Here is a 56,939-nt window from a genome sequence, read left to right as displayed (position 1 = left end):
GCTGGAGGAGGCCGAACTCGACGACGAGGAGTTCAAGGCGGCCGTGGTGGAGCTGGCCAGGGACGTGCGGCCCTTCCAGCACCCGATGCGAGAGGCGCGAGCGCTCTTCGGCGTCCCCTCCCGCAGCGGCGTGTACCGGTACGAGCACCGCAGCCGGCGGCTCTTCCCAGAGGACACGGACGGTCCACACCTCCTGGAGTCCTACGCGGACGACGAGCTGACGCGCGCCTACGGCCAGTGGTGCTCGCGGAAGCAACAGCCCGGAGACTGCCTGCGCCTGCTGGACGAGGGGCCCCTGCTGGCCAGCGACGGCAAGTACACGCTGGCCTTGGCCATTGCCATGGACTCGGTCTGGGAGGAGACGGCCGAGGCCCTGGAGGACATGGCGGACCCGCAAGCCCTCATGGCCACCCTCTCAGCCTCGGTGGCCATGTATCTGCTGCTCTGGGCGCTACCCGAGCCGGTGAGCAAGGGCCTGGCCGCCACCCTGACCGCCGTCGCCATTGCCTACCTGGGCGTGGACACGGTGTGGCGCCTGCTGGACGGGTGGCTGACCCTGGTGCGCGAGGTCGACCGGGCCACCTCCTTCGAGCAGTTGCAGGCGGCGGGTGAGGCGTACGGCGAAGTCCTCGGGGAGAACGCGGCGCGCGTCTTCGCGATGCTGGCCACGGCGGCCATCGGCAACACGGCGGGGCTGGCGGCGAAGTCAGCGCGGCTGCCGGGCTCCGCCCAGGCGGCGCTCGCGGTGGAGTCGCAGGCGGGCTTCCAGTACGCCGCCGTGGGCAGCGTGCGGTCGGTAGCGGTGACGGCCGAGGGATTCACCCTCGCGCTCGCGCCCAACGCGGTGGTCATGGCGAACCGCGAGCGGAGCCAGAGCCATCACCTGGCCACGGACAAGAACAGCATCTCCGCTGCGCGGGGCGGGCCCTGGACGCCGAGGTTCGAGAAGCTCTTCAAGAAGGCGGGGATGGAACTGGAGGACCCCGAGAACATCGTGGATGTCCCAGGCCACAAGGGCCCCCACCCGCAGGAGTACCATGCACTGGTTTTCAAACGCCTGAACGACGCGACGATTTCGTGCCGAACCGTGAATGCGTGCCGCAAATTGCTCACCGACGCACTCCGGGAACTGGCCGAGGAAGCAATTTCAGAGGGGACAGACATCCATCGACTGCTGACCCGGGGCAAGTCGCGATAAGAACGCTCCATGCCAGCTCGCTTCTTCGAACTCGCCGAAAACGTTCGATCTGGATACTGGTACCTGGACGACCCCTTGGACGAGCGCGGTCAGGAGATGGACAACCCTTACGTGTTCAGGGAGGGGCACCCTGTTCGTGTCGAAGGTCGTCTGACCATTCCCATTGCGCAACCCGGCAGGCCGTTGGACTTCTCCACCATGGGACTCAGCACAGCTCCCATCGTCCACGTCCGCATGGCGTCCATCTTCTCGGAGCTGGCGCCCAACGACGTGCAGCTCATCCCCGTGGACATCCAGGGTCACCCCGACCAGTACATCCTTCTCGTCGCCACCAGGCTCATTCGCTGTATCGACGACAAGGCCTCCAGGGAGGTGCGTTACTGGAAGCCCGAGCACGGGCAGCCAGAGCGGGTGGGCGAGTACCGCTCGGTCTCGGGGATGCGCATCGACACCTCGAAAGTGGGTGACACCCAGGTGTTCCGCACCTGGGGCTGGAACCTCGCCCTCATCGTCTCCGAGGACATCAAGACGGCCCTGGAGCGCGCGAAGGCCACGGGCGTGAAGTTCACCGAGGTGTAGCCCCCGCTGCAAAGCCCCGCGCTTTTGCAGACCGCACCCGGAGTCCGGGGCGGAATGATCCGCCCCCAGACCTTGGGGGGAGGGTGCCGGCGGCCCACAACCGTGCCGGGTCGGCATGGCCGTTGCCGATCAGCGGCGTCGGGAAAAGCACTCGGAAGTCCGGTGCTTTGAGCCGGTTGCTTGATCGACCCGGAACCGTCTGTTAGCACGGCCGAACCGCCCGCAGGCCCCTCGCTTTGCACGGTTGAGACACGCGTGAACGCCCTCGCCCAAGCCTCTTCTCCACTCCCAAGTGCTGGAATTATCTGGGCCCGGATGCTGGAGGCGATCCGCTCCGAGAAGTTCGACTACGCGCTCCGGTGGCTCGAGCGGATGCGCCCCCTGGAGGTCCGCGACGGCACCCTCGTGATGGGCGTGCCGGATCGCTTCTTCCGCGACTGGGTGGATGATCACTACCGCCCCATGCTGGATGCCCACCTCTCCCGGCAGGGTGACGGCCTCGTCACCGTGGCCTATGAGGTCGTCGAGGGCCTGGAGCCCGACCCGAGCCTCCCACCCACACCGACAGTCAAGGCGAGCTCGGCCCGCCCGGCCCGGCTGAACGGGCGCTTCATCTTCGACACCTTCGTCGTCGCGGACAGCAACCAGCTCCCGGCCGCCGCCGCCCAGGCCGTGGCCGACAAGCCGGGCCGCCACTACAACCCGCTCTACATCTATGGCGGCACCGGCCTGGGCAAGACGCACCTGCTGCAGGCCGTGGGCAACCACATCTGGGAGAAGGACCCGTCCCAGCGCGTGGTGTTCCTCTCCAGCGAGCAGTTCACCAACGAGTACGTCGAAAGCGTGCGCGAGCACCGCATGTCCGAGTTCCGGCGGAAGTTCCGCGAGGAATGCGACGTGCTGCTCATCGACGACATCCAGTTCCTCGGCAAGCGCGAGGAGACGCAGAAGGAGTTCTTCTACACCTTCAACACGCTCTACGAGCTGAACAAGGCCATCGTCCTCACCAGCGACACGGTGCCCGCGGAGATTCCCGGCCTGGAGGAGCGGCTGCGCAGCCGCTTCACCATGGGACTGATGACGGACATCCGCGAGCCCACCTACGAGACGCGCGTCGCCATCCTCCAGAAGAAGGCCGTGGCCGAGGGCCTGGACCTGCCCGACTCGGTGGCGCACTTCATCGCGAAGCACATCCAGAAGAACGTGCGCGAGCTGGAAGGCGCGCTGGTGAAGCTGTCGGCGGTGCACAGCCTGACGCGCCAGCAGGTGACGGAGGAGTTCGCCTCGGAGGTGCTGCGCGACATCCTCCCCGCCCAGCGCGCGGTGGACATCGAGGCCATCCAGCGCGAGGTGGCCCGCTTCTACAAAGTCACGGTGGAGGGCCTGAAGGAGGACCGCCGTCACAAGGCCCTCGCCCACGCGCGCCAGGTGGCCATGTACCTGAGCCGCAAGCTGACCAAGAGCTCCTTCCCGGAGATTGGCGCGCGCTTCGGCAAGGACCACTCCACCGTCATCTCCGCGGTGCGCAAGGTGGAGGGGCTCCGCGCGTCGGACTCCACCGTGCAGCGCGAGCTGGCCGAGCTGGAGCTGAAGCTCGGCGCGAACTGAAGCACGCCGGGGCCCGCCCCCGACATGGCGCGTTCCCAAGGGTGCGGCGCACCCCGGGTCCAGTCTGGGACTGAACGCCCCTACCCGCTCCGTCCCTCTGACGCGGGGCGTCGACAGCCAAGAATCCGCTGGGTGCGCGTATTCAGGATGTCGTGAGCCATCGCCTGAAGAGCCTGCTGCTGCTGCTCGCCGTGCTGGCGGGAGCGGGCCTGTGGCGGGTGGCCGACCGGCGAATGGGCGCGTTCCCCACGGAACCGCAGGTCACCCTGGTCACCTCCGAACCCCGGATTCCCAAGGAGGTCCGCCAGGGGGTGAAGGGGAAGGACCGGGTCCTCATCCCCGGCTGGCGATACCGGTATCTGTTCGACCTGGACACGCGGGCCATCGGCGGCGTCGCGGGCGAGCCCGACGTCCTGCACACCGGGTGGAGCGGCACGCTGGACCTCACGTACGCGGGCGCGGAGGGCGGACAGCAGCTGTTCCAGGGCCGGGTGGTGCTCACGCGGGTGGAGATGGAGCGGGGAGGGACGCAGGTGCTCGGTCCCGATGCCCAGCAACTGCTGCGCGTCATGCTCGAGCGGCCCGTGTACGTGGCGCAGGACACGCGAGGCCGGGTGCTGGCGGTGCACTTCCCTCCGACGGTGGACACGACGGGACGGCGCTTCGTGCGCGCGCTGCTCGCGGCGACCCAGTTCGTGGCGGAGGACGGCTCCACCTGGAGCACCGAGGAGTCGGACACCACCGGCGACTTCGAGTCGGAGTACCGCGCGGGAGGCAGCACCAACACGTACGTGAAGACGAAGCGGCGCTACCTGCGCTCGGCGGCTCCCGGCACTCCGCCGCGGCTGAAGGGACACCTGGCCTTCACGCTCTTCGAGGACGGCCACGTGAAGGAGGCGGCGGGCTCGGACGTGATGGAGGTGAGCGGGACGGGACGCCTCGAGACGCGGGTGGCGCTGACGGGCGTGGGCGTGGACCGCCAGCCCCTGTCGCTGGGGGACTTCCAGGCGGTGCGCTCGACGCTGAAGACGGAGCGGCTGGCAGTGGCGGAGCCGGCCGAGGCGAGCACGCCAGCCGGGGACAGACAGCTCGTGGGAGGCGCGACGTCCGCTGAGCTGCTGCGGCTGCTCGCGCGGGCGACACAGCCGCACGCGAGGGACGCGACACGCGCGCGGCTGGCGGCGCTGTTCCGGCTGGAGCCCGCCGAGCTGGAGCGCGCGACGCGCATGGTGCGGCAGGGCACGGCGAGTCCGGAGCTGGCGGGCCAGCTGCTGGAGGCGCTCGGGAGCGCGGGCACGCCGGAGTCACAGCGGGCGCTGGTGTCGGTGCTGGAGGAAGCACGCGTGCGCGCGGAGCTGCGGACGCAGGCGGCCCGGGTGGCGAGCCGCGTGCAGACGCCCACGCTCGCGCTGGCCGCGGCGCTGGAGCTGGCGCTGGACGGGGCTCGGGACGAGGAGGTGAAGAACGCCGCGGCGCTGGCGGTGGGCGCGGTGGTGAAGGGGCTGGAGCCCATGGAGCCCGCTCGCAGCCGTGAGCTGCTGGAGGGCGTGTTGAAGCGCTGCCAGGCCCGGAGCGTGGACCCCGTGGTGTGTCTGAAGACGCTGGCCAACGCCGGCTCTCCCCGGGGACTGGCGTATGCGAAGTCCTCGCTCCTGCATCCTTCGACGAAGGTCCGTGACGCCGCCATGGATGCGCTCCGGACGATTCCGGGAGCGGAGGCCGATGCGCTGCTGGATGAGGTGCTGCTGGGCGACCCGAGCCCGCGGGTCCGGACCCAGGCCGTGGCGGCGATGTCCCACCGCGTGGCCGGCCCGCACATGAAGGCCCTGTCGACGGCGCTGCGTCTGGACTCGAGCGCACAGGTGCGAATGGAAGTCGTGCGGCTGCTGGGAGGATTGAAGACCGTGGACGAGCTGGCCGTGGCGCTGCTGCGCGACGTGGCCGAGAACGATGTCTCCGAGGAGGTCCGGCGCCTCGCGGCCTCGATGCTGGCGGGGTAGGGCGCGCCGCCCGGGTGGGGCAGGGGGTGTGCCGGGCTCCCTCACGTGGAAGCCCGGCACACCGTGCCTCAAGCGAACCTCGAGCAGCCTGATGTCTCAGTCCCGCCGCGAGCCACGGCGGCGAGCCGAGGCGAACCGCGCCAGTCCCAGCAGCAGCCATGGCATGAACGCCGAGGCCTGCGTGGACTGACAGCCGCAGCCGCCGTTGTCCTCTCCAGGGTTGCCATTGCCCGCATCCGGAGGCTGACCGGTGCCTGCATCCGTCACCGGGCCGGCATCCGGCTCCTGCGTTCCCGCGTCCGCGCCTGCATCCTCACCCGCGCCCGCATCCGTGCCCCCATCCCCACCAGAGCCCGCGTCCGCGCCCGCATCCTCACCCGCGCCCGCATCCGTGCCACCGTCCTCGCCAGGGCCACCATCGGTGCCCCCGTCCTCGCCAGGACCTCCGTCCGCACCACCGTCCTCGCCAGGGCCTCCGTCCGCACCACCGTCCTCGCCAGGGCCACCGTCGGTGCCCCCGTCCTCGCCAGGACCACCGTCGGTGCCACCGTCCTCGCCAGGACCAGCGTCGGTGCCACCGTCCTCACCCGGGCCACCATCCACTCCACCGTCCTCACCCGGGCCACCATCCACTCCGCCGTCCTCACCCCGGCCACCATCCGCACCACCGTCCTCGCCAGGACCACCGTCGGTGCCACCGTCCGTCCCGCCATCCGACCCACCCGGCGGAGGCAGCGACGACTGCGCCACATAGATGGCCGTGCCCCACTCCACCTGGTCGTTGTCCGGCGGCGCCAGGCCCGCGGCAAAGGTGATGTCCCCCCGCGCGTTGATGAGCGGCCCACCCGCGAACACCGGGTTGCTCGGCGTCTCCTGGTCGACTCGCGCCGGCCCCAGGTCGGACGGGAGGATGTCGTGCTCGCTCACCACGCGCTTCAGCTCCACCCCGTCGCCCACCCACACCGCGCGCAGGCCATTGCTGTCGAACGCGCGGAAGACCACCAGCCCGCCGTCACTCAGGTCCGCCGGGAAGAACTCCACATCCCGGATGCCGCCCTGGCCGCCCTGCGCCACGATCCGGAGCTCCCGGCCCGTCCACAGGAACACCGTGACGATGTTCCGCTCGCTCGCGTCCCTCACCGTGGCCAGGAACGCCACCTGCCCGTGGTTGTTGAGCGCCGGCTGCACCGACGCGAAGCGGTAGATGGGCGACGCCGCATCCAGGTCCCGCGTCCGCGCGATGACCCGCGACGTGCCATCCGCGCTGAACACCCGCAGCTCCTGGAACCCCGTCCCGGGCGCCCGCGTGTCCCCCACGCCGGCAATCTCTCCCAGGTCATTGAGCGTCGGGGAGTAGAGGAACTCGAAGGGGCTCTCCGCGTCGACGCCCTTCTCCTTCGCCACCAGGGTCGCCACGTAGCCAGCCCCCTGCGGCGTCAGCAGCGCATACGCCTTGCCCACGCCACTGAACGTCACCCGCGCCCCCAGCTGGCCCACCTCGTTGAGCCACAGGCTCGACCAGTCCGACGCACCCGTGGGCTCGCGGATGACGCGCACCGGGTCCGGCGTCGCGGCGTTCAGCAGATACACCCCGTTGTCGGCCGCCCTGATTGCCCCCGTCACGGCGAATGCGATGTCTCCCCGCGAGTTGAGCCCCGGGTCTCCCGTGCGCGCGTCCTCGCCCAGGTCGGGCAGCAGGTAGAGGCGCCGCCCCATGCCGTCCCCGCCCCACCACACGGCGGAGCGTCCCTCGGGCGTAATCGACAGCCGGAAGGCCACCTGCCGGTCCAGCGTCAGCGGCACCTGGAGGCTCCCCGCGAGCAGGTTGCCCGGCTCCACGTTGTAGGCCCCGGACGCATTGCCCCGCAGGTTGGTGCGCGCCTGGAGCTGCGGCGTGTAGTCCGGCAGCTCCGCCCAGGCCGGCGCTGCCAGGGCGAGCGCTCCCAGCACGCCCCCGAGCCTCGGAAAGGGTCGCACACTCCACTTTGCTGTCGTGTCTCTCATGGATGTCTCCGCTGCCGGCTATTACGGGGAGGGTCGGACTTTACACCGTCGCCCTGTCGCCCCGAGCAAGCCTCCGGAGTTCCCAGGCTCCGGAGCTCCCAGGCTCTGGAGACACGAAGGGCCCGGTCCTCCAGCACGAGTCCCGGGCCCTGCCTCATGTGCCTGCCGCGTCAGTGGGTGACGGGCCCTGACGGCTCCTGCGTGGGCTCGGAGATGGCCTCCAGCGTCTGGCCGGCCTCGCGGCTGCTCAGCGCCTCCGCGATGTCCCCCAGCGAGATGATGCCCATCAGCCGCTTGTCCTCGTTCACCACGAGGATGCGGCGGATCTGCTCGTCCTTCATCTTCTGGGCGACCGTGTCGATGGCGTCGTCCTCGTAGACGTACTCCACCTCGTCCGTCATCGCCTGCGCCACCGTGCAGGTATTCGGGTCCATGCCCAGGGCCACCGCGCGCACCACGATGTCGCGGTCGGTGATGATGCCCGAGAGCTTGTCGCCGCCACACACCGGCATCGCGCCCACGTTCAGCGTCCGCATCTTCTCCGCGGCGTCCTTCAGCGAGGCGTTGGGGTCGATGACCTCCACGTCCTTCGTCATCACGTCCTTGACCTTCCTCATCATCATCTCGCGCTCCTTCTCTCGGTTTGGCCCGCCTTCGGTGATGCGCGACTCAGGCCTCGCGGGCCCAGAGCGCGCGCAGGTCGTTGGGAAGCTGGCCCATGACGTCCTCGGCCTCACCCTCGGAGATGTGCTCGCGCACCGTGGAGAAGACGGCGCGGCTGAGCCGCTCGGCCTCGTTCGGCGTGGTGTCCAGGTCCTCGGCCACCATGGCCAGGAACTGCTCCAGCTTGTACTTGCGTGGTGCCGTGCCCTGGTGCCGGGGGCACCGCTGCAACAGCTCCCTCACCTTGAGTGGCAGCTGTGCCTCCAGGTGCTTCGCCTCGGTGTCCATGAGGCGCTGCTCCAGCATGCACAGCACGGACTGCGCGGCCTTCTCCGCCAGCTCACGTCCGATGTTCGCCTTCTGCTCCAGGTCCTTCAGGAAGTGCGCATAGGTCTGCGCCGTACGGGACTCCCTCCGCTGTGCGCGGATGTCCGGAGTGCCGCCCCGACGCTCTCCCGCCTCCTCCTGTCCCTCGCGCTCGTTTGCCATCACTGCCCTCCTTGCTTTCGCTCTGCTCCCACGTGAGCGTGGGCACCGCACGACTCGCGGGCACCGGGCCACGCGAGCGCGCCCAGGAGACGGGCCAGGGAGCAAGCCACACACGGGAGCCGTCCTCTCGTGCGGAGGCTCGAGGGCACGCGGTGACTCGAGACGCAGTGGGTGGGCGAGCGCCAGGCGCTCCGCCCTCACTTCGGAGAGGGCAGGCTCACCGGCTCCACGTCGGTGACGATGAGCGTGTTGGTGCGTGCATCCACGCTGACGCGTCCGCGCGGGGAGAGCTGGGCCTGCACGTGTGGCAGCAGGTCCGCCGCGCGCGCGTGGCTCACGGGGATGAAGTACGTCCGCAGGGGTGCTTCCTCCTCGCGCGCCTTCTTCAGCGCCGTGCGCAGGGTCGCCTCTTCCTGGAGCTTGCGCAGCGGCGCCACCCGCATCACCTCGCCCTGCTGCTCACGGCCCAGTCCATGGGAGGCGAGCACCGTCTCCAGCGCCTGCCGCCAGGGCACGTTGCGCAGCTTCAGCGTCACCGTGCCCTGGACGTCTTCATCCACCACCAGGTTCAGGTGGCGCATGTCCGCGAGCATGCGCAGCACGTCGTGGAGGTCCGCCTTCACGATGTCGAGCGTCACGCGCGGGCCCTCGGACTTCGGCGACGCGGCGAGCGTGGGCGCACCCAGCAGCGCCAGCGCGAGCACGGCGGCTCGGATACGGGACATGGAAGGAACCTCCGGGAAGCAGTCTCCCGAGGATAGCGCGCACGCGGCTCACGCGTTCTGCCCATACCCGACGAGCAGGCGTCCGCCACGTGGCGTGAAGACTCCCACGGAGTGACCGGCTGTGTGCCTCCACGCATCGTGGCCGTTGCGCGCGGCGCCGGGTCTCCTGACCGCAAGCGGACGCGGCCAACGGGCGTCCCTCCCACCCCCCGAGTTCCCCCATGACTGCTCGTCTTCCCGCCTTCAGCGGCACCCTTCTGTCTACCCTCGCGCTCGGCCTGTCTGCCTGTGGTGGTGACGGCGCCAGCCTGCGCTTCACGGCGAACGAGCGCGCGGTGAGCACCTCCAGTGCGTGGATCAACGCCGCGGCCGAGTCGCCCCCGGTGCCCTCCACCGTGTTCCAGTCGAGCGATGGCACCGCCTTCACGCTCACCCAGGCACGCATCCACCTGCGCGACATCCGCCTGGACCTGCCCAAGGGCACGAAGTGCGGAGAGGTCAGCGGCCTGCTCGAGGGCGCCGAGTGCAAGGGCGGCGACAGCTCGGGAACCATCCAGGTGCCGGGCCCCATCGTGGTGGACCTGCTGACGGGCACGACGACTCCGGACCTGTCCGGGCTGCGCATCCCCGCGGGCAACTACAAGCGCATCGACTTCCGGCTGGAGGAGGCGAAGTCCGACGAGGTGGGCGCCACCGAGCCTCTGCTGGGCTACAGCTTCCTGGCGCGCGCGGACTTCACCCAGGACGGCGTGGCGCGGAAGCTGGAGATGCTCTTCAAGTTCAGCGAGGACGCGCGCTTCGAGTCCTCCACCGGTGTGGACGTGCCGGAGGGTGGCTCGCTCGTGGCGTTCCTCAAGCCGCAGGTGTGGCTGGAGGGGCTGCCCCTGGGTGAGTGCATCCAGGACGGCGACGTCGAGGTGGCCAACGACACGGTCCGCATCGACGGCAAGTCCGGCGGCAAGTGCAGCGACGCGGAGAGCACCGTGAAGAGCAACATCAAGCGCAGCGGCGACCTGCGGAAGTCCGACGAGGGCTGAGACGTGGACGCGCCTGGATGGAAGGAACGCTCCTTCCAGGCGCCGACGCCGCAGGACCGTCTCGGTCCGGCGGGCTGGCTCCTTCACGCGGAATGAGCGTTCCTTCCGGGCGCTGGCCTCGGACCACGCTTGGTCCGGCGGGCTGGCTCCTTCACGCGGAATGAGCGTTCCTTCCGGGCGCCGCCGGCCCCGAACCGCTCACCGCGTCCCGGGCTGCCGCCTCCCCGGCACAGCACGTCCCGAGGGCGCGGGCGTGCGCGCACGGGCCCGGGACACGGAGGGCGGCGGCTCGCCCGTGCAGGACTCCAGGAAGCCCAGGTCGGGTGCCGCGCCGCAGAACGTCCCGTTGCCCGGCAGCCTCGGGTCTCCGGCGTTGCGCGCGGGTGAGCCCACCTGCGTGAAGAAGTCCTGCCGTACCGGGTCCCGTACGAAGAGCGGGTCGGCGACGCGGCTCTGCACGTCCTGCCCGCTGCGCTGCTTCCAGCCCGCCAGCGAGCTATCCTTCCCATCCCACCGGAAGACGATGTCACCGCCCGGCCGGAAGGCCAGGTTGCGGTCCGACACGAAGTCCCTCACGCCCGACGAGCGCACCTCGAGCGCTCGCGGCGCCGAGTAGATGATGTTTCCCTGCACCCGCAGCGCGTGCGCCGGGCCGTGGTCACCGTCGCCCAGCTTGATGCCACCCACGGGAAGGAAGGCCAGCGTGTTGTGGTACAGCCGCACGCGCCGGCTGGTGCCCACGCGCAGCCCGTCACCGCTGCCGCCCTTGTCCGTGGTGCCGTTGAACACGATGTTGCGGCGGACGATGACGTCCGTGACGGGTTCCTTCAGCACCATGTTCCCCCCGAGCGACAGCCCCCGCCCGCTGTCCCAGACGCGGTTGCCCTCGATGAGGATGCGGCGCGCGGAGTAGTGCACCACCATGGCCGCGCCCTGCGGAGCGGTGGTGGCCGGGCGGTAGCCGAAGAACTTGTTGTTGCGGATGGTGACGCGCTCGCACGTCTTGATGTCGACGGCGTTCTCCCGGTCCTCGTGGAAGCGGTTGCCCTCCACGGTGATGTCCACGGGGATGGACGTGCCCGGCGTGGTGTCCGGGCCCTGGCACTGGAACGAGTCACCGCCGTTGCTCCACGCCTCGTTGCCCTGGATGAGGATGCGGGCCGTGTCCGGCTGCACCAGCAGGCCGTGGCTGTCCTTCGACGCACCCCACCGGTAGTCGTGCACCAGGTTGCGCAGGAAGCCGATGTCCGCCGCACCGCCGTAGAACGTCACCGCGGCCGGGCCCGTGCCGCCGGAGACCTCGCTGTTGCGCACGACGACGTGGCGCGCACCCTGGAACCGGATGCCGTGCGCCTGCGAGCCCGCCGCCTGGATGTCGAGGCCATCCACCACCCAGTAGCTGCGCGCGATGCGCAGCATGGGCGTGGTCTTCCCGTCCCCTCCGCGCAGCACGGGCCGCTCGCCGGGGGCGGCGAGCAGCTGGATGGGCGCGTCCGGCAGCCCGTCGCGCGCGGCGCCGCCAATGTCCACGCGCTCCACATACGTGCCTTCGTGGACGAGGACGGCATCCCCTGGACGCAGCCGGGTGACGGCGTTGCGCACCGTGCGCCATGGCCGCTGCTCCGTGCCGGGGTTGCCGTCGTTGCCCGTGATGGCGACATGGAAGACACGGCGGGGCTTCAGCTCAGCGAATGACAGGTCCGGCCGTACCTGAGCGCCGATGCCGTCGTCGGTGTCGGGCGCGGGTGGCTGCTGGGCCACGGCCGGAGTGGCCGCGAGCAGGAGGAGCAGCGTCCAACAGGTCTTCGTGGGCACGGTCATGCGTCGCATCCCTTCCTTCCTGGACGGGGAACAGTCCCAGCCCAACGAAAGATGCGGCTCGGACTTCATGTACGGCCATGCCAGCGAGCGAGCGCCCGAGCCGCCCGGAGGAGGGCAGGCGAGACCTCGGTTCAGAGCCGCGTCATCCCAGCGAGCATCGTCCAGACCACGGGCCCGAGGAACAGCACCCAGGCAAGCACCGAAGCCACGCCGAGCACGATGCCCGTCAGCGCCTGCCCCCGCCGGCCGATGGGAGGCCGTGCCTGCGGGTCCACGCGCCGCAGGGCGATGACGCCGAGGATGATGGCCAGAGGGGCGAACAGCGGCATGAACAGCGAGCTGAAGCCCAGTGAGGCCGCGTGCCGCGCCAGCGGGTTGTTGACGCGGAGCTCCCACAGGCGGCGCAGGGCCTTCTCGGAGACGTCCACCTGGAAGAAGAGCCGGCTGCGCGTGTCCAGGAAGAGCTGCAGCGCGAAGACGAAGAGGATGAAGACCGCGCCCAGCCCGGCGATGCCGTTGTCGGGTGCGATGACGAACCCCACACAGGCGGCGGGCATGACGAGCAGCAGGGCTCGCGCCCACCGCATGCCCAGGAAGAAGGCAACTCCCACCCCGGCGGCGGCCAGCAGCGCCAGCGCGGCATCCACCCGCTTCAGCCCGAGCGCCGTCATCACCGCGAGAAACACCAGCGCCAGCGAGCCGGCGCCGACGAGCCACGCCCCCGAGTCCCGCTTCCCCCAGTACTTCCGGCGGAAGTCCTCCAGGTAGTTCACCTCCGGCCGGGCCGCGCACACGGCGCAGTACAGCGTCCCCATCACCCAGGTGCTGCACGCGGTGCAGATGAACCCGCCGCAGCGCTGGCAGGTGGCGGCCGCGAGCTCCTCGGGATGGACGCCGCAGCGGGGCAGGGCGCCGGGTGACACTTCGACGGACATGCGCCCCAGTGTCGCACGGCGGCCCCCTGTCCGGAGCGCCGTCTTACGCTCCCCGGCGCCCGTGAAACCCTGGTGAGACGTCGAATGACAGACACCGCCCGCCTGCCTGTCGCGGGGGCGGGCCCTGCCTGCCTGGTTGCTCCCGCAGGGGCATTCATCCTCCCAGGTGGGTCACCCGTCCATGTCAGTCCCGGGTTGTATGCATTGAGGTGTGATGGATTTCTCCACAGTCGATGCGCTGCGCCAGAAGCACCCTGCCTGGAGGCTGCTGGTCGCAGACCATGCGCCGCTCATCGTCAGCTTCCTGCACGGCAGCTTCCTGGAGGCCAACGCGCGGGCCCTGCCCCAGCGGGAGCTGGTGCTGCGGCTGGAGGACCACCTGCACACGCTGCGCGAGCGGCTGGGCGAGGACGCCTTCCCGCGCGCCGCCGCGTCGTACCTCGAGGACTGGTCGGCGGACGGGCGGGGCTGGCTGCGCCGCTTCTACCCGCCGGACACGGACGAGCCCCACTACGACCTGACCTCCTCGGCCGAGCGCGCCATCCGCTGGCTCTCGCAGCTCACCGAGCGCTCCTTCGTGGGCACCGAGTCGCGGCTGCTCACCGTCTTCAACCTGCTGGAGCAGATGACGGAGGGCACCGAGGTCGACCCGCGGGCACGGCTCGCGGAGCTGGAGCGGCGCAAGGCCGAAATCGAGGCGGAGATGGCGCACGTGCGCGCCGGCAACCTGGAGCTGATGGACGAGGCCGCCCTCAAGGACCGCTTCCAGCAGATGGCCGACACCGCGCGCGGCCTGCTGTCCGACTTCCGCGAGCTGGAGCACGGCTTCCGCGAGCTCGACAGGGTGGTGCGCGAGCGCATCGCCACCTGGGAGGGCACCCAGGGCGAGCTGCTGGAGAAGGTGCTCGGCGAGCATGACGCCATCAGCGGCTCGGACCAGGGCCGCAGCTTCCGCGCCTTCTGGGACTTCCTCATGTCCCCCGAGCGCCAGGAGGCCCTGACGCGCAAGCTGGAGCGCGTCTTCGCCCTCCCGGCCGTGCAGGCGCTCCAGCCGGACCCGCGCCTGCTGCGCATCCACTTCGACTGGCTCGAGACTGGCGAGCACACCCAGCGGACCGTGGCCCGGCTGTCCGAGCAGCTCCGGCGCTACCTGGACGACCGGGCGTGGCTGGAGAACCGCCGCATCATGCAGCTGCTGCGCGGGGTGGAGCAGCACGCGCTCGCCGTGCGCGCCCAGCCTCCCGGGCGGGCGTTCATGGAAATCGACGAGCCCGCGCCCTCGGTGGAGCTGCCCCTGGAGCGGCCCCTGTTCTCCCCCCCGCCCCGGCTGCGCATGGCGGACTCGCTGGTGCTGGACGGCAGCGACGACGTCCCCGCGGATGCCCTGTTCTCCCAGGCGTTCATCGACAAGGAGCAGCTGCGGGAGAACGTCCGCCACGCGCTCCAGGCCCGCGAGCAGGTGTCGCTCGCGGAGCTGCTGAGAGAAGCCCCGCTCCAGCACGGCCTCGCCGAGCTGGTGGCCTACCTCGACCTCGCGGCCGAGGACCGCAACGCCCACTTCGAGGAGGCGCGCACGCAGACGCTGCTCTGGACGGATGCGCGCGGCCACACCCGGCAAATCACCCTTCCCCTGGTCCTCTTCCACCGATGAATACCCACGCCCCTCGTACGACTGACGCTTCCGACTCCCTGTCCCTCGTGCTCGTCGCCCTGATGAAGGGCGTCGTCTACCAGGAGGGCGACGCCGCCCTGTGGCAGGGGCTGCTCAACGTGCACGAGCGCGTGCGTGAGCACGTCGCCGTGCTGGGCCTGCGGCTCGTGCTGGACGAGGCCGAGGGCTATGCCTACCTGCGCCAGCAACCCTCTGCTGAAGGCGGGGCGGAGCTGCCGCACCTCGTGCCGCGCCGGCAGCTCGGCTACGGGGTGAGCCTGCTGCTCGCGCTCTTGCGCAAGAAGCTCGCCGAGTCGGAGGCCACGGCGGGCGGCGGGCGGCTCGTGCTGCGGCGCGAGGAGATCATCGACCTGGTGCGCCTCTTCCTGCCGGACGGGACGAACGAGGCCCGGATGATGGACCGCGTGGACGCGGACCTCGCCAAGGTGATGGAGCTGGGCTTCCTGCGGAAGCTGCGCGGCGGAGACGACGCCTTCGAGGTGCGCCGCATCCTCAAGGCCTTCGTCGACGCGCAGTGGCTGGACACCTTCCAGCAGCGGCTCGCGGACTACCGGGCGCACCTGCGGGGTGAGCTCACGGAAGAGAATGGAGCGACACCATGAGCACGGCACATCCCCTGGTGCAGGCGGACCTGCTCGACCTCGCCGCGCCCACCTCGCGCGCCGGGTTCCGGCTGCACCGCTTCGAGGCCTACAACTGGGGCACCTTCCACCAGCGCGTGTGGCACCTGGGGCTCAATGGCGACAACGGGCTGCTCACCGGTGACATCGGCTCGGGCAAGTCCACGCTGGTGGACGGCGTGGTGACGCTGCTCGTGCCGCCCCAGAAGCTGGCCTACAACAAGGCGGCGGGCGCGGAGTCGCGCGAGCGCACCCTGCGCTCGTACGTGCTCGGCCAGTACAAGTCCGAGCGCGGAGAGGGCGGGCAGGCCGCGAAGCCCGTCTTCCTGCGCGACGGGACGAGCTACTCCGTCCTTTTGGGCCACTTCTACAACGAGGGCTACGACCAGCACGTCACCCTGGCCCAGGTGCTGTGGATGCGTGAGTCGGAAGGACAGCCCGCGCGCCTCTACATCGTCTCCGACGCGCGGCTCTCCATCGCCGAGCACTTCGCGGGCTTCGGCGCGGACATCGCCGCGCTGAAGAAGCGCCTCAAGGGGCTGACGAAGGAGGTGCACGACACCTTCCCGCCCTACGCGGCGGCCTTCCGCCGGCGCTTCGGCATCAAGGACGAGCAGGCGCTGGACCTCTTCCACCAGACGGTGTCGATGAAGGCGGTGGGCAACCTCACCGACTTCGTGCGCCAGCACATGCTCCAGCCGTCCGCGGTGGAGCCCCGCCTCACCGCGCTCATCGGCCACTTCGATGATTTGCACCGCGCGCACGAGGCCGTCCTCAAGGCCAAGAAGCAGCTGGCGCTCCTGGAGCCCCTGGTGCGCGACTGCGAGCGCCACGAGTCCCTGGCCACCGAGCTGACCACCCTGCGCCGCTGCCGCGAGGCGCTGCGCCCATGGTTCGCCGCGCGCAAGGCGAAGCTCGTGGAGACGCAGCTCACCGAGTGGAGCACGGAGCGCGAGCAGGCCCGGCTGGAGGCCGGCGAATTGGTGGAGGAGCGCCGCCGCCAGGGCACCGAGCGCGACAGGCTGAAGCAGGCCATCGCCGCCAACGGGGGCGAGCGCCTGGAGACGGTGAAGGCGGAGCTGTCCCAGCGGCGGCGGCAGAAGGACGCGCGCTTCCAGAAGGCGGACCGCTACGCGCGGCTGGCCCAGTCGGCCGGCCTGCCCGCGGCCACGGACGCGGACCTCTTCCTGGCCAACACCCGCGCCCTCCACACGCAGATGGCCGCGGCGGAAGCCGAGCTGGGCCAGGGGCAGCACGCCCTCACCGACGTGGGCGTGGAGCTGCGCGGGCTCCAGCAGAAGCACGCTGAAGTCCACGCCGAGCTGGAGTCCCTGCGCCGCCGCCGCTCCAACCTGCCGTCGCGGATGCTCGCGCTGCGCGAGCGCATGTGCACGGAGCTGGGGCTGGAAGCCGACGCGCTGCCCTTCGTGGGCGAGCTGCTCCAGGTGCGCGAGGAGGAGCGCGACTGGGAGGGTGCGATTGAACGCGTGCTGCATGGCTTCGGCACGTCGCTGCTGGTGGCGGACACGTACTACGCGCAGGTGGCGCAGTGGGTGGAGCGCACGCACCTGGACGGGCGGCTCGTCTACTACCGGGTACGCGAGGAAGGCGCGCCGCGCACGCCGTCGCTCCAGCCTCACTCGCTGGTGCGCAAGCTGATGCTCAAGCCGGACTCGGGGATGTACCGGTGGCTGGAGGCGGAGCTGGCCCGGCGCTTCGACTACGCCTGCTGCGACACGCAGGAGCAGTTCCGCCGCGAGCGCCAGGCCCTGACGCGCTCCGGCCAGCTCAAGCGCTCCGGCGAGCAGCACGAGAAGGACGACCGGTTCCGGCTGGATGACCGCTCGCGGTACGTGCTCGGCTGGTCCAACGAGCAGAAGCGCGCCGCGCTGGAGCACGCGGCGAAGGCGCTGGAGACGCGCCTGCGTGACGCCACCGCGCGCGCCCAGGCCCTGGAGGCGCAGCGCAAGGCCCTGCAGGGACGCCGGGAGCTGCTGAGCCAGCTGGCCGTGTATGACTCCTTCCGCGAGCTGGACTGGCGCCCCGTCGCCACCGACGTCCAGCGCCTGGAGGAGCAGCTGCGCGAGCTGGAGTCCGCCTCCGACGTGCTGCGCACGCTGGAGGGGCAGCTGACCCGGCAGGAGCGCGACCTGGAGCGCACGGAGACGAAGCTCAAGGACACCGAGAAGCGGCTGGCCCGCCTGGAGGTGCGCGAGGAGGCCGCGCGCAAGGCCCTGGCCGGGTACGAGCAGGCCCAGCGCGAGGCCACCGAGGAGCTGCGCGCGTGCTACCCGCGCGTGGAGGCCCTGGTGGCGGAGGCTTCCGGAGCCACTGCGGGAGCCAATACGGGAGCCACTGCGGGCGGCAACGCGCCGGAGGACACCGGGGACGAGCGTGAGCGGCAGGTCCGCGAGGAGCTGCAGCGGCGCATCGACGCGGAGGGCAAGCGGATGGAGCGCGGGCGCGAGGCCATCATCCGCGCCATGCAGACCTACCGCGCGACCTTCCCGCTGGAGACGCAGGAGGTGGACGCCAGCCTGGACGCCGCGGGCGAGTACGCCGCCATGCTGCGCGCCCTGCGCGCGGACGACCTGCCCCGCTTCGAGACGCGCTTCCGCAGCCTGCTCACGGAGAACACCATCCGCGAGGTGGTGAACTTCCAGGGGCAGCTGTTGCGCGAGCGCCAGGACATCCGCGAGCGCATCGACACCATCAACCGCTCGCTGCGGGCCATCGACTACAACCCGGGCCGCTACATCCTCCTCGAAGCCCAGCCGAGCACCGACGCGGACGTGCGCGACTTCCAGGCGGAGCTGCGCGCGTGCACCGAGTCCTCGGCCTCCGAGCTTGGGGCAGCCGGGGACGACGCCTACTCGGAGAAGAAGTTCCTGGAGGTGAAGCGCATCATCGAGCGCTTCCGCGGGCGCGAGGGCAGCGCGGAGGCGGACGCGCGCTGGACGCGGCGGGTGACGGACGTGCGCAACTGGTTCAGCTTCTCCGCCTCCGAGCGCTGGCGCGAGGACGACCGGGAGCACGAGCACTACACGGACTCCGGCGGCAAGTCCGGCGGCCAGAAGGAGAAGCTGGCGTACACGGTGCTCGCGGCCAGCCTCGCGTACCAGTTCGGCCTGGAGTGGGGCGAGACACGCTCGCGCTCCTTCCGCTTCGTCGTCATCGACGAGGCCTTCGGCCGGGGCTCGGACGAGTCCGCCGCCTACGGGCTGGAGCTGTTCCGCCGGCTGGACTTGCAGCTGCTCATCGTCACGCCGCTCCAGAAGATTCGCGTCATCGAGCCCTACGTGGCGAGTGTGGGCTTCGTACACAACGAGGCGGGGCGCAGCTCGAAGGTCCGCAACCTGGCCATCGACGAGTATCGAGCAGAGAGGGAGGCACGCGGCGCCTGAGTGCCCGCTTTCCTCCTCATTCCCTACCCGGGGGGCGGGGGGTGCGTGCTAAGCGCCAGGGTGAATCCACGGCACCAAGACCTGGAGGCACCTTGTTCCAAATGAAGGCCCTCGTCGCCGCGGCCCTGCTCGTCGGGCTGCCGGCGCTCGCCCAGTCACCGCAGGAGGCGAAGCCGCTCGCACCCGGACGCGAAGCGCTCGCCCTGTCCTATGAGAAGTACACCCTGCCCAACGGGCTGGAGGTCATCCTCTCCGTCGACCGGAAGCTGCCCGTCGTCGCCGTCAACGTCTGGTACCACGTCGGCGCGTACCACGAGCAGCCCGGCCGCACCGGCTTCGCCCACCTCTTCGAGCACATGATGTTCCAGGGCTCGCGCAACGTGGCGGACGACGTCCACATCTCCCTGCTCGAGCAGATTGGCGGCACCGACCTCAACGGCACCACCAGCTTCGACCGCACCAACTACTTCGAGACCGTCCCGAGCAACCACGTGGAGACGGCGCTGTGGCTGGAGAGCGACCGCATGGGGTTCCTGCTGGACACCCTCACGGCGGAGAAGCTCGAGACGCAGCGCGAGGTGGTGAAGAACGAGCGCCGGCAGTCGACGGAAATCTCCCCGTACGGGCTGGCCCGCGAGAAGGCGTGGCAGACGCTCTTCCCGCTGCCGCACCCGTACCACGGTGACGTCATCGGCTCGATGAAGGACCTGAACGCGGCCACCCTGGACGACGTGAAGGGCTTCTTCCGCCAGTGGTACGCCCCGTCCAATGCGACGCTCGCCATCGTCGGTGACTTCGACGTCGCGAAGACGAAGGCGCTGGTGGAGAAGTACTTCGCCACGCTGCCGAGCACGCCCAAGCCGAAGCGCCCTGAAGTCGCCCCGGTGAAGCTCACCGCGCCCGTGGTCATCCGCCACGAGGAGAAGGTGGCCACGCTGCCGCTGCTGTCGCTCCAGTGGCACACGCCCGCGTACCTGGAGGCGGGGGACGCCACCGCCGACGTGCTGGCCACGGTGCTGGCCACCGGCAAGGCCAGCCGCCTCTACCGCCGGCTGGTGCTGGAGAAGCGCCTGGCGCAGAGCGTGAGCGCCACCCAGATGAGCCAGGGCGGCCAGTCCGTCTTCACGCTGGACGTCACCGCCAGCCCCGGCGTCTCCACGGACACGGTCCTCAAGGAGGTGGACGCGGTGCTGGAGGAGCTGCGCCGCAAGGGCATCACCCAGGACGAGCTGGACCGCGCGCGCACCCGCTTCGACACGCGCATGCTCGCCGGCCTCCAGGCCGTGGGCGGCTTCGGCGGCAAGGCGGACGTCCTCCAGAGCTACAACCACTTCACCGGCGAGCCCAGCTTCATTGCCCAGGACCTGGCCCGCTACGAGTCCCTCACCCCCGACGACGTGAAGCAGTTCGCCCAGGACACGCTGCGCAACGACGCGCGCGTCATCCTCCACGCCGTGCCGGCGCCCCGCCGTCAGCCCCCTGCAGCCCCGAAGGAGCGCAACTGATGCGTCGCCTCTTCACCGCCCTGCTCGTCACCACGCTGGCCGCCTGCGCCAGCACCCAGACGCCCCCGCCGCCCAGCCCGGACTCGCCCGCCCTCGGCGCCCAGCCCGAGCAGGTGCCCCCGGCCGAGGCCCCCAGTGACACCGAGGCCTTCCGCGCGAAGCCGCCCCAGCCGGGCAAGGCGCCGGAGCTGGTGCTGCCCACGTTCCAGAGCGCGAAGCTGGACAACGGGCTCACCGTCATCGTGAGCACCCGGCGTGAGCTGCCGCTCGTCTTCGTGGGCGTGGCCTTCGCCGCCGGCAGCGCGCAGGACCCCCGGGGCAAGGAGGGCCTGGCGGACCTGTCCTACCGGATGCTGCTGGAGGGCGCGGGCACCCGCGACACGGTGGCGCTGGACAACGCCTTCTCCGACCTGGGCGTGTCCCCGTCGCTGGAGGTGGAGTCGGACGGCGCGCAGGTGGGCGTGCGCGTGCTGAAGCGCAACGCGGACCCGGCGCTCGGCCTGCTCGCGGACATGGTGCTGCGGCCCACGTTCAGCGCGCAGACGTTCGAGCGGCGCAAGAAGCAGAACCTGGATGCCCTGGTGCGCATGCTCGGCTCGCCGTACATGCTCGCGCAGCTGGCGTACTACACCGCCGTCTTCGGCGAGGACCACCCGTACGGCCACATCTCGTCGGGCACGCCCGCCTCGGTGCAGGCGCTCACGCTTGGGGACGCGAAGGGCTTCTACCAGAAGCACTCCGGCCCCAAGGCCGCCGCGGTCCTCTTCGCCGGCGACATCACCCTCGACGAGGCGAAGGCCCTGGCGCAGAAGCACCTGGGCGCGTGGAAGGGCAAGGCCACGCCGCCTGCCGCCCCGCCCCCCACGGCCGCGCCTCCGCGCGAGCTGGTGCGGGTGATTCCGAAGCCGGACATGGAGCAGACCATCATCATGGCGGGCCGTCCCGGCATCGCCGTGGGCCACGCGGACGAGTACGCGCTGGAGCTGGCCACCACGGTGTTCGGTGGCTTCTTCGGCAGCCGCCTCAACATGAACCTGCGCGAGGCCAAGGGCTACAGCTACGGCGCGGGCGCCAGCTCCGTGCCGCGCCTGGGCGTGGGCCCGCTCATCACCTTCACCTCCGTGCGCCAGGACGTCACGGGGCCCGCCCTCAAGGAAGTGGTGGGGGAGATGAGCGGCCTGAAGGACAAGCCCATTTCGGAGAAGGAGCTGGAGGCCGCGCGCGAGGGGCTCATCCGCGGCTTCCCGGGCGCCTTCGAGACGGTGGAGGGCCTGGGCGCCAGCGCCGCGGACCTCTTCTTCCGGCGCCGGCCCATGGATGAGTACAACCGCACCGTGGAGGGGCTGCGCAAGGCCACCGCCGCCGAGGTGCAGCGCGTGGCGGAGCTCTACCTGGAGCCCGCCGCCATGCAGTTCATCCTCGTGGGGGACCCCAACACCATCCAGGAGCAGGTGAGCCCGCTCAACCTGGGCAAGCTGACCCCGGTGGAGCCGGACGCGGCGCCCACTCCGCGCGCGGCGAAGTAGCCACCGCGCTCGCCTGAGGTGCACACGGGCTCCCGGGAAGCACTCCCGGGGGCCCGTGGTGTCTCAGGGGGTCTCCTCGTCGGCGGCGTTGCGCTGCTCCGCCCGCTCGCGGCCGGCGCGCTCGCGCTCCAGCTCATCCGCCTCCTCGATGGGGCTGGTGATGTTGGGCACGGGGCCGCCCACCTCGGCGTCGCTGTCGAGCGCGAACTTCTGCTCGCGCGTGGAGTGGATGGACTCGCCGGCATACAGCGGCCGGGTGTCGTCCGCCTCCAGCCCGCGCTCCACGCGGTCCGGAGCGTAGGGAGGCTTGGTGGGGTTCTCCTTGCCGCCCTTGTACGGGTCGTACTTCCTGTTGGCCATGGGGCGCTCCTCGTCGGAAGGGGTACGGCTACGAGGTGAATGTCGGAGCGCGCCCCCCGCATACCAAGGCTCCCGCGACGGCACGGGCCCCCGGCTGCCTGGACGGGGGCCTCGAGAGCCACGCGCTTGCGAATTCTGGGATGCGGCTTCCGTGTCGCTCTCCCTCCTATTGACGGTTGCTCACGTGCCCTCCGGCCGGGGAGTCAGGGACCACGCGCAATCGCCTCTGCGAGGGGGAAGTGTGATGAGGCTTTTCCAGGAGAGACTTTTTCGAGGCGCACCTTCCAGCCGGTGCCTGCGAGTGCTGGCGGGGCTCGTGGCCGGAGCCGTGGTGCCCGGCTGTGAGAGCCGGCCCGCGCCGCCTCCAGCGCCCACGGCGGTTCCGTCACTCCAGCGCCCCGCCACACCTGCGTATGTCGAGGGAGAGGTGCTGGTGCGCTTCCGCGACGACGCCCCGGCCCTGAAGCAGGACGCCACGCACGCGGTGAAGGGCGCCCGCGTCATGCACCGGTTCCGCAAGCTGGCCGGGCTCCAGCACGTGCGGCTCCCGGAGGGCACGAGCGTCGAGCAGGCCCTGGAGCACTACCGCCGAGACCCGCTCGTCGCCTACGCGGAGCCCAACTTCATCTACATGCCCTCCGCGCTGCCCGCGGACTCGCGCTTCGGGGAGCTGTGGGCGCTGGACAACACGGGCCAGACGCTCGGCACGGTGGACGCGGACCTCAACGTGCCCGAGGCCTGGGCGATCCTCCAAGAGCGCGAGTCGGGCGTGGTCGCTGTCATCGACAGCGGCGTGGACTTCACGCACCCGGACCTGGCCGACAACATGTGGGTCAACCCCGGAGAGGTCGCCGGCAACGGCGTGGACGACGACGGCAATGGCTACGTCGACGACGTCCACGGCATCGACGCGACGGACTACACACGGACGAAGCCACCCATGGACGTCAACGGCCATGGCACGCACGTGGCCGGCACCATCGCCGCGCGCGCCGGCAACGGGCCCGGAGTCGTGGGGGTGAGCCCTCGCACGAAGCTCATCGCCTGCAAGATGGAAGACGCGTCAGGCAGCTTCAAGGGGGACGCCGCGCTCCGCTGCCTCGACTACCTGCTGGACCTGAAGACGCGGGCCCGCCACCCGGTGAACCTCATCGCCACGAACAACTCGTGGGGCGGGGCCTCGACCTCGCAGGCGCTGCAGGGGGCCATCAACCGCCACCTCCACGCAGGCATCCTCTTCGTGGCGGCCGCGGGCAACGCCGGCCTGGACCTGGATGCGGACGGTGGCGCCTTCTACCCGGCCGAACACGACCTGCCCAACGTCCTCAGCGTGGGGGCCTCGGACGCGTGGGACCGCCGGGCCCCGTTCTCCAATCACGGGCGCCAGCGGGTGGACATCTTCGCTCCGGGGACCTCCATCCTGAGCACGGCCCTCCGAGGAGGGTTTGCCATCTACCAGGGCACGTCCATGGCGGCGCCCCATGTCACCGGCCTCGTGGCGCTCCTGCACGCGCAGGAGCCCGGACGCGACTGGCGGGCGCTGCGCAACCTGGTGCTCAGCGGTGGCCAGCAGGTGCCTGCGCTGCGCGACCACAGCGTCACCGGCCGCCGCATCCGGGCCGTGGGTACGGGAGGCGTGGGCTCGCTGACCTGCGCGGACCAGACGGTGGTCAGGCGCCTGGAGCCCTCGGGAGACGTCGTCCACGCCGGTGAGGAGCGGCCGGACTTCAACAGCATCATGACGCTGGCCGCGCTGAACATCCGCTGCGACCAGGCCGCGGGGCCGGTGACGGTCCAGCTGAGCGTGGAGCCCTGGAGCCTCGTCCTCCTCGACGATGGCCAGGGCCCCGACCGGGTCGCCGGAGACGGCATCGCCACCGCGGAGTGGGCTCCCCCGGAGGAAGGGGGCGTCACCGTCACCTTCCCCGGAGGAGACACCTTCACGGCCCATCGCCTGTTCTCGGGGACACCCGGCCTGTTTTCCGACGAGCGCGCCTACTGGAATCCCCATGAGCTGGCGCAGGCGGACTTCCGGGTCTCGTTCTGGGACAGAGGCACTCCAGCTCCCTATGTGGTCCAGTGGGACGCGGACTACGACGGGCGCTTCGACGTGGATGCGTCGAAGAGCGAGCCTGGCTCGCCGCCTCCCGGTCGTTCCTGGGTGCACTCCTCCGTCCAGCTGGTGCCGTCGAATCCGGAGCCGACGGCGGTGGCGGTGAGGGTGCTCGACGCGACTGGAAATGCCTCGCGCATCCAGCAGTTCCCTCCGACCTACCTCCTGGAGCATCCCGCCCCCGTGGAGCTGGCCCCGGAGGTCGTGGTGCCCCAGGTGCGCCACCCCTTCACGCTCGACATCGCCTTCATCGCACCGCTCCGCGCCGAGCGGTGGGTCGTGGAGTGGGACCTGGACCACGATGGGGTGAGCTTCCGCCCGACGGCGCAGGACCCCATCACCGAGCTCGTGTCCCTGACCGGGGCGCGGGTGCTCGGCCGCGGCTCGCGGGTGCATGCCTTCCCGACCACCGGTGTCCACCGGGTGGCCGCCCGGGTCGTGGGCCAACAGGGAGGTCCCTCGTCCATCATCACCTGGGGCGCCGTCGTCGCCTGCGGCACGCCCGTCATCCTGGACGTGAGCGTGGAAGGCGAAGGCAGGACGGAGCCGGTGACGGCGGGACTCAGCGCCCGGGCCGAGCCCGGCTGTGAGCCCATCCTCCGCTACCACTGGGACTTCGACGGGGACGGCCGGTTCGACGAGGTGACGACCGAGCCCTCCACCCGCCGCGTGTACGCGGACAACGCGGCCGGCAATGCCCCGCAGCGTGGCGTCGTGCGCGTCGAGTCCGCCACCGGGCACTACGACCGCGCCTTCGAGGTCCCCGTCGAGAACGCCCCTCCCCGGGTGGAGCTCATCCCCAAGCAGGTCGTGACAAAGCTGGAGCCGATGACGTACCAGGTCCAGGCGTCAGACCCCGGCCCGAACGACGTGCTCAGCTTCACGGTGAAGGGAGCTCCTGAGTGGGTCCGCGTGGACAGGACGACGGGCCTGCTGTCCTGGGACCCTCCCGCGTCCTGGGCCACCAGGCACACGCCTCTCGACTTCGATGTCGTGGTGAGCGACGGCGACGAAGCCTTCACGGCCGTCTCCGTGAAGCTGGTGTCCATCTACCAACCCCAGGCGATTCCGGAGCCGCCGCCTCGTGAGGAGGACGGCGGGTGCTCCACCACCGGAGGGCTCTGCGTTCCCGCCCTCGTGCTGCTCGGGCTGCTCCCGTGGGGCCGCCGGAGGACTCGCGCGAGGCCGCGGGCCCGCGCCTAGCGGGAGGGCGGCGGTGGCTCCACCACCACCTGGGTGGAGAGGACGGTGTGCTCGGCCTCCCACCGCAGCCACAGCTTGGGGCGGGTCTTCTCGGAGCTGGTCGGGTCCACGCGCAGCGACAGCCAGTTGCGCTCGCGCAGGAAGCGGTCTTCGCCCACGGACAGCATCTCCGTCTGCAGGGCTTGTTGCAGGTTCTCCACTCCCTCCGCTGACATCAGGCGCATGCCCTGGAACTCGAGCCAGTTGGGCGGCGGGTGGACGATGCCGGAGGACGTCACCTGCACAATCGCGACCTCGGACAGCCCCTCGGGGAGGTGCTCCGGCTTTCGCGAGCGGATGAGGCCCCAGGCGGCCACGTGCACGTCACCGGACACCACCGTCACCGCGCAGCTGGACGCCTTCGCCAGGGTGAGAAGGTCCATCATCAGCCGGATGCGCTCGCCGCGGTGCACGAGGGACTCCCACTGGTCCAGCATGTCGTCGCGCAGCCCCACCATTCCGCCCGCGTTCTCCACGCCAGGGCCGAAGCGCAGGTGCACCAGGGGAACGGACGACACGAGGAGGACGTGCCGGGCCTTCGGCTTCTTCTCCTTCTCCTTCTCCGGCCGACCGGCGTGTTCCTTCCGCCACGCATCCAGGGCCGCCCACTGCGTGGGGCTCAGCACCTGGTACTCCGTCTTCCCGTTGGGCTGCACGCGGCTGGTGCGCCCGCTGCGCAGGTCCAGCACCACGAAGTCCACCTCACACCTTTCGCCCTCGAAGCGCAGGGTCTGGAGGTAGTGCGTGGTGGCCGGCTCCCGCTCGCGGGGCGTCTTGTCTTCCGTCTTCAGGCCGCCCAGTTGGAACGCCTCGAAGGCCAGGGCCGCCGCGCTGTAGACGGCCCGGTACCAGGCGGTGGTCAGGTGCTCCTCCTCGGAGCCCCAGCCGTCGACGATGTCGTGGTCGTCCCAGGTATACACGCCGGGCACTCGCGAGAGCATGGTGGCGATGCCCTCCTGGCCGCTCCAGTGCCGGCAGTACAGGTCCACGTAGCGGGACAGCAGCTCCTCGTGGAGGCCCGGGGGCGGCGGCTGCCCGGCCTTCAGCTCCATCGCCGTCTTGCGCAGCTGCCTCAGCTCATCCTGGCTGCTGTAGTCCCCGGCGGAGACAGAGTCCGCGTACACCTGGTCTCCGCCGCCGATGAGCAGGTGGAAGCCTCCCTCGGGTTCCTCGTGCTGGGTCCTCATGTCCTTCCAGCACGCGAAGGGGTGCTTCATGCGGTTCCACTTGTCCGCGCTGCTGGCGCCGTTGCAGGAGAAGAAGGCCGCGCGCGGCAGCTCTCCCGCCTTGGGGATGACGATGTCCTTCACGGCGTCCAATCCCACCGGCGCGGGGGTGCCCTCCAGCGACTCGAAGCGGTACGTCACCCGGTGCTGCGTGTCCTTGCGCCGCAGGGCCACGGTCCACTTCCACAGCACGCCGGCGCAACGCTTCAGGCTGGAGAAGTCCGCGGCCACCTTCGCCTCGCTGGAGGCGACGTCGGCGAGCTCCTGGGTGTCCGCGTCGAAGAAGCGCAGCCGGAGCGGCAGGGGCCGCGAGGCGTCCGTGCCCGCGAGATAAAGATTGACGGAGAAGGTCCACAGGTCCGCGGACCGCTGGTCCTCCGCATGGAGGATGGGTCCAAGCAACGTCTTCATCGTGCCCCCCTGGAAATGCGCTGGGGCTCAACGCCCCGGGCCCTGGCAGTCTACCCGGAGCGCCTCAGCCGCGGCGCGGGGGGACGCTTCACCGGGCGCGCGGGCGCGGTCCCCAAGTTGTCCACAGACCTGGGGGCAGTCGTGCGTTCACTTCCCGAGGAAGCCGAGCAGCGTGGCATGGACGCAGCAGGCTCGGCCGGAGAGAGCGCGCGCGTGTCCAGCGGTGGACCGCGGCGCTCGCGGCCCGTCAGGATGGGGTGGAAGGAGGGCAGCATGTCCCCGGCCGACGACTCGCTTCAGGCGGAGCTGCGCGACATCCTCGAGAGGCTGCGGACCTCGAAGGAGATGCAGTGGCACTCCGAGGTCGTGACGCGCTGGTCCGGCTCCGCGGACCGTGGCATCGGGGGCCTCCTCACGCTGCATGAGGCGCTCAGCGAGGTCGAGTCGGAGGCCTTCTGGGCCCTGTTCTCCTTCACCTGGGAGATAGAGCAGCACCTGGCGTGCCTGCATGATGGGAGGGGCGTACCCGCGCTCCTGCGGCTGACCTCACGTCCCATCCCGGGGCTGCGGTCTCCCATCCTGGAGCTGCGACGGCGGCAGAAGCTCGCCGGGCTCCTGGCCCTCCGGCAGTCCCCTCGCCTACTGATGGCCTGGCTGCTGCGCCTGACGGTGACGCCCGGCTCCCTCGAGCTGCCCGCGTGCTGGATGTATGAGTACGTCACCCGGGGCCTGGACCTGGAGCAGGAGGACGGGGCGCGGCGCTGGCGCAAGGCGCTGGTGGAGGCGGGGCATCCGCTCGGGGTGCTCCCGCTCCGTCTGCTGGACGTGGAGGCGGGGCTTCCAGCCTGCTACGGCGCTCCCCAGGGGCATCCCATGGCTGACGAGCGAGGCGCGCTCCCAGCCGAGGCCGGCCGCAGGTCCGTGCCACACGAGCTCCGGGACGAAGCGCTCCGCGAGCGGCTCACGACGGTGGTCCGCGAGTGGAGCTCGGGGAACCAGCGCATCGAGGCGCGGGCCTTCACGCTGACGCCTCCGGTGCTCGCGCGCACTCCGGGGCCGGAGCTGCTCGGGGCGCTCCGCCTGGACTGCCTGGAGGGCGCGGGCGAGGACACCCTCCGTGCCCTGTCTTCGCTCCGCCCGGAGGCCGTGTTCCGGAGCCTCTTCTCCGCCGCGGCCGCCGGAGGGCCCTACACCGAGGGTCAGCAAGGGGCCTACGGGCGCCTGGATGCGTGGCGCTCGCTGGCGGCCCTGGCGGGAGCAGAGGAGGGGCTCCCGCTCGAAGAGGTGGAAGGGCTGACGCTCGCCTGCGGCTGGGTGGACCTGGTGCCTCCGAGAGTCGCCACCCCGTGGTTCCTCGACAGCAGGTGGCAGCTCGCGGTGGCGGCGCTGCACGCGGACGGGGCGTCGCTTGCCGTGCTCGCGGCGACGGAGGCCCGGGACGAGGACGAGAAGTAGTCCCCGGCCCGCGCCCTACGCCTCGGAGCCTTCGAGGGCACGCGGGCTGAGCAGGCGCAGCGTCAGCACGAGCGCGAGGAACAGGATGCTGAAGCTCACGGTGACGAAGCGCAGGCCCACCCGGTCCGCCAGCGCGCCCTGGCCCCACACGCCCGCCGCGTACCCGCCGCCGAGCACCATGCTGTAGAGGCTGCTCATCCGCGCCTGCAGGTTGCGCGGCACGCGCGCCTGGCAGAAGGCGTGCATCCCGCTCATCAGCATCATGTAGTTCGCGCCGAGCACGAAGATGCCCACGGCCGCCAGCTGCAGCGACGGCGCCAGCCAGTAGAGCGAGGCCACCGCGCCGATGGAGAGCGCCAGCCACGCCAGCAGCCGCCGCTGGCCCAGCCGGTCCACCAGCGTGCCCACCACCAGCGCCGCCGTCACCGCGCCCGCCCCCTGGCAGGTGACGAGCAGCGACGTGGCCGCCGCGCCCTGGCCGAACTCGCGGATGGCGAACACCGGCACCAGGCCGATGAAGGGCGCCACCAGCGCCGCGATGAACAGCGTGCCCCACAGCATCAACGAGATGTCCGTGTCCTGCCGCGCCACCGAGATGCCATGGGCAATCTGCTTCCACAGGCCATTGGACGTCTTCGCCGAGTCCCGCGGCGGCACCTTCACCCGCGACAGCGCCACCAGCACCGCCACGAAGGACAGCGTGTTGACGAGCAGCGCCCACGACGTGCCGCCCACGCCCAGCACCATCGCCGCGAGCGCCGGGCCGATGATGCGCCCCAGGTTGAACTGCGCCGAGTTGAGGCTCATCGCGCTGTGCAAGTCGCTCGGCGGGACGAGCTCCGCGAGCATCGCGGAGAAGGCGGGGTTGATGAGCGTGGAGGCGCAGCCGTGCAGCAGCGAGATGACGGCCACCGCGGGCACGCTGAGCTGGTGCGTGAAGGCCAGCAGCGTCAGCACGCCCGCGAGCACCAGCTGCACCACCGTGCCGAGCGCCACGTAGGCGCGCCGGTCGAAGCGGTCCGCGAGCGCGCCGCCCACCGGGGACAGCACGACGGAGGGCAGGAAGGTGAGGGCGACGATGCCGCCCGTCCACTCGGCGCGGCCCGTCTCCTGCGTGACGTACACGCCCATGGCCACCGTCTCCATCCACGTGCCGATGGTGGAGACCAGCGCGCCCATCCAGACGGCGAGGTAGCCGGGATGGTCGAAGGCACGAAGCGAGGAGAGGCGGGGCAGTCGGAGTGCGCGCACGGCAGACGTCCTTGTAGCGCACGGAGGCCACGTCTGCCCGCGCGGCTCGCGTCATGATTTGAGCCGCAATGATGGGACTGGCAGAGGGGCCAGCAGCCGGGCTTCACCGTGCGCTGAGATGACACCGTACGGACGTGCCGAGTCCGGAGAACGTGACACGTCTCGCGAGGCTCGCTCGGAATCACGATGCGCAGGGACGGCGCACCCGTGGGCGCGGGTGCGCGGAGGTCAGGAACACGGCTGCGCCCCGTCGACGGAGTGTGCCCACACGACGCCCGTCCGCTCCACGCCCCGAGTCCCAGTCAGAGGCCCGCTGGCTGCGTGAGCTGGAGAGCCCGGACGCCACCACCCGCGTCGAGGCGGCGAAGGCGCTGGACCGCATGAAGTCGCGGCGGGCGCGGCGCCGGTGCCTGGAGCTGGTCCGGAGCGCGCTGCACCCGGGCGTCCGGGAGATAGCGGCCTGGCTGCTCGGGTGTATTTGCGCTCCAGGGCACGAAGCGCGCGCGGTCTCCGCCCTCTGCGAGGTGGTCTCTGACGAGGATGAGACCGTGATTGTGCGGGGAGTGGCCGCCGAAGCCCTGGGCATGGTCCTCCAGGATGGAAGCCCGCGCACGCGGGAGGCGCGCAGGGCGGGCGAGGCGCTGATGGCCCTGCTGCGAAGTCCCGAGCCGGAGCTGCGCTTCTGGGCGTCCTACGCCCTGGGGCTGCTGCGCTGGAAGCCCGCCCTCGAGGAGCTGGAGCGGCTCGCCGCCACGGACTCGGAGCGGCACCGGAGCTTCATCGGGACCGTGGGTGAGGAGGCGGCAAAGGCCGCCCACGTCATCCGCACCGGGGAGTGGCTGCTCTGAGCAGGCCGTCAGCAGTCCGCAGACACCTCCCGCAGCGCCTCACCTGCACACTGTTCGAATATGTCGGGACATTTGCGCCACTAAAACCCCCGACATTTCCGAACAGCGACGTGCGGCGGGCCGTCCGGGGGGGTGCGACAGCACGACGGGTACGGCCCCCGGTCCCGTTCGCCTGGCATTCGTCTCCGGGTTCCTGGCGTCCTGCTCAGCTCCGGCGCTGAGCGCCCACGCCGACAGTCACCGCACGCCGCGAGCGGAGGAGATGGGACCCTTGCCGGCGGGCTTCACGGTGCCGTCCTCGGAGATGCGCGCGCCCGTCTCGGGGAAGTCGTCCGCGGTGAGGCCGCGCACCAACTGGATGACGGCGCCGCTCGGGTCCGGCACGGCGATGCCCTTGTCCACCTGCTTCGTGGGGAGGATGCGGCCGGAGTGGTAGCGGCCGTCACCGCCGAGCTCCACCTCGAGCACCATGCCGAGCCCCTGCGGACCCTTCAGGTTGAAGCGGCCGTAGGTGGCGAAGTTGCCCATGGAGTAGGCGATGAGCCGGCCCTTGTAGAACTCCATGCCGCGCGCCACGTGGGGCCCGTGGCCGAGCACCAGGTGCGCGCCCGCGTCCACCACCGCGCGCGAGAAGGTGCGCAAATCGCCCCGGTCCTCGCCGAAGAACACCTCGCGGCCCTCGGGCACGTGGAGCGCCTTGCCGCCCTCGGCGCCGCCGTGGAAGGACACGATGACGAGGTCATGCTCCGCCGCCGCCGCGCTGACGAGCGCCGTGGCCGTGGCCAGGTTGTTGAGGTGGTTGCAGGACGGCGACGTGTGGAAGGCCACCATGCCGATGCGCAGCCCGTTGCGCTCAATCGTGGCGACGGAGCCCGGCGGACCGCTCCAGGGGATGCCGAGCTTGTCGAGCGTGGCCTCCGTCTCGCGGCGGCACACCTCGCCGAAGTCACCGGAGTGGTTGTTCGCCGTGGAGGCGAGGTCCACGCCCGCGTCCTTGAGGACCTGGCCGTACGACGTAGGCGAGCGGAACGCGTAGCAGTTGCCCTTGGAGCGGCACTTGGTCGTCTTGCCGCCGTCGCACAGCGGGCCTTCGAGGTTGACGAAGGTGAGGTCCGCGTCCTCCAGCAGGGGGCGCACGCCGGCGATGACGCTCTCGGCGCCCTCGGGGGGCAGGACGTCCTCGGGGACGGTGGTGCCGAGCATCACGTCACCCACGGCGCGGATGCGCACCCTGGCGCCCGGGGGCGGGGGAGGGCGGTTGCTGACCTGGGGCCCGCGCGCGAGCTTCTCCTGGAGCGCGGCCTGCCCGCGGGCCTGGGAGAGCGCGGACTCGAGGTCCGGGTGGTCGGGCTGGAGCTTCTGGACCTCGGTCCACTGCGCGAGCGCGTCGGACCAGCGGCCATCGACCTGATAGGCCCAGCCGAGCTCCCAGCGGCAGTCCACGCGTGAGGGCGCGGCGGCGACACAGGCGGACAGCTCGGTGATGGCGGTGCGGGTGTCCTTCGCCTTGAGGGCCTCGAGGCCGCGCGTGTAGCTCGCGTCGGCGTCGGCCACGGCGGGAGCGTTGGGGCCGGTGCGCAGGGCCACGGCGGCGGCGCGCAGGGCAGCGGCACCGGCTTCAGCGGCGGCCCGGCCGAGGTCGGAGACGTTGGCGGGAGGAGGCGTTGCTGCCTCGGAAGCTGCGGCGGTGCCCACCGCGTGCGTCACGGTGGCGGAGGTGGTGCCAGAGGCGGGCACGACGCCAGTCCGTACGTCCTCGCGACCCGTCGCCGGAACGGTGTTGGCGACTGCTGCCGAGGACCGTGCACCCTCATGAACCGCGGCCTTCACGGAGGCGATGCCAGCGGCCGACGCCGAGGTCGCGGCGAGGTCGGATTGGCCAGCATCCTCGACCGCGGCCTTCGCGGAGGCGATGCCAGCGGCCGTCACCGAGGTCGCGGCGAGGTCGGACTGTCCAGCATCCTCGACCGCGGCCTTCGCGGAGGCGATGCCAGCGGCCGTCACCGAGGTCGCGGCGATATCGGCACGCCGCTCCTGGCCCACTGCCGCCTTCACGGAGGCACCGCCCACCTGGTTCACGGTGCCGGCGATGCGGCCTCGTGCGAGGTCATGGACCGCGGCCCTCACGGACCTGTCGCCCGCCATGTGGACGGCGGACCCGGCGCGGGCTTCACCCCCGAGCGCGGCCTTCACGGAGCCCGAGCCGGCGGAGGAGAGCAGCTCGGCCGTACGGGCCTGCGCTGTGGAGAAGTTGTGGGCGGGAGCGGGCTCGCGTGCCGGGGGAGCACCCGGCGTGGCGGCGAGCGCCAGCATGAGGAGGACGGACGAGGGCATGGCGGGCGCATCTTACGGGCCCTCCAGGCGTCCGGGGGCGAATGCCACGGGCCCGCCCCACCGGCAGCCGGGCAGGCAACACACGCACCCCCGGCCAGGGGATGAGGGGATGTGCCGCACCCTTCAGCCCAGCAGGTCCAGCAGCATCGAGCGGCGGCGCTGGCGGGGCAGCAGCCGGAAGTGGCGCAGCTCCTTGCGCTTCACCTTGCGCTCCAGCGCGCTGTGCACCGACAGCTGGCCCGGCCCGCGAAGCAGCAGCCCGAGCGCGATGGCGGACAGCGCGAGGTTGAACTCGAAGCCACCCTTCGTGTTGTCGAAGCCCTTGGAGCCATGGACCTTGGCGATGGCCATATCATGGCCTCCTCCCTCGGAGGGCAGACGGGCGGCGGCTCTTCGGAGTGCTCGAGGCGAACGCTGTGGCCCGGAGTGGCTCGACCTGGGTGGCGACTGGCGCGAGACTCGGGACGTCATGTCCATGCGCTGGTGGTTCCTGTCCCTGCCGTTGCTGGTGTCGACCCCTGTGCTCGCGGAGGACGGTGTCACCGTGCGGGTGCGCTGCACGGAAGACTGCACGGTGGTGTTCGACGGGAAGCGGGGCTTCCGGGTGAACGAGTCCACCTGGGAGTTCAAGACCGTCTCCCCCGGCCAGCGGCGCGTGGAGGCCACGGGCGTGCTGGGCCGTCCGCTCCTCAGCGGCTTCGCGGACATCCCGGACGTGGCCGAGGCGGAGGTCTTCCTCTCCAGCAGCAAGCGCATCGTGGTGGAGGCTGGCAGCACGCCCATGCCCGGCACGCCCGGGTGGGCGAAGGCGAAGCCGTCACCTGGCCCCGGGTCGCAGGAGAAGAGCGTGGCCCACGTGCGCTGCGCGGAGGAGTGCACGGTGCTGCTCGACGGACGCCGGGGCCTGCGCAAGGACGGGCGGACGTGGCACTTCAAGGACGTGGAGCCCGGGAAGCGGCGGGTGGAGGCCGAGGGGCGGGTCCTCAAGCAGCGGCTCTTCGTGGGCTACGTGGAGATTCCGTCGGGTTCCGAGGCGACGCTGTATGGGGACTCGAAGGGGCAGGTGACGCTCATGAAGCACCGGAGCCTGGACGCGGCGGAGAAGGCCCGGCAGCAGGACAGGGCAGGGGAGGAGTCCCAGCTCAACGTGCGCTGCCAGAAGCCCTGCACCGTGTCGTTGGATGGGATGCGCCGGGGTTCGAGCAACGCGACGAGCGTGGTGATGAAGGACCTCAAGCCCGGTCCCCACGAGCTGAAGGTCGACTTCCTGCTCGGCGGGCGGATGCGGCGCGCCACGCTCGAGGTGCCCGCCAGCAGTGAGATGTTCGTCACCGCGTCGGAGGACGGTGGGCTTCAGGTGACGAACACGAAGGCACTGAGCGCGGAGTAGCCGCCCGGCTCACCTTCCCTGCTCCGCGAGGGGTGGCTCCATCAGCGCGGCCACCTCCGTGGAGTAGCCGCCCGGGCCTTCGCCGTGGACGATGAGCGGTGGACGCACGGCGAGCCCGCGGTCGCGGTCCCTCAGGGCATGCACCAGGAAGCGCGTGGCAGGAGCGTCCACGCGCGAGTGCACGAGGCGCAGCACGGAAGGGTACAGCTTCGCCTGGGTGAGCAGGCCCAGCACCTCCGCCACGCGCGTGGCTGGATACACCAGGCTCACGCTGCCGCCGGGCATCAGCGCATGCCGTGCCGCGGCCACGACGTCCCTCGCGTCACACGCCACCTCCGACTTGGACACGGCGCGCTCGTCGTCCGGGCTGCGCACTCCCGCGTCGGCACGGCGGAACGGTGGATTGGACACGACGTGGGCGTACTGCCCCGACGGCACCAGCTCACGCAGCCGTCGCAGGTCTCCGAGGAGTGGCTTCACCCGGTCCTCGCATGCGTTGAGTGCCACGGCCCGCTCCAGCCTCGCGTACACGGCGGGCTGCAGCTCCAGCGCGTCCACCGGCCCAAGGCCGAACTGCTTCACGAGCAGGAAGGACACCACCCCACTGCCGGCACCCAGCTCCAGGAGGCGGCCTGTCGCGCCCGTGCCCTCGGTCGCCGCGAAGTGCGCGAGCAGCACCGCATCCAGCGTGAAGCGGTAGCCCGTGCGCCGCTGGAGGACCCGGACGCCCGCCGTGCCGATGGAGTCGAGCGTCTCGTCCGGGCCGGATTCAGGTGGTGGAGTTTCAGGCATTCGATTGACCACGCCTCGCGCGGGCTCCGCACCTTAAAATACAATAGAGTGGCCTGTAACCCATCCTGTAGCCAATAGATTGAACGATGCCCCGCCAGAACCTGACGCGTGACACGACTCCCGCCGCCGTGGTGCGAGCCGCCGCTCGCCTGGGTCGGAACATCGCGACGGCGCGAATCCGGCGCGGCCTGAGGCAGGTGGACCTGGCGAAGAAGACGGGCCTGGCCCTCGGAACCCTCAAGCGCATCGAGGAGGGAAGCCCCACCACCGCACTCAGCGCCTACTTCACGGCCCTCTGGGCGCTGGGGCTCGAACGCGAGTTCGACGACCTCGCCTCACCAGACCGGGACGAGGAGGGAAAGACGCTGGAGCGGGCGCGCTACCCCAAGCGGGTGCATCCCAAGGCAGACCTCGATGCCGACTTCTGACAGCGCCAGCTGCTTCGTCTACCTCCAGCTCCCCAGGTCCATGGAGGTCGTCACCTGCGGGCGCTTCGTGCAACAGGAGGGCGTTGGACGCTTCGTCTACGGGAAGAGCTACCTGGCCAATCCCCGCGCGGTCGAGCTGGAGAAGTTCGAGCTGCCCCTGCGGCCGGGCACCTTCGAAACAGCCCGGCTCGGCGGCATCTTCGGTGCGCTGCGAGACGCCTCGCCAGATGCCTGGGGACGCCGGATCATCGAGTGCCAGCGAGGACGCGGCGACCTCACTGAAGTCGATTTCCTCCTGCACTCACCCGAAGACCGCGTCGGAGCGCTGTCCTTCGGCCAGAGCCCTACGCCTCCCGCCCCCATCCACCCGTTCAACCAGGTGCTCCACCTGGACCTCCTGCTCGAAGCAGCCGACCAGCTCGAGCAGGGCCTGTCACCGTCCACGGGGCAGGGGCTCGAGCTGATGAACCCGGGCACCGCGCTCGGAGGCGCCAGGCCCAAGAACGTCGTCGAGGACGGAGTTGACCTGTGGGTCGCCAAGTTTCCTTCACGCAGCGACCGCTGGAACAACGCAGCGGTCGAAGGCGGCATGTTGAAACTCGCTCGGGAGTGCGGCCTGAAATCCGCCTTCAGCAAGGTCCTCACTGTCGCCGGCCGGAGCGTCCTCCTGGTGCGCCGGTTCGACCGCCGGCGCGCCGACGAAGGCTACCTGCGCCACCGCATGGTCAGCGCGCTGACGGTGCTCCGTGCCGACGAGAACCCCCAGGACCGCTCGAAGTGGTCGTACCTCCTGCTCGCGGACGAGCTGAAGCGCTGGGTGGCGAACCCGGATGAGGACCTGCGAGAGCTGTTCTCACGCATGGTCTTCAACGCGCTCATCTCGAACATCGACGACCATCCTCGCAACCATGCGCTCACCGCCGCGGGCTCGGAATGGAACCTCTCTCCCGCCTACGACCTCACCCCGATGCCCCAGGTCAGCACCGAGCGGGACCTCGCGATGGAGGTGGGCAGCCTGCAGCACCGTCGAGCCAACCGCCGGAACCTCCTGAGCGCCTGCGGCCGCTTCCGGCTGTCCCGGGAAGACGCCACCCGACTCATCGACACGATGAAGGCGCTCGTGTCCCGCCGCTGGCGTGACGTCGTGACGAGCTGTGGCGGCACCGAAGCGGACCTGAAGGCCATCGAGCGGGCGTTCGACTCCCCGGGGTTCGAGTACGGCTCGGACTCCCCGGGCTGACGCACTTCGACGGGCTCCGGGCAATGCGCTAGACACTCCTCCCGATGACCCTCGTCCCGACGCTGTACGACTTCCAGGTCGCCTTGAGCCACGTCGACCGCTCGATTGACCAGCCCACGCTGGTCATCAAGCTCGCGCGCCACCCGTCGGAGACGATGCAGCGCGCGTGGCTGCGCGTGCTCGCGTTCTGCTGGCTGTGGGAGGAGCGGCTCACCTTCGGCAAGGGCCTGGCCGAGCCCGAGGCGCCGGACATCGAGTGCCGTGACTACACCGGCCTCGTCACCCGCTGGGTGCGCGTGGGCAAGGGGGACCCGGTGAAGGTGCAACGCGCCGTGGACCAGAACCCGCACGCCAAGGTCGCCGTCATCTTCGAGTCCACCCAGCGCCTGGAGGCCTTCCTCGCCGAGGCACGCGAGGCAAAGGCCTCGCGCGTGTCCAAGGCAGAGCTCATCGCCGTGGATGCCGACCTGCTCCGCTCGCTCTCCCAGTTCGACTCGCGGCGCATCAAGCTGTCGCTCACCTTCGTCGGCGACCACGTCTATGCCGAGTGCGACGGACAGAGCTTCGACGGCCCCATCACCCGCGCCACGCTGTGAAGCTCGAGCGCCACGTCGGAGGACTCTCGCTCGCCCGCAAGGCCCAGTACCTGCGCGCACGCGGCTGGCGAGAGGAGGAGGGTGGCTGGTCGAACGACATCTTCGGCCTCCATCCCCTCGCCAAGGCCATCCACCACCAGCTCACCGATGACCTCAGCCAGGCGCTCCGCCAGCGCGGGTGGCAGGTCCTCGGGTACTCCGAGCGGGGCTACGTCCAGCTCCGCGACGGGGAGCACGGCAAGCCCTGCTCGCTGCCCAAGGCCCTGCGCACCCAGGCCCGCCGTGAGAAGCGGCTCGTCGGCGAGCTGACCTACTCGCTGTTCCTGGCGGCGCTGCTCGAAGCGGAAGGCGGGTGACGCTCTCCACGGTCCATGGCCTGATGCGGCCATGACTGCGAAGAGTGACGGGGTGAAGGTCTGGGGACGCGAAGCCTCCGCGCAGGAGCTGTGGCCTCGCGTGGAAGCCGTCGCCACGCCCGAGTGGCGAAAGAACCTGGCCTCCTGGTGGGAGGGCATCACCGCCGAGGGCGTCCTCTTCCATGAGGGAGACCTGGAGGCCGACTCGCTCGTCATCGGGCCGCGACCGCTCGTCGTCTCCGGCAACGTGCGACTGAAGGGCCTGCTCGAAGATGGTCACGCCGCCGACCACACGCTCCTCGTGGTGCTGGGGGACCTGGACGTAGAGAACGTCGCCACGTTCTCCGCCATGTTCGTCGCGGGCAATGCCCGGATCCGGGGACTCCTCTTCGGCGACTCGCTGGGGGATGACGTCTTCTGTGTCGCAGGAGGCCTGAAGGCGCGCGTCCTCGTCGAGGAGCACCACCACCTCCAGGTCCACGGCGCGCTCGACGTGGACGTCCTCGTGGGGAGCAAGCTCACCGCGCCGGACAAGCCCCGCAAGACGCTGGAGCCACACGAGGCGCTGCTCCCGGGTGCCTGGAACGTGGAGGACGAAGACGACGATGGCACCGTCATCGACTCGACGCTCGACGGGAAGGGCCTCCTCGCGATGCTGCGTGCGGGGAAGCCCGTGCTCGGAGACACCCGGCTCGGCCCGGTCGAAAAGGCGATTGCCGCCGTGAAGGAGAAGGCGGCGCGGGGCGAGAAGGCCACGCGCCTCGGGCTCGCACAGAAGAAGCTGAAGGCCATTCCCGAAGAGGTCTTCTCCCTGACCTCGCTGGAGAGCCTCACGCTGGACTCGAACGACATCGAGGAGCTTTCCCCGCGCATCGGCGAGCTGCGGGCCCTGCGCAGCCTCAGCCTGGAGAGCCTCCCCCTGCAGTCCCTGCCCGCCGAGCTCCGCCGGCTTCCCGCACTCAAGAAGCTGAGCCTGCGCTACTGCAACAAGCTCACGCGGCTGCCAGAGGCATTCGGCGAGCTCGAAGCCCTGGAGGAGCTGTACCTCGACGCCATGGCCCTGGAGGGATTCCCCGAGGTGCTGACCCGGCTGCCACGGCTCAAGAAGCTCTGGTGGTGGCGCTTCTTCAAGCTGACGCCCGCCAGGGTGCAGGCCCTGGTGGACGGCATCGGGCGGATGCCGAAGCTGACCCATTCCGGGTTCTTCCAGGGGGAGCTGCCCACGCTGCCGGAGAACCTCGCTCCACTCGCCCGGCTCAAGCAGTTCAAGCTGGGGCTCGACCGCGTCCCCGAGCCGGAAGTGAAGCGGCTGGAGGCGGCGCTCCCACCCGGCCGCCTCCACGTGGGGTACTGAGCGAGACGGCCGCGACGCACCCGGGCCGTCCCGACTCACCGCACTACGGCGTGTACACCACCGTCAGCGTGGCGCTGGCCCCGTCCCGGATGAACAGGTACGCCGTGGCCGTCTGGCTCCCCGTGAAGCCGAGCCGCAGCTGCGTCTTGCCCGTCACGTTGATGGCGGAGCGCCCCGCGCTGCCGAAGTCCGTCGAGGCCATCGTGCCAGCGGTGAACTTCGCGATGCTCGCCACGCTGCTTGCGGTGGCGGCGGCGGCCCAGTCCGTCGTCTCCGTGACGGCGGCGTTGAACGTGCCCGACTTCACGTCGATGACCAGCGTGTTGCCCGCGGGGCTGGCCCACGCGTCACCCGAGCCCGACGAGTACGTCACCGTCAGGTACGCGCGCGTGACGCTGGCCGTGTCCGGAATGCTCGACGTGTCGAACGAGAGGAACGAGCGGTTGAACTTCCCATCCGTCCCGCGCCCGAGCGCCAGACCCGTCAATGTCCCCAGCGCCGGCGCGCTCCCGTCCGCGTTCGCCTTCAGGTAGCCGTCATCCGCGGCCACGCTGGTGAAGTTCACGGTGACGGGCGTCGGCGTGCCGCTGTTGCTCACGGTGACGCCCGTGTCGCTGTCCGTGGCGTTGTTCCCCGCCGCATCGAAGGCCCGCGCCGCCAGCGCGTGCGCGCCATTGCCCACCGAAGCGCTGTTCCACGCCAGCTCATACGGCGCGGACGCATCCGTGCCCACCACGCTGCCATCCACCAGGAACTCCACCCGCGTGACGCCCACCGCGTCCGAAGCGCTCGCCGTGAGGGTGACGGTGCCGCTCACCGTGGCCCCGTTGCCCGGCGCCGTCAGGTTCACCGTGGGCGGCGTGGTGTCACCCGGCGCCACCGGGCCCGTCAGCCCGAACCACTGCGCCTGGTGATACACGGCGCAGAGGTTCACGTCGCTCAGGTACGCGCCGATGGCGCCGCACGCGGTGGACGTCCCCGGGAAGCTGTACTGCGGGTCGATGCCTACGGCATGGCCCATGTTCGTCAGCTCCCACGTCTCCACCAGCGCCTTGCCCGCGCCGTCCCGGTACACCTTGTGCGGGAAGCCGGCCACCGTCTCCGTGGTGTCCGGCGTCTGGTCGATGCCGTGGACGTTCGTCCACTGCTCCATCGCCTCGGTCATGTTCACCGGCCGCACCGTGAAGTCGCTCGTCCCGTGCCAGATGGAGACGGGCGGTCGCGGGCCCGTGTAGCTCGGGTACGCGCCCCGGGCGAGGTCACCCCAGGCCGCTGGCGTCTTGTCCACGCCCGGGTTCATGCAGCTGAACCCCTCGTTCGACGACAGCGCGCACCGGTGCGGCCCGCCTGCGTTGATGGAGCCCGCGGCGAACACGTCCGGGTACGACGCCAGCAGCGACGACGCCATGTACCCGCCCGCCGAGAAGCCCGCCACGTACACCCGCGAGGCGTCGATGGAGTACGCCGCCTTCATCGCCTCCACCATCTGGATGATGGAGAGCGCCTCGCCCTGGCCACGGCTGAAGTCGCCGCTCAGGAACCAGTTGAAGCAGGTCCCGCCGTTGTTGGAGCCCTGCTGCTGCGGATAGACGGCGTAGAACTTGTACGTGTTGGCGGCGGCCGTCCAGCCACTGCCCTCCATGCCGGCCGCCGTCTGCGTACACCCGTGCAGCACCACCACCAGCGGCGCGTTCGCGGGCATGCCCGACGGCACGTGGCGGTACATCAGCAGATTGCCGGGGTTGCTGCCGAAGCCCGTCACCTGCGTCAGCTCACTGCGTGACTCCCGTACCTCCTCGGGCACAGCTTCCCGGGTAGGGGCTTCCTCACTCGGGCCGCAGCCCATGACACCTGCCAACAGGAGCGCCGCGAGGCGGACTCCGGGGAACCGCGAGCACGACCGGACACGGCTGGGACGCTGCGTCTGCATGGTGCCTCCGGGACCGCCAGTGGGGGGAAGCAGGCGGCCGCGAGGCGAGACCTGACTCCCCCGGCTCCACCTCATTCAAGGCGCGATGCGTCGCCGGACGCATGAAACATGAACCAGCATTCAAATCAGCACCGCCCAGGCATCCATGGTGCGCTGCGTCGACAGGATGGATGAAACCTGAACCAGGCTTCAGCTTCGGACAGGCGTGGGGCCCCTCGCACGGAGGACGGAGGCCCGCATCCTGTCGGGACAGAGGACTCCAGGGCGGGCGGGGGCCGGCGCGCGGCCTCCTCGTCCCATGCCGTGAGCCCTCGGGGGTGCTACCGGGCGTTGCGCTCCGCGGCCAGTCGCTCGGCCACGTCCAGCACCTTCGCCTCGATGTTGACGCCGTCCAGCTGGTCCGCTTCCACCAGGCCCGTGGGGCTGGTGACGTTCACCTCGGTGAGGTAGTCCCCGAGCACGTCGATGCCCACCAGCAGCAGGCCGCGCCGGCGCAGCTCGGGCTTCAGCCGCTCACAGATTTCCAGGTCCCTGGGCGTGAGCACGGCCTTGCGCGGCACGCCGCCGGCGGCCATGTTGCCCCGGTGGTCGTCCTCGGAGGGCACTCGCAGCACGCCGCCCACCGGCTCACCGTCCACCAGGATGATGCGCTTGTCGCCCAGGCGGCTCTCCGGGATGTACGCCTGCGCGACGACGGCCTCGCGGCCTCCCTGGGTGAGCAGCTCCACCACCGAGCGCGTGTTCCTGTCGCCGGGTGACAGGAAGAGGATGCCCTTGCCGCCGAAGCCGTCGATGGGCTTGAGGATGGTGCCCTTCGCGTTGCCCGCGATGAAGTCCAGCAGCACCGGCAGCTCGCGGGTGATGCGCGTGTCCGGCATCAGCTCCGGGAAGCGCAGCGCGAACAGCTTCTCGTTGGCGTCGCGGATGCCCGCCGGGTGGTTGATGAAGGCGGGGGACCTGTCCCCGCACAGCTCCACCAATTGCGTGGCATGGAGGAACTCCGCGTCCACCGGCGGGTCCTTGCGCAGGAAGAGCACGTCCAGCGAGGACAGCGGGTGCGTGGCGTCCTCCAGCACGTCGAAGTGGCGCCCCTGCTCGCCCCGCACGGTGACGTGGCGCATGCGCGCCTCCGCGCACCTGCCGTTGAAGCGCAGCCAGCCCTGTTCGAAGTAGCGCACCCGGTGCCCACGCGTGTGCGCCTCCTGCATCAGCGCGAACGTGGAGTCGTGGTTCACCCGCACCGTCTCGAGCGGGTCCATCAGGAAGCCAATGGTGAGCGCGGCCATGCAGTCCGGGGGGGAAGGTTGGAGGCGCGAAGATAGCGAAGCACACTGCTTCGTGCCCTTCATTCATGCACGCTCTGTCCGGCGGAGGAGGACTCCAGGGTGAACCAGAACGTGGCGCCGTGGCCCGCCCGCGCCTCGGCCCGAACGCTGCCCCCGTGACGGCGGATGATTCGCTGGACGGTGGCGAGCCCGATGCCCGTGCCCTGGAACTCGGCATCGCTGTGCAGCCGCTGGAAGGGCGCGAAGAGCTTGTCCGCGTAGGCCATGTCGAACCCGGCGCCGTCGTCGCGGACGAAGAACCACCGCTCGCCGTCCTTCTCCTCCACGCCGAGCTCGATGCGCGGGGCCGCCTTCTTGCCGGTGAACTTCCAGGCATTGCCGAGCAGGTTCTCGAGCACGAGCCGCAGCAGGTGCGGGTCTCCCGTCGTCCGCGCGGCGGGGGCGATGGACACCGTCACCGCGCGGTCGGGCTCCTGCCGCCTCAAGTTGTCCACCACCTCCCGGGCCATCTCCGAGAGGTCCACCGGCAGCCGCCGGATGCCCGCGCGAGTCACCCGCGAGAGCTTCAGCAGGTCCTCGATGAGGGTGGCCATGCGCTTGCCGCCGGCGCTGATGCGCTCCAGGTACTCCCGTCCCTGGTCATCCAGCGGGAGGCCCGGCCCGTAGTCCTCCAGCACGATGCGGCTGAAGCCTTCGATGGCACGCAGGGGCGCCCGGAGGTCATGCGAGACGGAGTAGCTGAAGGCCTCCAGCTCCTCGTTCACCACCTGCAGCTCGGCGGTGAGCTCCTGCACGCGTCGCTCCAGGCTGGCATTCGCTTCCCGGAGGGCCTGCTCCTGCCTCATGCGGTCCGTCATGAAGATGCCGTAGTCCGTCACACTGTCCACGAGCAGCCGGAATCGCTCCTCGCTCGGGTTCCTATCGATGGAACCAAGGCGAAAGAGGCGATGCCCACGCTTCCTGGCAAGACGCGGCAGGTGGGCGCTCCCATGACGGGGCGCCAGCCGATCAGCCGGGCGTCCGCAAGCCCGGCGCTCCGTGGCCTCCCATGGGAGGCGGGACTTCAGCGCTCGGGGATGTCCGCGAGCGTCAGGCGGAACTGGGCCGTCTTCCCCAGCTCGATGGGCACCGAGAGCCGGCGCTTCTTTCCGTCCGGGCCGATGATGGTCAGCCGGTGCTCGCCCACGGGCATCTCCACGGCGAAAATCGGCGTGCGGCCCAGCTTCACCTTGCCCCGGTAGACGGTGGCGTCCGGATTCACGAGCAGCGTCAGCTTGCCTGTCTTCCTGGCGCGGACCGGAGCCTCGGCCTTCCCGTCTGCCTCAGTGTCTTCGCGCGAGCCCCCGTTCGGCTCGGCCTTCGCCACGCCTGCGTCCGGAACCCCCGTTCCCGGCTCGCGGTACTCGGGCAGCCTCGGCCCCGTGTCGTCGAGCGCGCGCAGCTGCGGCTCGGGCTCCACGTTCGCGTTCAGCACGAGCGACAGGCGCCAGGCGCCATAGCCGCCGACCACCACGATGCCCAGCAGCAGCAGGCCCCAGAGCACGTTCGTCAGCCAGGCGCCCCTGCGCTCCGTCTTCGCGGTGTCGGCCACCGCCGGCGTCTTTCCCGTCGCCCGCGCCTTGCGGGGCGCCTTGCGCGGCACGGCCTCCACGCCCTGCTGCGGGGTGACGTCGTCCTTGCGCTCGGGCAGGTACGGCCCGTCTTCGCCCCGCAGCGCGCGCTTCGCCGAGGCCACCATGTCGGTGTTCGCCGTGCCCTCCGCGCTCTCCAGCAGCGCGCGCGTGGCGGCCATCCGCTCGGTGAACAGCTCGCGCATCAGCGAGGCCCGGTGGTCCGCGTCCATCAGCACCGAGCCCGCCGCCGCTTCGATGGCCCGCGCCATGTCCCGGCCGGTGGGGAAGCGCTTCTCGCGGCTGCGCTCCAGCGCCCGCATCACCACCTTGGACACCTCCTCCGGCACGTGCGGCGCCACGTGCGACGGCCAGGGGATGGGCGCCTCGAGGATCTTCATCATCTCGTCGCGCTCGTCCCTGCCCGCGAACAGGCGCGCCCCGGTGATGAGCTCGTGCATCATCACCCCGACGGAGAACAAGTCGCTGCGCCCGTCCAGCTTGTCGCCCCGCACCTGCTCGGTGGACATGTACCCGGTGGTGCCCTTCACCGTGCCCGCGCTGGTGCGCTCCAGGCTGCCCTTCGCCTTGGCGATGCCGAAGTCGAGCAGCTTCACCACGCCGTCGTAGTTCACCATGACGTTCTTCTGCGCGACGTCGCGGTGGATGACGGGGCTGGGCTCGCCCGAGGGCGCCGTGAAGGTGTGCGCGTAGTGCAGCGCCATGCAGATGTCGCGCGCCACCGACAGCGTGAAGCCCAGCGGTACCTGCTGCTTGCGTCGCAGGCACGCGCCCGTAATCTGGTTCAGGTTCTGCCCGGCGATGAACTCCATGGCCAGGTAGAGCCCGTCATCCTCCTGCCCCAGGTCGAACACCTGCGCGATGTTCGGGTGGTTGAAGGCCGCGGTGATGCGGGCCTCGTCCAGGAACATGCGCTCGAACTGCTCGTTGTCGCGCACGTCCGGGAGGATGCGCTTGATGACCACGTACTTGCGGAAGCCACCCGGCCCCGAGGTGAAGCCGAGGAACAGCTCGGCCATGCCACCCACGGACAGCTGCGTGACGACCTCGTACTTCCCGATGCGCTCGCCCCGATAGAAGTCGATGGGCCCATCCTCCGCCAGCGCCCCGCTCCGGGGACCTTCGCCGGCACGGACGATAACAGGCTTGTGCGGGCTGGACGTCCCGTGTGCATCCACCGGCACCCTGCGTGGCACCCGCATCCACTCGAAGCCTGTGGATGGACTGTGGACGGTGGGGGCCGGGTTGTGGAGAAAGGGGGGCGCGGATAAACACCTGTGGATGCCCGGGGGAAACCCGCACTTTACCCACATGTAGCAGCGCGCGAATTCGTGAGTGTTTCCGGGAGCTTGCTGACTTGTCCCCAACTCCGCGCGCTCTGCTTCTACTACCGTTAGATCAATACTCCTATATACCTATAGAAGCAGTCGTCAGCGGCTGGGGACAACGCGGCTGTGGAACAGCCAGCGGTGCAACAGGGCTGGTCGGGACTGTAGAGGATTGGGGCGGCTCAGGGCAGCGCGGCGCGCAGGCGCTCGAGCAGCGTGGGCAGCCGGTGCAGCAGGTCGCGGTCCAGGTTCTCCAGGGCGCCCCGGACGAGGGCCAGGTCCTCGGCCTCGCGCTCCGCGGTCACCATGCGCTGCAGGACGCGCAGGCGCTGGTTGCGGACCACCAGGCTGTCGAGGGTGTCTTCCAGCTCCTCGGACAGGCCGGAGTCCATGCGCAGCTCGTGGCCGACCAGCTCCCGGAGCTGCTCCACCAGGTACGCCAGGTCCCAGGATTCCTCGTAGCCGGCCCTGCGTGGCATCTCAGCCATTCCCGTGACCCGGCACGCGGGTCATGCCACGACCCGGGCCCGCTGCAGGCCGGACAGCGTCAGGCGCGAGCGCGCCGGGTCCAGCTCCACGCTCACCTGACAGCCCGCCAGGTCCAGCCGCAGCGTGTACGGCGCCGAGGCGGGCAGCAGGCTGCGCTCCTGGTGCGCCAGGGCCGCCATGCGGAACAGCTCGGCCAGCAGCTCCTGCCGGGCCTCCGCCTGCAGCCCATCCACCGTGGCCTGGAGTCCACGAGGAATGAGCACCGTGAAGGCCTGGGACGACTGCGACGCGCCAGCGGATTCGGCCTGGGTCATGTCCTGCCCCGATTGCCAGAACCATACCCTCCGAGATTCCAGCTGTTTCGCGAGGTTGCGGGGCCTCGAGGCGGATCCGTCTGAAAAAATCACCGGGGCTTCGAGCTCAGGCTCTGAAACCTTGGGAGGATTCTTGACACGCACCTCCGCCCGACGTGTGCCGTCGGGTGGGAGGGCTTCACAACTGTGGGTACACGACGCTTCGCTCCGGGTGCGGCCAGGGATGCGGCGGGCAGCGGACAGCGGAGGCGCCCATTCGAGGGGCGTTCCTCGCATCCTTCCTCCGCGAGGGCTATAGCGGGAAGTCGGGAGGCACCCATGGCGCGCGCGACGACAGCAGGCGGGGTGGGGCGGGCGGTCATCCTGCTGGCACTGGTGCTGGGGGTGGGCACGGGCTGCCCGGGCGAGCCACCGCTGAAGAACGCGGTGGGCCGGCTGCGACTGTCGCAGGAGCGGGTGGACTTCCCCGTCGCCTATCCGGGCACCACGCGCGCCGCAGAGGTGCGGGTGGTGAACGCGGGCCGCGCGCCGCTGGACGTCACCTGGACGGCGGTGCCGGAGCCCTTCTCGCTGGTGGACGCGCTGCCGGCGCGGGTGCAGACGGGCGAGGTGCCGGTGCGCCTGCGCTTCTCGCCCCAGGCGGTGGGCACGTACGAGGTGACTGTCACGGGCACGTCCTCGGACGGGGGCGAGGTGGCGCTGGTGCTGGTGGCGGAGGCGAAGCCGATTCCGGACTGCTTCACGCCGGTGACGTGCGCCACGGCGACGTTCGACGTGGCGACGGAGCAGTGCGTGGAGACGCTGCTGCCGGACGGCACCGCGTGTGACCCGGGCAACTCCTGCCTCATCGGCGCCACGTGCCAGGCGGGCCGGTGCCGGGGCACCGAGCGCGCGTGCGACGACGGCAATGCGTGCACCACGGACGTGTGCCATGCGCTGGACGGGTGCACGTCGGTGCCGGCGCCGCCCTGTCCGGGGGACGGCAAGTGCCAGGTGGGCACGTGCGACCCGAAGAAGGGCTGCGGCCTGGCCCCCGCGAAGGACGGCACCTTCTGCGGCACGGCGCGCGGGTGTGACGACGCGGACGTGTGCGTGGAGGGCGACTGCGTGCGGCGCAACCTTCCGGACGGCTTCCTGTGCGCGCAGGCCAGCCCCTGCCAGGGCGAGGGCGTCTGCCGGGGCCCCGTCTGCGAGCGGCCCGCCGCGGTGCCCCTGACGATGGACTGGAGCTACGACGCCCGCAGCCGGGACAACCTGCACGACATGCTGGTGGGCCCCGAGGGGGACGTGACGCTGTCGGGCTTCTACGGCACCCCGGTGCTGAACGCGGCCAGCGCGTCGCCGGTGCGCTCCAACGCCGCGGGCCGGCGCTGCATGCTGTGGAACGACCGGCTCCTGTGCATGGACCTGCCCCGGGACGGCACGGTGTCGCTGCTGGAGCGCGCCACGGGGGCGCCCCGGTGGACCTTCACCCTGTCCGAGGCGCGGCCGGACATCGCGGGCCGGACGCTGACGCTCTTCCTGGCCCGGCTCGCCGTCATGGCGCCGGACCGGCTGGCGGCCCTCTTCGAGGCGTACCCGGCGGGCCAGTCCCGCGACACGCTGTGCCGCATGTACTTCCTGGTCGTGCTGGATGCCTTCGGGAAGATGGTGTCCGCGCAGGAGCTGACGGACCCGCTGCTGTCCGAGTGCAACCACCCGCACCCCTTCGGCCTGGCGTCGGACGCGGCGGGGGATTTGTACGTCTCCTTCGCCCGCTCGATGAACTCGGGGGCACCGCTGCAGGCGGGCTCGCCCACGCTGCTGATGGCCTTCTCGTCGGACGGGGTGCCCCGCTGGCGGAAGAACGAGCCGTTCCGCTCCGGCGAGCTGGCGGTGGCGAACGGGCTGCTGCTGCCGGAGTTCGGCACGCAGGCGCTGAAGACGGCGGACGGCTCCCCCGCGGGCGCCATTCCCCAGGCCTTCGGGCGCGCGGTGGCCACCCGCACGGTGGCGGTGCCCAGCGCGCCGGGGACCACGGTGAACTGGAGCAGCAGCCTGAGCTCCACCCCCGCGGCCACGGAGCTCAAGGGCTTCAAGCTGCCGGGGTTGGACCCGCTGTGGACGTACTCGCTCAAGGCGGGGCAGCTGCTCACCACCAAGGAGCTGCGGCTGGCGTCACTGCCCGTGGGCGCGGGGCTGCCGCCGGAGACGGTGGTGCTGACCACCGCGGCGGATACCAGTGGCGAGAAGACGGAGTGGCTGCTGGTGGGCGTGCGCCCGGGGGACGGGAGCGAGGCGTTCCAGTGCCCCATGAGCTACGAGGCCCGCACCTTCCCGCAGCTGCTGGAGCTGGCGCCGGGCGCGCTGATGGTGATGGACGGCGCCGAGCGGTGCGGCGAGTGCGACCCGCCGTTCGCCAACAGCCAGGCGCGCTTCATGCGCTTCGTGACGCCGGGGCTGCTGCCGGCGAAGGAGCCGTGGCCGGGCACCTTCGGCGGGCCGGGCCACGGGCACCACGAGACGGCGGCGCACTGACGCGGAAGGCCCGCGCGCCGTCGGTCAGCCGAGCGTTTTGAGGAGCCGCTCGGCCTGCTCGCGCAGGTCCTTCTCGCCCGGGGGCACCTGCTTCAGGACGTCCTTGGCGAGCGCCTTCGCCTTCACCTTGTCGCCCCGGCGCGCGGTGACGAGGGCCAGGTTGAGCAGTGGCTCCACGCGCAAGGGCGCGCGGCGGCAGGCCTCCTCGAGGATTTCGGTGGCGGCCGTGAGGCGCTCCTCGGCGTCGCCCTCCTCCCAGCGCATCAGGAGGTTGCCCAGGTTGTTGGCGGAGGCCCAGTCGTCCGGGTCCAGGTCCATGGCCTCGCGCCAGGCATTCACCGCGCCCTCGACGTCCGGCGGCTCCTGGGCCTCCAGCAGCATGGCCTCCACGGACTTGGACTGCGCCGTGGACAGCCCGCGCGCGGCCAGGGAGCGGCACAGCTCCAGCGCCTCCTCGCGGTGCCCGGTGGCCATCATCATCCGCGCCAGGTTGCCCTGGGCCGAGGCGTCGTCGGGGAACTCGCGGGCCAGGTGCTTCGCGATTCCGAAGGCCTCGGGGACGTTGCCGCGCGCGGCGAGGATGCTGCTGAGGATGTTGAGCAGGTCCGGGTGGTCCGGCAGCAGCTTCAGGCCCTGGCGCAGCAGGTCCTCCGCCGTCTCCAGCTCACCCAGCTGCTGCAGCACCACGCCCCAGACGACGTAGACGGGCGGGTAGAGCGGGTTGAGCTCCAGCGCCTTCTCCAGCTGGGGCAGCGCGGGCTTCAGGTCCTCCAGGGCGAGCAGCACGCGGGCCAGGTGGAAGCGGTAGGCCGCCATGTCCGGCTCCAGCTCCACGGCCTTCTCCAGCGCCTTGCGGGCCCCGGCGAAGTCCTCCTGCGAGGCCAGCAGGTAGCCCAGGCCGAAGTGCGCCTCGGCGCGCGGGGGCTTCGCCTCGCGGATGACCTGCGTGTAGAGGGCGCGGGCTTCGTCCGCGTCACCCTTCTCCGAGGCCAGCGCGGCCTTCACCAGGCGCGAGTCCGCGTCCTCCACGCCGCCCTTGGTGGCGCGCTGGACCAGCTGCTCCGCGCGCGCCCAGTCGCCGTCCACCGACGCCAGCTTGGCGAGCGTCAGCAGCGCGCCCCGGTCGTCCTGGTTCTTGCTGAGGGCGCTCTCCGCGAGGGCCCTGGCCTTGTCGACCTCACCGGCCTTCAACAGCGCCTGCATGCTCTGGGTGGTCATGGCGGGAGTATGCCAGGGGAGCGAAGGCCCCTGAAAACAGCGGGCGCGAGGCCCGAGGTGCCGGAAGGGGCACCTCGGACGACTCGCGCCCGGGGGTGTGGAGCAACTACAGGCGTGGCGTTACCAGAACTTCAGCTTCTTCAGCGCGTTGCCGACGGTGCTGCCGATGTCCTTGATGATCTCGACGGGCTTCTCGATGACCTTCTTGACGGTGTCCTTGATGCCCTTGAGGTCGATGTCGACGTTGAAGCCCAGCTTGAAGCCGATGCCGAGCGCGGCGCCGATGTCCACGCGGGCCTTGAAGCGGCCGTTCTTGAAGCCGGCCTCCACGTTGAACGCGGCACCCACGCCGGCCCAGGCCTCGGCGCGGCCACCCACGCTGCCGAACTTGCCCAGGTTGACGTTGGCCTCGGCGCCCACGCGGGCACCGGCGAAGGCCTCGCCTCCGACCTTGGCGGCGTAGATGCCCTTGGCCGGGTCGATGGTCAGCTCGCCGCTGGCCTTGGCCTTGGCGCCGACATACGCCTCACCCGAGGCCTCCAGGTTGTAGTCGCCCTTGCCGACGCGGACCGAGCCCTTCGCGTTCACCAGCGTGGCGGAGGCCGCCAGCTCGCCGCGGGCCTTCAGCGCGCCGCCCTCGAAGGAGACCTTGCCGGAGCCGCGCACGGAGGCCTCGGCCACCGAGAAGCTGCCCTGGCCCTGGGTGATGCCGTTGGGGCTGCCGAAGCTGCCAGCGCGGCTGATGCCGGCCACGCCCTTCTCGAAGGAGCCCTCCGCCAGGGTGATGCCGGGCAGCTTGCCGAGGAGCTTCGCGGGACCCTTGGCCGAGCTCGCGTTGGGCGTGAAGAGGTCGCTCGTGTCGCCCCTCGAGAAGGTCTTGTTGTAGTTGCGGTTGATCTGCTGGCCCGTCTCGAAGCTGTTCTTGTAGCGGCCCTTCTCGTCGACCAGCGTGTTCTTCTTCTCGGGCTGCGTCGCGACCTGGTTGCGCGGCGGAGTCTGGGGCTTGGCCAGCTTGGGCTGCTTGAGGCTCTTGGTCAGCCCGAGGAAGTTGAAGCCGCGGAGGCTCTTGGCGGTCATGGGAACAGCTCCAGGTCAGGTCAGGAAATCGAGGCTTGAGCCATTGTCGGCGGCTGTAGCGCCAGGTTGCGTGGGCCTGGATCTTTGAGGAGGCACGAGGTGGGGTGGGTGGGCTTCTACCCGCCGCTGTACCAGCGGACGAAGAAGAAGAAGGCCGTCGCCACGGCGAGGCACGCGACCCCGGCGCCTGGGACGGACCACGAGGCGGCCTGGAGGCCGGGCTCGAGCAGGGCCTGGCCGGGGTCCTGGGGGTCATGGAAGACGGTGACGGGGGCGCCCGGGGCGTAGCGCGCCGCATGGGCCTGGGCGTGCTCCCGGCTGCTGACCTCCACCACGTCCATGCCGAGCTGCGTGCCGGTGTAGGTCTGTCGTCCCACGGTGTAGGTGTATTCGACTTCGGGGCGGTAGAGGGGCCGCGTCCTGGGGGCGGGGGCGTCGTCGTCGTCGCTGCTGTCACCCGGGGCGATGGGCACCTCGCGCGAGGTGACGCGGGCGGCGCGGATGGTGCCCTGGGTGGTGGGCCAGTGCCGGGTGCGGGCCGTGCTTCGCATCCGGAAGATTCCCCAGACCAGGACGCCCAGCCCGGTGACGCCCAGGATGACGGCGATGGTGGACAGCACCGACAGGAGCAGTGGCTTCATGGTGGGGGCCGCACCTTAGCAGCGCCCTCCAGGCAGGCGTCGAGGCCGGGCATGCCGCGAGCGGGGCGCCCGGCCCGCCGTCCTCTGCTCGCGGCTGCGTGCGGGGCCTCGCCGGTGCGTCACAGGGTGCGGCCCGCGGCTCCCTCCCATGAGGTCCTTTCGGGAGGCGGGGCATGGCCGTGGAAGTGCGCATTCCGGTGCTGGTGCAGGACCCCGTGGCCGCGGGCGAGCGGAAGCTGGCCATGACGGAGTGGGTCCGCGTGCGCAGCGAGGACGTGGTGCTGGACGGGCCCGTGTCGCCCCGGGTGGCGGTGCTGGACCTGGACGCGCGCACCGGCAGGCTGCGGCGCGGGGCCCACTACCAGCCCCCCGAGCGGGAGGGGGAGCCGGGGACGTTCCGCATCAAGGACCTGGAGCGGCTGCAGGCGGCCGACGTCATCCAGGTGAGCGTCTTCGGCGCGGTGCTCCGGACGCTGGAGATGTTCGAGGAGGACGACGCGCTCGGCCGCCGGGTGCGGTGGGCCTTCCAGGGCTCGCAGCTGCTCGTGGTGCCCCAGGCCGGCGAGTGGGCGAACGCCTTCTACCAGCGCGAGTCCCACAGCCTGCAGTTCTTCTACTTCCAGCATGCGCTCGACCACGGGAGGCAGGAGCGCATCTACACCTGCCACTCGCACGACATCATCGCGCACGAGACGGCGCACGCGGTGCTGGATGGGATTGCGCCGGACCTGCACGACTCGCTGTCGCCCCAGGCGCTCGCGCTGCACGAGGCGGTGGCGGACCTCACCGCGGCGCTGGCCTCGTTCCGGTGCCGGACGCTGGTGAAGCAGGTGCTGGAGGAGCAGGGCGGGAGCATCGCGCACTCCGGGGCCTTCAGCGCCATTGGCGAGCAGTTCGGCCGGGCGCTCGGAGACGGGCGCGGGCCGCTGAGGGATTTGCTCAACCACAAGACGCTGAAGCCGGTGCCCGGCGGGAAGCCGGAGGACGTCGTCACCTCGGTGGAGCCGCATGCGCTGAGCCAGGTGCTGTCTGGCGCGCTCTACGGCGTCTTGGTGCGGCTGCATGAAGCGCTGAAGGACGAGTTCGCGCGCAAGCGCCACGCGCGCGCGTCGCTGGTGACTCCCACCGAGACGGCCCGGCAGGTGCTGTCCCTGGAGGACGCGCCCCCCGAGCCTCCGCTGGCGCGCGCGGGCCCCGTCTCGGAGCAGGCGCGGCGGGAGGCGCGGCGGCGCGTGTCCGGCAAGGCGCTGGCGGTGGCGGCGTCGCGGCTCAGGCGCAGCCTGTACCGGGGGCTGGACTACCTGCCTCCCGGAGAGGTGTCCTTCGCGGACCTGGGGCGGGCCATCATCGCGGCGGACGCGGCGTCGCACCCGACCAGTGGCGAGCAGCGCGAGTGGCTGTGCCAGGAGTTCGTCCGCAGGGGCATCGTCCGGGACGCGCGGGCGCTGCACGTGCGCACCGACTATGCGCACTCCGCGCTGGCCCACGTGGACCTGGACACGCTGGCGACGAGCGACTGGGCCGCCTATGCGTTCGCCAACCGGTACCGCGGCTTCCTGCGGCTGCCCCGGAGCACCTCGTTCCACGTCTTCCCGAGGCTGGTGGTGGAGAAGCTCTACTACCCGGGCGGCTCGCAGCGGCGGCGCGTGCGCGAGTGCATCTTCAAGGTGTCCTGGAAGGTGAATGAGCCGGACATGGTGCCGGGGCACGCGCTTCCGGACTGGAGGCAGGTGACGTTCGGCACCACGCTGGCCATCGACTGCGAGACGCGGCGGGTGCGGGCGCTGCTCACGTCGGACCGGAGCTTCACGCGGAAGCTGGAGCGGGACGAGATGCTGCGGTGGTTGCTGGACGAGGACCTGCTGCGCATGGGGGACGAGGCGCTCGGCCCGGACAGCAGGCCCCTGGCCACGGCCATCCGGGGCGAGGTGTCCGGCGGGGTGCTGCGGGTGCTGGGCACCGCGCACATGCTGCACGTGGTGGAGGAGCGCTTCGGAAGGAGGGCCGGGTGATGGAGGCGCTGAGGGTGCGGACGTACAACGTGCGGTTCGGTGACGCGCTGCTCGTGTCGGTGCCGGACCGCGACGGGGAGACGGGCGTCACGACGATGCGGCATGTGCTCATCGACGTGGGCAACGTGCAGGCCGGTGAGGGCGGGGCGGACACGGTGTTCCACCCCGTGCTGGAGGACGTGCTGAAGGAGCTGAAGGGCGCGCCGCTGGACTTGTATGTGATGACGCACGAGCACCTGGACCACGTGCAGGGGCTCTTCTACGCGGACGGGCGGCTGTACGAGGGAGGGCTCAAGGAGCGGCTGAAGCTCCGCCATGCGTGGCTGACGGCCTCGGCGGCGCCGGACTACTACGAGCGGTTCCCGGAGTCGGAGAAGCAGCTCACGGCGAGCCGGGCGCTGTACGACGACATCCGCGAGTACTACCGGCTGCGGCCCGAGGCGGCGCGCGATGCCGTGCCGTCCTTCCTGCTCAACAATGACTACCGGAAGACGGCCGAGTGCGTGAAGTACCTGCGGAGCCTGGCGGAGCAGACGCACTACGTGCACCGGAGCGCGCCGCTGGAGGGGACGCATCCGTTCAAGGAGGCGAAGCTGGAGGTGTGGGCGCCGGAGGAGGACACCAGCGAGTACTACGGGCGCTTCACGCCGGTGGCGCTGGGGCTGGAGCGGAAGGCGGGAGGGGAGGTGTCGCTCCACGTGCCGTGTCCTCCTTCGGGCGTGGATGCGAGCGCGTTCTACAACCTGCTGACGTGGCGGCGCCGGGGCGTGGGGGACGACCTGCTGGCCATCGACAGGGCGGCGAACAACACGAGCATCGTCTTCAGCCTGGAGTGGCGGGGGTGGCGGCTGCTGTTCGCCGGGGACGCGGAGCTGCGGAGCTGGAAGGTGATGAAGAAGAAGGGGGTGCTGAAGCCGGTGCACTTCCTCAAGGTGAGCCACCACGGGAGCCACAACGGGACGCCGGACGGGGACATCTTCGACGCGATTCTCCCCGCGCGGTCCGGGGACGACCGGCGGCGGTGCGCGGTCATCTCCTCGTTCGAGGGCACGTACAGCGGGATTCCCCACACGCCTACGAACCAGCGGCTGGAGTCGCGGTGCGAGCTGAGGACCACGGTGGATGCGGCGGATGCGCCCTTCGTGGACCTCACGTTCGAGGACGTGGAGGTGCCGCGGGCTACACCGCGCGTCCGGCGCGCTGTGCCGGTGCGGAACCGGGGGCCGCGAGGTCACTCGCGCGGCGGCGGGAAGAAGCGGGCGTGAGGGCGGCCGGGCCGCGAGTGGAACGAACGTTCCTTCCGGGCTTCGGGGCACGCTCAGGGGTCAGGGCGGCCGAGCCGCGAGCGGAATGAACGTTCCTTCCGGGCGAGGCGGTGGCCGGGTCACGAGCGGAATGAACGTTCCTTCCGGGGGCGGGGCGCTCCCGGGAGTGAGGGCGGCCAGGTCGCATGCGGAATGAACGTTCATTCCAGGCGTCGAGGCACGTCATCCGGCTCTCTCACCGTGCAGGAGCGTCCGGCGTGGTGAGTCGGGCGTGAGGGGCCTTCCGCCCTGTGGAGAACTTGTGGAGGTGAAGTCCCTCAGGCGTCCGCCTGCGTCGGCGTGTCGCGCCAGGCCTCATAGTGGATGCGTCCCAGTGGGGGCGCCTCCCGCGTCCCGGGCGCCAGCGTGCCGATGATGTCCACGCGCTCGGAGCTGTCCGCAGCGGGCAGGGTGCGGAACTCGACGCACAGGCCGAAGAGGGGCACGGGCAGCCCGCGCCAGCGCACGCGTTGGCCGCGCAGGGACACGCCGCCGTCCTCCAGCACGCGGACTCGAAGCTCCACCTCCATGCCGTGCTCGACGAAGACCTCGTAGAGCCGCCCCTGTCGCACGACGAAGTCCGAGTCGAACACGCGCAGCACCCCGTCGCAGTACAGCTCGCGGACGAAGTGCATGGAGCCGTCCGCCCGACGGAAGGTTCGGAAGCGGGAGGGGAAGGCCCGGGCGCCGTGCTCGGAGACACCCTGGCCGAGCAGCCGCGTGGCCACCCATGCAATCACGCGCGCCGAGCGGGTGTGCAGCTCCGCCGAGGTACGCACGGCCCAGGCGGCCGGGTTGCTGTAGAAGCGGACGACGCGCGGGTCCACCTGGGACACGTCCTCGCCGAGCGTGGCCGCGAGCAGGGGCCACGCCTCCCCGGGGCCCACGCGCTGCCCACGGTGGAGGGCGCGCACGCCTCGACGATAGACACCCGCGGCGGCCCACGCCGTGACGAAGCTGGAGAGCAGCAGCCACGCCGCACGCCGCTCGTCCACGAGCCCCGTGAGCCGGGGCCAGCACGGGGCGAGCACGGCGCGAGCGGTGGCGAAGGCATAGTGCTGGAGGAGGCTCCACCCGGCGCGCAGCAGCCGTCTCAGCGTCACGGCCATGCCGTGGGCGATGGCCGCCTCCGCCGGCACGGCCCCCGCGAGCGCGGGCTGGTCGAAGAAGCGCGAGCCGAGCGTCATCTCCAGGTGCTGCACGAGCAGGCACCATAGCGGCTCACCCTCATGGGCCCGTGCCTCCGCGAGGAACGCCGCTTCCAGCCCGGCCTCCCGCGCCTGGGTGGCATCCCGCATGTGGGCTTCAATCCACCGCTCGTCGCGAATCTCCCAGGGAAGGCCCTCCGCACAGGCCCGCGCGTAGGAAGCCCACTCCGGAGTGCGAGGCCTGCCCGCGTCGTCCACGGGAAGTACGGCCTGGCCCAGCCGGGCGAACGGCGCCGACACGCCCCAGAAGCGGCCCAGGGCCACGGCGCTCGCGACGAGCAGGTGGACCCGGGCCATGCGGCACGGGTGCTCCCGGTAGAAGTCCGCGAGCAGCGTCACACTGCGCCGGGACTCGCGCTGGCGGAGGACGAAGGCGCGAAGCTCCACCTCGGCGGCCTCACCGGGCAGCCACTTCCGGGCCTCGGAGAGTTCGACGGAGGTGGGGTCCGCCGCGACGTCGTGTGCTCGCTGCTGCTCCGTGGAAGACCCGAGTGCACTCAGAAGCGCCGCATGGACCTCGAAGGTTTCATGGACACCCAGTCCGTTGCTCATGGCGACACCTCCACAAGTTCTCCACAGGAGGACGCCGCGCCCTGCTCACGGCGCTCATTTCCGGACCCGAGCCAGCTCCGCGCCGAGCCCGGAGCCGGCGCCCTGCCCAGCACTCGCGCGAGGAAGAACAGGGCGAAGCGCCACCGCGAGCGGCCCCGCGCCGGAGCGCCCTCCTCCCCCGCGCACCAGCGGCGCAGCGTCTCGAAACCCCACTCGGTGCCCAGCCGCATGACGGGGCGGAACAGCACCG

General features: G+C 70.8%; 45 protein-coding genes (2 of these 45 only partly in view). 22 read left to right on the top strand and 23 right to left on the bottom strand.

The window, feature by feature from the left end:
* The 4 genes from LXT23_RS07145 to LXT23_RS07130 all read left to right on the top strand — a co-directional run.
* Window positions 1-1,198: the 3' portion of an AHH domain-containing protein gene (locus LXT23_RS07145; protein ID WP_253979309.1), read on the top strand. 131 nt of this gene lie to the left of the window's left edge; only the last 1,198 of its 1,329 coding nucleotides appear in the window; the start codon falls outside the window, past its left edge; it ends in the stop codon at window positions 1,196-1,198.
* A gap of 9 nt (window positions 1,199-1,207) precedes the next feature.
* Window positions 1,208-1,777, top strand: a complete 570-nt coding sequence (locus tag LXT23_RS07140) for an imm11 family protein (RefSeq protein ID WP_253979308.1) — start codon at window positions 1,208-1,210, stop codon at window positions 1,775-1,777.
* 255 nt (window positions 1,778-2,032) lie between these two features.
* Entirely contained in the window at window positions 2,033-3,385 is a 1,353-nt protein-coding gene (gene dnaA, locus LXT23_RS07135) for a chromosomal replication initiator protein DnaA (RefSeq protein ID WP_253979307.1), read from the top strand.
* A 152-nt stretch (window positions 3,386-3,537) separates the two neighbouring features.
* Window positions 3,538-5,385 carry a HEAT repeat domain-containing protein gene (locus LXT23_RS07130; RefSeq protein ID WP_253979306.1) on the top strand — a complete coding sequence of 616 codons (1,848 nt, stop codon included), beginning with the start codon at window positions 3,538-3,540 and terminating at the stop codon, window positions 5,383-5,385.
* 96 nt (window positions 5,386-5,481) lie between these two features.
* On the opposite strand, the gene LXT23_RS07125 is transcribed toward LXT23_RS07130, so the two are convergent.
* The 4 genes from LXT23_RS07125 to LXT23_RS07110 form a co-directional block, all read right to left on the bottom strand.
* Window positions 5,482-7,362 carry an MXAN_5453 family MXYO-CTERM-anchored protein gene (locus tag LXT23_RS07125; protein WP_253979305.1) on the bottom strand — a complete coding sequence of 627 codons (1,881 nt, stop codon included), beginning with the start codon at window positions 7,360-7,362 and terminating at the stop codon, window positions 5,482-5,484.
* Window positions 7,363-7,559: 197 nt separating this feature from the next.
* Window positions 7,560-8,012, bottom strand: a complete 453-nt coding sequence (locus LXT23_RS07120; protein WP_253979304.1) for a CBS domain-containing protein — start codon at window positions 8,010-8,012, stop codon at window positions 7,560-7,562.
* A gap of 46 nt (window positions 8,013-8,058) precedes the next feature.
* Window positions 8,059-8,541 carry a DUF2267 domain-containing protein gene (locus tag LXT23_RS07115; RefSeq protein ID WP_253979303.1) on the bottom strand — a complete coding sequence of 161 codons (483 nt, stop codon included), beginning with the start codon at window positions 8,539-8,541 and terminating at the stop codon, window positions 8,059-8,061.
* 197 nt (window positions 8,542-8,738) lie between these two features.
* On the bottom strand, window positions 8,739-9,266 hold the full coding sequence (locus LXT23_RS07110) for a secretin and TonB N-terminal domain-containing protein (protein WP_253979302.1): 528 nt from the start codon (window positions 9,264-9,266) through the stop codon (window positions 8,739-8,741).
* 221 nt (window positions 9,267-9,487) lie between these two features.
* Here LXT23_RS07110 and LXT23_RS07105 point away from each other — a divergent pair, with 221 nt between their 5' ends.
* Window positions 9,488-10,303: a DUF4382 domain-containing protein gene (locus LXT23_RS07105; protein ID WP_253979301.1), complete on the top strand. Its 816-nt coding sequence runs from the start codon at window positions 9,488-9,490 to the stop codon at window positions 10,301-10,303.
* A 198-nt stretch (window positions 10,304-10,501) separates the two neighbouring features.
* Here LXT23_RS07105 and LXT23_RS07100 read toward each other — a convergent pair whose 3' ends face one another.
* A complete protein-coding gene (locus LXT23_RS07100) occupies window positions 10,502-12,133 on the bottom strand; it encodes a right-handed parallel beta-helix repeat-containing protein (protein ID WP_253979300.1) in 1,632 nt (543 codons plus the stop codon).
* Window positions 12,134-12,255: 122 nt separating this feature from the next.
* Window positions 12,256-13,059, bottom strand: a complete 804-nt coding sequence (locus LXT23_RS07095) for a DUF4190 domain-containing protein (RefSeq protein ID WP_253979299.1) — start codon at window positions 13,057-13,059, stop codon at window positions 12,256-12,258.
* A gap of 214 nt (window positions 13,060-13,273) precedes the next feature.
* Here LXT23_RS07095 and LXT23_RS07090 point away from each other — a divergent pair, with 214 nt between their 5' ends.
* From LXT23_RS07090 to LXT23_RS07070, 5 genes are all read left to right on the top strand, one after another.
* Complete coding sequence (locus LXT23_RS07090; RefSeq protein ID WP_253979298.1) at window positions 13,274-14,710, top strand: DUF3375 domain-containing protein; 1,437 nt, start codon at window positions 13,274-13,276, stop codon at window positions 14,708-14,710.
* A gap of 47 nt (window positions 14,711-14,757) precedes the next feature.
* Window positions 14,758-15,333, top strand: coding sequence for a DUF4194 domain-containing protein (locus tag LXT23_RS07085; protein ID WP_253979297.1), 576 nt, complete (start codon window positions 14,758-14,760; stop codon window positions 15,331-15,333).
* Window positions 15,330-18,755 carry an ATP-binding protein gene (locus LXT23_RS07080; RefSeq protein ID WP_253979296.1) on the top strand — a complete coding sequence of 1,142 codons (3,426 nt, stop codon included), beginning with the start codon at window positions 15,330-15,332 and terminating at the stop codon, window positions 18,753-18,755. The genes LXT23_RS07085 and LXT23_RS07080 overlap by 4 nt, the downstream gene beginning before the upstream one ends.
* Window positions 18,756-18,856: 101 nt before the next feature.
* Window positions 18,857-20,260 (top strand): M16 family metallopeptidase, encoded by a 1,404-nt coding sequence (locus LXT23_RS07075; protein WP_253979543.1) that lies wholly within the window; start codon window positions 18,857-18,859, stop codon window positions 20,258-20,260.
* Window positions 20,260-21,786: a M16 family metallopeptidase gene (locus tag LXT23_RS07070; RefSeq protein WP_253979295.1), complete on the top strand. Its 1,527-nt coding sequence runs from the start codon at window positions 20,260-20,262 to the stop codon at window positions 21,784-21,786. The genes LXT23_RS07075 and LXT23_RS07070 overlap by 1 nt, the downstream gene beginning before the upstream one ends.
* 63 nt (window positions 21,787-21,849) lie before the next feature.
* On the opposite strand, the gene LXT23_RS07065 is transcribed toward LXT23_RS07070, so the two are convergent.
* Window positions 21,850-22,146 carry a hypothetical protein gene (locus tag LXT23_RS07065; RefSeq protein WP_253979294.1) on the bottom strand — a complete coding sequence of 99 codons (297 nt, stop codon included), beginning with the start codon at window positions 22,144-22,146 and terminating at the stop codon, window positions 21,850-21,852.
* Window positions 22,147-22,462: 316 nt separating this feature from the next.
* Here LXT23_RS07065 and LXT23_RS07060 point away from each other — a divergent pair, with 316 nt between their 5' ends.
* Window positions 22,463-25,462, top strand: coding sequence for a S8 family peptidase (locus LXT23_RS07060; RefSeq protein ID WP_253979293.1), 3,000 nt, complete (start codon window positions 22,463-22,465; stop codon window positions 25,460-25,462).
* On the opposite strand, the gene LXT23_RS07055 is transcribed toward LXT23_RS07060, so the two are convergent.
* Window positions 25,459-27,138 (bottom strand): alkaline phosphatase D family protein, encoded by a 1,680-nt coding sequence (locus LXT23_RS07055; protein WP_253979292.1) that lies wholly within the window; start codon window positions 27,136-27,138, stop codon window positions 25,459-25,461. The two genes, LXT23_RS07060 and LXT23_RS07055, sit on opposite strands and share 4 nt — an antisense overlap.
* A 273-nt stretch (window positions 27,139-27,411) precedes the next feature.
* Here LXT23_RS07055 and LXT23_RS07050 point away from each other — a divergent pair, with 273 nt between their 5' ends.
* Window positions 27,412-28,593, top strand: coding sequence for a DUF6183 family protein (locus tag LXT23_RS07050; protein ID WP_253979291.1), 1,182 nt, complete (start codon window positions 27,412-27,414; stop codon window positions 28,591-28,593).
* A 15-nt stretch (window positions 28,594-28,608) separates the two neighbouring features.
* On the opposite strand, the gene LXT23_RS07045 is transcribed toward LXT23_RS07050, so the two are convergent.
* Window positions 28,609-29,844, bottom strand: a complete 1,236-nt coding sequence (locus LXT23_RS07045) for an MFS transporter (RefSeq protein ID WP_253979290.1) — start codon at window positions 29,842-29,844, stop codon at window positions 28,609-28,611.
* A 260-nt stretch (window positions 29,845-30,104) separates the two neighbouring features.
* Between LXT23_RS07045 and LXT23_RS07040 the strand changes: the two genes are divergently transcribed.
* Window positions 30,105-30,692 (top strand): HEAT repeat domain-containing protein, encoded by a 588-nt coding sequence (locus LXT23_RS07040; RefSeq protein WP_253979289.1) that lies wholly within the window; start codon window positions 30,105-30,107, stop codon window positions 30,690-30,692.
* A gap of 237 nt (window positions 30,693-30,929) precedes the next feature.
* Here the strand turns inward: LXT23_RS07040 and LXT23_RS07035 are convergent, their stop codons facing one another.
* Complete coding sequence (locus LXT23_RS07035; RefSeq protein WP_253979288.1) at window positions 30,930-33,026, bottom strand: CapA family protein; 2,097 nt, start codon at window positions 33,024-33,026, stop codon at window positions 30,930-30,932.
* Window positions 33,027-33,149: 123 nt separating this feature from the next.
* A complete protein-coding gene (locus tag LXT23_RS07030; RefSeq protein ID WP_407692872.1) occupies window positions 33,150-33,377 on the bottom strand; it encodes a DoxX family protein in 228 nt (75 codons plus the stop codon).
* A 124-nt stretch (window positions 33,378-33,501) separates the two neighbouring features.
* On the opposite strand from LXT23_RS07030, the gene LXT23_RS07025 reads away from it, so the two are divergent.
* Window positions 33,502-34,416, top strand: a complete 915-nt coding sequence (locus tag LXT23_RS07025; protein WP_253979287.1) for a hypothetical protein — start codon at window positions 33,502-33,504, stop codon at window positions 34,414-34,416.
* Window positions 34,417-34,425: 9 nt separating this feature from the next.
* Here LXT23_RS07025 and LXT23_RS07020 read toward each other — a convergent pair whose 3' ends face one another.
* Window positions 34,426-35,208: a tRNA1(Val) (adenine(37)-N6)-methyltransferase gene (locus LXT23_RS07020; RefSeq protein ID WP_253979286.1), complete on the bottom strand. Its 783-nt coding sequence runs from the start codon at window positions 35,206-35,208 to the stop codon at window positions 34,426-34,428.
* Between the two features lie 86 nt (window positions 35,209-35,294).
* Between LXT23_RS07020 and LXT23_RS07015 the strand changes: the two genes are divergently transcribed.
* Genes LXT23_RS07015 through LXT23_RS06995 form a run of 5 tightly spaced genes read left to right on the top strand, consistent with a single transcriptional unit; the run spans window position 35,295 to window position 39,182 of the window.
* Entirely contained in the window at window positions 35,295-35,636 is a 342-nt protein-coding gene (locus tag LXT23_RS07015) for a helix-turn-helix domain-containing protein (RefSeq protein ID WP_253979285.1), read from the top strand.
* The gene (locus LXT23_RS07010; protein ID WP_253979284.1) at window positions 35,623-36,876 is read left to right on the top strand and encodes a type II toxin-antitoxin system HipA family toxin; all 1,254 of its coding nucleotides are present in this window, start codon (window positions 35,623-35,625) and stop codon (window positions 36,874-36,876) included. The genes LXT23_RS07015 and LXT23_RS07010 overlap by 14 nt, the downstream gene beginning before the upstream one ends.
* A 44-nt stretch (window positions 36,877-36,920) precedes the next feature.
* Window positions 36,921-37,472 carry a YaeQ family protein gene (locus tag LXT23_RS07005; protein WP_253979283.1) on the top strand — a complete coding sequence of 184 codons (552 nt, stop codon included), beginning with the start codon at window positions 36,921-36,923 and terminating at the stop codon, window positions 37,470-37,472.
* Window positions 37,469-37,828, top strand: a complete 360-nt coding sequence (locus tag LXT23_RS07000; RefSeq protein ID WP_253979282.1) for a hypothetical protein — start codon at window positions 37,469-37,471, stop codon at window positions 37,826-37,828. The genes LXT23_RS07005 and LXT23_RS07000 overlap by 4 nt, the downstream gene beginning before the upstream one ends.
* Window positions 37,829-37,859: 31 nt before the next feature.
* Entirely contained in the window at window positions 37,860-39,182 is a 1,323-nt protein-coding gene (locus LXT23_RS06995; protein ID WP_253979281.1) for a leucine-rich repeat domain-containing protein, read from the top strand.
* 43 nt (window positions 39,183-39,225) lie between these two features.
* On the opposite strand, the gene LXT23_RS06990 is transcribed toward LXT23_RS06995, so the two are convergent.
* The 6 genes from LXT23_RS06990 to LXT23_RS06965 form a co-directional block, all read right to left on the bottom strand.
* A complete protein-coding gene (locus LXT23_RS06990; protein ID WP_407692871.1) occupies window positions 39,226-40,986 on the bottom strand; it encodes an extracellular catalytic domain type 1 short-chain-length polyhydroxyalkanoate depolymerase in 1,761 nt (586 codons plus the stop codon).
* A gap of 446 nt (window positions 40,987-41,432) precedes the next feature.
* On the bottom strand, window positions 41,433-42,398 hold the full coding sequence (gene gshB / locus LXT23_RS06985) for a glutathione synthase (RefSeq protein WP_253979279.1): 966 nt from the start codon (window positions 42,396-42,398) through the stop codon (window positions 41,433-41,435).
* Window positions 42,399-42,457: 59 nt separating this feature from the next.
* Entirely contained in the window at window positions 42,458-43,285 is an 828-nt protein-coding gene (locus LXT23_RS06980) for a sensor histidine kinase (protein WP_253979278.1), read from the bottom strand.
* 176 nt (window positions 43,286-43,461) lie between these two features.
* Window positions 43,462-45,048 (bottom strand): serine/threonine protein kinase, encoded by a 1,587-nt coding sequence (locus LXT23_RS06975; RefSeq protein WP_253979542.1) that lies wholly within the window; start codon window positions 45,046-45,048, stop codon window positions 43,462-43,464.
* 491 nt (window positions 45,049-45,539) lie between these two features.
* Window positions 45,540-45,836, bottom strand: a complete 297-nt coding sequence (locus LXT23_RS06970; protein WP_253979277.1) for a hypothetical protein — start codon at window positions 45,834-45,836, stop codon at window positions 45,540-45,542.
* 30 nt (window positions 45,837-45,866) lie between these two features.
* Window positions 45,867-46,160 carry a hypothetical protein gene (locus LXT23_RS06965; RefSeq protein ID WP_253979276.1) on the bottom strand — a complete coding sequence of 98 codons (294 nt, stop codon included), beginning with the start codon at window positions 46,158-46,160 and terminating at the stop codon, window positions 45,867-45,869.
* A 318-nt stretch (window positions 46,161-46,478) separates the two neighbouring features.
* Here LXT23_RS06965 and LXT23_RS06960 point away from each other — a divergent pair, with 318 nt between their 5' ends.
* Window positions 46,479-48,677, top strand: coding sequence for a tenascin-X (locus tag LXT23_RS06960; RefSeq protein WP_253979275.1), 2,199 nt, complete (start codon window positions 46,479-46,481; stop codon window positions 48,675-48,677).
* Window positions 48,678-48,701: 24 nt separating this feature from the next.
* Here LXT23_RS06960 and LXT23_RS06955 read toward each other — a convergent pair whose 3' ends face one another.
* The 3 genes from LXT23_RS06955 to LXT23_RS06945 all read right to left on the bottom strand — a co-directional run bounded on the left by LXT23_RS06955 (window position 48,702) and on the right by LXT23_RS06945 (window position 51,613).
* A complete protein-coding gene (locus tag LXT23_RS06955) occupies window positions 48,702-49,895 on the bottom strand; it encodes a tetratricopeptide repeat protein (RefSeq protein WP_253979274.1) in 1,194 nt (397 codons plus the stop codon).
* Window positions 49,896-50,015: 120 nt separating this feature from the next.
* Window positions 50,016-50,972, bottom strand: a complete 957-nt coding sequence (locus tag LXT23_RS06950) for a hypothetical protein (RefSeq protein ID WP_253979273.1) — start codon at window positions 50,970-50,972, stop codon at window positions 50,016-50,018.
* Window positions 50,973-51,088: 116 nt separating this feature from the next.
* Window positions 51,089-51,613 carry a DUF3592 domain-containing protein gene (locus LXT23_RS06945; protein WP_253979272.1) on the bottom strand — a complete coding sequence of 175 codons (525 nt, stop codon included), beginning with the start codon at window positions 51,611-51,613 and terminating at the stop codon, window positions 51,089-51,091.
* A gap of 173 nt (window positions 51,614-51,786) precedes the next feature.
* Here LXT23_RS06945 and LXT23_RS06940 point away from each other — a divergent pair, with 173 nt between their 5' ends.
* Window positions 51,787-53,625 carry a gluzincin family metallopeptidase gene (locus tag LXT23_RS06940; protein WP_253979271.1) on the top strand — a complete coding sequence of 613 codons (1,839 nt, stop codon included), beginning with the start codon at window positions 51,787-51,789 and terminating at the stop codon, window positions 53,623-53,625.
* On the top strand, window positions 53,625-54,890 hold the full coding sequence (locus LXT23_RS06935; protein WP_253979270.1) for a ComEC/Rec2 family competence protein: 1,266 nt from the start codon (window positions 53,625-53,627) through the stop codon (window positions 54,888-54,890). Before LXT23_RS06940 ends, LXT23_RS06935 begins: the two co-directional genes overlap by 1 nt.
* Window positions 54,891-55,207: 317 nt before the next feature.
* On the opposite strand, the gene LXT23_RS06930 is transcribed toward LXT23_RS06935, so the two are convergent.
* Complete coding sequence (locus LXT23_RS06930) at window positions 55,208-56,689, bottom strand: DUF4166 domain-containing protein (protein ID WP_253979269.1); 1,482 nt, start codon at window positions 56,687-56,689, stop codon at window positions 55,208-55,210.
* Window positions 56,686-56,939, bottom strand: partial view of an SRPBCC family protein gene (locus tag LXT23_RS06925; RefSeq protein ID WP_253979268.1) — the end only. 928 nt of this gene lie beyond the right edge of the window; only the last 254 of its 1,182 coding nucleotides appear in the window; its start codon lies off the right edge, out of view — the gene reads right to left on this strand; the stop codon is at window positions 56,686-56,688. Before LXT23_RS06925 ends, LXT23_RS06930 begins: the two co-directional genes overlap by 4 nt.

The organism is Pyxidicoccus xibeiensis (assembly GCF_024198175.1).
GTDB lineage: Bacteria > Myxococcota > Myxococcia > Myxococcales > Myxococcaceae > Myxococcus > Myxococcus xibeiensis.
The sequence above is the reverse complement of the archived record's forward strand: the minus strand, read 5'-3'. Positions and strand labels throughout refer to the sequence as shown.

What these genes read in the sequence shown, in the direction of transcription:
- LXT23_RS07140 (WP_253979308.1), top strand. Translation starts at nt 1,208, where the DNA reads ATGCCAGCTCGCTTCTTCGAACTCGCCGAAAACGTTCGATCTGGATAC.
- LXT23_RS07120 (WP_253979304.1), bottom strand. Translation starts at nt 8,012, where the DNA reads ATGATGATGAGGAAGGTCAAGGACGTGATGACGAAGGACGTGGAGGTC.
- LXT23_RS07115 (WP_253979303.1), bottom strand. Translation starts at nt 8,541, where the DNA reads ATGGCAAACGAGCGCGAGGGACAGGAGGAGGCGGGAGAGCGTCGGGGC.
- LXT23_RS07110 (WP_253979302.1), bottom strand. Translation starts at nt 9,266, where the DNA reads ATGTCCCGTATCCGAGCCGCCGTGCTCGCGCTGGCGCTGCTGGGTGCG.
- LXT23_RS07105 (WP_253979301.1), top strand. Translation starts at nt 9,488, where the DNA reads ATGACTGCTCGTCTTCCCGCCTTCAGCGGCACCCTTCTGTCTACCCTC.
- LXT23_RS07100 (WP_253979300.1), bottom strand. Translation starts at nt 12,133, where the DNA reads ATGCGACGCATGACCGTGCCCACGAAGACCTGTTGGACGCTGCTCCTC.
- LXT23_RS07095 (WP_253979299.1), bottom strand. Translation starts at nt 13,059, where the DNA reads ATGTCCGTCGAAGTGTCACCCGGCGCCCTGCCCCGCTGCGGCGTCCAT.
- LXT23_RS07090 (WP_253979298.1), top strand. Translation starts at nt 13,274, where the DNA reads ATGGATTTCTCCACAGTCGATGCGCTGCGCCAGAAGCACCCTGCCTGG.
- LXT23_RS07080 (WP_253979296.1), top strand. Translation starts at nt 15,330, where the DNA reads ATGAGCACGGCACATCCCCTGGTGCAGGCGGACCTGCTCGACCTCGCC.
- LXT23_RS07075 (WP_253979543.1), top strand. Translation starts at nt 18,857, where the DNA reads ATGAAGGCCCTCGTCGCCGCGGCCCTGCTCGTCGGGCTGCCGGCGCTC.
- LXT23_RS07070 (WP_253979295.1), top strand. Translation starts at nt 20,260, where the DNA reads ATGCGTCGCCTCTTCACCGCCCTGCTCGTCACCACGCTGGCCGCCTGC.
- LXT23_RS07065 (WP_253979294.1), bottom strand. Translation starts at nt 22,146, where the DNA reads ATGGCCAACAGGAAGTACGACCCGTACAAGGGCGGCAAGGAGAACCCC.
- LXT23_RS07055 (WP_253979292.1), bottom strand. Translation starts at nt 27,138, where the DNA reads ATGAAGACGTTGCTTGGACCCATCCTCCATGCGGAGGACCAGCGGTCC.
- LXT23_RS07050 (WP_253979291.1), top strand. Translation starts at nt 27,412, where the DNA reads ATGTCCCCGGCCGACGACTCGCTTCAGGCGGAGCTGCGCGACATCCTC.
- LXT23_RS07035 (WP_253979288.1), bottom strand. Translation starts at nt 33,026, where the DNA reads ATGCCCTCGTCCGTCCTCCTCATGCTGGCGCTCGCCGCCACGCCGGGT.
- LXT23_RS07030 (WP_407692872.1), bottom strand. Translation starts at nt 33,377, where the DNA reads ATGGCCATCGCCAAGGTCCATGGCTCCAAGGGCTTCGACAACACGAAG.
- LXT23_RS07025 (WP_253979287.1), top strand. Translation starts at nt 33,502, where the DNA reads ATGCGCTGGTGGTTCCTGTCCCTGCCGTTGCTGGTGTCGACCCCTGTG.
- LXT23_RS07020 (WP_253979286.1), bottom strand. Translation starts at nt 35,208, where the DNA reads ATGCCTGAAACTCCACCACCTGAATCCGGCCCGGACGAGACGCTCGAC.
- LXT23_RS07015 (WP_253979285.1), top strand. Translation starts at nt 35,295, where the DNA reads ATGCCCCGCCAGAACCTGACGCGTGACACGACTCCCGCCGCCGTGGTG.
- LXT23_RS07010 (WP_253979284.1), top strand. Translation starts at nt 35,623, where the DNA reads ATGCCGACTTCTGACAGCGCCAGCTGCTTCGTCTACCTCCAGCTCCCC.
- LXT23_RS07005 (WP_253979283.1), top strand. Translation starts at nt 36,921, where the DNA reads ATGACCCTCGTCCCGACGCTGTACGACTTCCAGGTCGCCTTGAGCCAC.
- LXT23_RS06995 (WP_253979281.1), top strand. Translation starts at nt 37,860, where the DNA reads ATGACTGCGAAGAGTGACGGGGTGAAGGTCTGGGGACGCGAAGCCTCC.
- gshB (WP_253979279.1), bottom strand. Translation starts at nt 42,398, where the DNA reads ATGGCCGCGCTCACCATTGGCTTCCTGATGGACCCGCTCGAGACGGTG.
- LXT23_RS06975 (WP_253979542.1), bottom strand. Translation starts at nt 45,048, where the DNA reads ATGGCCGAGCTGTTCCTCGGCTTCACCTCGGGGCCGGGTGGCTTCCGC.
- LXT23_RS06970 (WP_253979277.1), bottom strand. Translation starts at nt 45,836, where the DNA reads ATGCCACGCAGGGCCGGCTACGAGGAATCCTGGGACCTGGCGTACCTG.
- LXT23_RS06965 (WP_253979276.1), bottom strand. Translation starts at nt 46,160, where the DNA reads ATGACCCAGGCCGAATCCGCTGGCGCGTCGCAGTCGTCCCAGGCCTTC.
- LXT23_RS06960 (WP_253979275.1), top strand. Translation starts at nt 46,479, where the DNA reads ATGGCGCGCGCGACGACAGCAGGCGGGGTGGGGCGGGCGGTCATCCTG.
- LXT23_RS06955 (WP_253979274.1), bottom strand. Translation starts at nt 49,895, where the DNA reads ATGACCACCCAGAGCATGCAGGCGCTGTTGAAGGCCGGTGAGGTCGAC.
- LXT23_RS06950 (WP_253979273.1), bottom strand. Translation starts at nt 50,972, where the DNA reads ATGACCGCCAAGAGCCTCCGCGGCTTCAACTTCCTCGGGCTGACCAAG.
- LXT23_RS06945 (WP_253979272.1), bottom strand. Translation starts at nt 51,613, where the DNA reads ATGAAGCCACTGCTCCTGTCGGTGCTGTCCACCATCGCCGTCATCCTG.
- LXT23_RS06940 (WP_253979271.1), top strand. Translation starts at nt 51,787, where the DNA reads ATGGCCGTGGAAGTGCGCATTCCGGTGCTGGTGCAGGACCCCGTGGCC.
- LXT23_RS06935 (WP_253979270.1), top strand. Translation starts at nt 53,625, where the DNA reads ATGGAGGCGCTGAGGGTGCGGACGTACAACGTGCGGTTCGGTGACGCG.
- LXT23_RS06930 (WP_253979269.1), bottom strand. Translation starts at nt 56,689, where the DNA reads ATGAGCAACGGACTGGGTGTCCATGAAACCTTCGAGGTCCATGCGGCG.